At 46.2% G+C, this 57,671-nt stretch carries 35 protein-coding genes (1 of these 35 running past the window's edge); 19 read left to right on the top strand and 16 right to left on the bottom strand.

What is annotated here, in order from left to right; all coding sequences use genetic code 11:
* Together AC23NW_RS26355 and AC23NW_RS26350 are read right to left on the bottom strand one after the other, a co-directional pair.
* On the bottom strand, nucleotides 1-1,571 hold the beginning of the coding sequence (locus AC23NW_RS26355) for a relaxase/mobilization nuclease domain-containing protein (protein WP_487453239.1). 1,927 nt of this gene lie to the left of the window's left edge; the window shows 1,571 of its 3,498 coding nt (coding positions 1-1,571); it begins with the start codon at nucleotides 1,569-1,571; its stop codon lies off the left edge, out of view.
* A 20-nt stretch (nucleotides 1,572-1,591) separates the two neighbouring features.
* Complete coding sequence (locus AC23NW_RS26350; protein ID WP_487453238.1) at nucleotides 1,592-2,152, bottom strand: hypothetical protein; 561 nt, start codon at nucleotides 2,150-2,152, stop codon at nucleotides 1,592-1,594.
* 1,022 nt (nucleotides 2,153-3,174) lie between these two features.
* Here AC23NW_RS26350 and AC23NW_RS26345 point away from each other — a divergent pair.
* The 16 genes from AC23NW_RS26345 (at nucleotide 3,175) to AC23NW_RS26270 (ending at nucleotide 16,825) form a co-directional block, all read left to right on the top strand.
* Nucleotides 3,175-3,876 (top strand): ParA family protein, encoded by a 702-nt coding sequence (locus tag AC23NW_RS26345; RefSeq protein ID WP_487453236.1) that lies wholly within the window; start codon nucleotides 3,175-3,177, stop codon nucleotides 3,874-3,876.
* Nucleotides 3,863-4,399: a hypothetical protein gene (locus tag AC23NW_RS26340; protein ID WP_487453234.1), complete on the top strand. Its 537-nt coding sequence runs from the start codon at nucleotides 3,863-3,865 to the stop codon at nucleotides 4,397-4,399. Before AC23NW_RS26345 ends, AC23NW_RS26340 begins: the two co-directional genes overlap by 14 nt.
* On the top strand, nucleotides 4,396-5,418 hold the full coding sequence (locus tag AC23NW_RS26335) for a hypothetical protein (protein ID WP_487453233.1): 1,023 nt from the start codon (nucleotides 4,396-4,398) through the stop codon (nucleotides 5,416-5,418). The genes AC23NW_RS26340 and AC23NW_RS26335 overlap by 4 nt, the downstream gene beginning before the upstream one ends.
* A gap of 127 nt (nucleotides 5,419-5,545) precedes the next feature.
* Nucleotides 5,546-5,887, top strand: coding sequence for a DUF4134 family protein (locus tag AC23NW_RS26330; protein ID WP_487453231.1), 342 nt, complete (start codon nucleotides 5,546-5,548; stop codon nucleotides 5,885-5,887).
* A gap of 1 nt (nucleotide 5,888) precedes the next feature.
* The gene (locus AC23NW_RS26325; protein ID WP_487453229.1) at nucleotides 5,889-6,182 is read left to right on the top strand and encodes a hypothetical protein; all 294 of its coding nucleotides are present in this window, start codon (nucleotides 5,889-5,891) and stop codon (nucleotides 6,180-6,182) included.
* Complete coding sequence (locus AC23NW_RS26320; RefSeq protein WP_487453227.1) at nucleotides 6,166-6,594, top strand: DUF4133 domain-containing protein; 429 nt, start codon at nucleotides 6,166-6,168, stop codon at nucleotides 6,592-6,594. The genes AC23NW_RS26325 and AC23NW_RS26320 overlap by 17 nt, the downstream gene beginning before the upstream one ends.
* Nucleotides 6,587-9,097 carry a TraG family conjugative transposon ATPase gene (locus AC23NW_RS26315; protein ID WP_487453226.1) on the top strand — a complete coding sequence of 837 codons (2,511 nt, stop codon included), beginning with the start codon at nucleotides 6,587-6,589 and terminating at the stop codon, nucleotides 9,095-9,097. The genes AC23NW_RS26320 and AC23NW_RS26315 overlap by 8 nt, the downstream gene beginning before the upstream one ends.
* Before the next feature lie 26 nt (nucleotides 9,098-9,123).
* Complete coding sequence (locus AC23NW_RS26310; RefSeq protein ID WP_487453225.1) at nucleotides 9,124-10,167, top strand: hypothetical protein; 1,044 nt, start codon at nucleotides 9,124-9,126, stop codon at nucleotides 10,165-10,167.
* Nucleotides 10,168-10,170: 3 nt separating this feature from the next.
* Nucleotides 10,171-11,055, top strand: coding sequence for a hypothetical protein (locus AC23NW_RS26305; protein WP_487453223.1), 885 nt, complete (start codon nucleotides 10,171-10,173; stop codon nucleotides 11,053-11,055).
* A 4-nt stretch (nucleotides 11,056-11,059) separates the two neighbouring features.
* Complete coding sequence (locus AC23NW_RS26300) at nucleotides 11,060-12,154, top strand: TraJ family protein (protein WP_487453221.1); 1,095 nt, start codon at nucleotides 11,060-11,062, stop codon at nucleotides 12,152-12,154.
* A gap of 13 nt (nucleotides 12,155-12,167) precedes the next feature.
* Entirely contained in the window at nucleotides 12,168-12,833 is a 666-nt protein-coding gene (gene traK, locus AC23NW_RS26295) for a conjugative transposon protein TraK (protein ID WP_487453220.1), read from the top strand.
* Nucleotides 12,833-13,144, top strand: coding sequence for a hypothetical protein (locus AC23NW_RS26290; RefSeq protein WP_487453219.1), 312 nt, complete (start codon nucleotides 12,833-12,835; stop codon nucleotides 13,142-13,144). The genes traK and AC23NW_RS26290 overlap by 1 nt, the downstream gene beginning before the upstream one ends.
* A gap of 65 nt (nucleotides 13,145-13,209) precedes the next feature.
* Complete coding sequence (gene traM, locus AC23NW_RS26285) at nucleotides 13,210-14,592, top strand: conjugative transposon protein TraM (protein ID WP_487453217.1); 1,383 nt, start codon at nucleotides 13,210-13,212, stop codon at nucleotides 14,590-14,592.
* Between the two features lie 312 nt (nucleotides 14,593-14,904).
* Nucleotides 14,905-15,810 carry a conjugative transposon protein TraN gene (traN, locus tag AC23NW_RS26280; RefSeq protein WP_487453215.1) on the top strand — a complete coding sequence of 302 codons (906 nt, stop codon included), beginning with the start codon at nucleotides 14,905-14,907 and terminating at the stop codon, nucleotides 15,808-15,810.
* Nucleotides 15,811-15,821: 11 nt separating this feature from the next.
* The gene (locus AC23NW_RS26275; RefSeq protein WP_487453213.1) at nucleotides 15,822-16,412 is read left to right on the top strand and encodes a conjugal transfer protein TraO; all 591 of its coding nucleotides are present in this window, start codon (nucleotides 15,822-15,824) and stop codon (nucleotides 16,410-16,412) included.
* A gap of 14 nt (nucleotides 16,413-16,426) precedes the next feature.
* Entirely contained in the window at nucleotides 16,427-16,825 is a 399-nt protein-coding gene (locus AC23NW_RS26270; RefSeq protein WP_487453212.1) for a hypothetical protein, read from the top strand.
* Nucleotides 16,826-17,515: 690 nt separating this feature from the next.
* Here AC23NW_RS26270 and AC23NW_RS26265 read toward each other — a convergent pair.
* The 7 genes from AC23NW_RS26265 to AC23NW_RS26235 all read right to left on the bottom strand — a co-directional run bounded on the left by AC23NW_RS26265 (nucleotide 17,516) and on the right by AC23NW_RS26235 (nucleotide 23,720).
* Nucleotides 17,516-17,929, bottom strand: a complete 414-nt coding sequence (locus AC23NW_RS26265) for a hypothetical protein (protein WP_487453210.1) — start codon at nucleotides 17,927-17,929, stop codon at nucleotides 17,516-17,518.
* A gap of 492 nt (nucleotides 17,930-18,421) precedes the next feature.
* Entirely contained in the window at nucleotides 18,422-18,670 is a 249-nt protein-coding gene (locus AC23NW_RS26260; protein ID WP_487453209.1) for a hypothetical protein, read from the bottom strand.
* Nucleotides 18,671-18,954: 284 nt separating this feature from the next.
* A complete protein-coding gene (locus AC23NW_RS26255) occupies nucleotides 18,955-19,344 on the bottom strand; it encodes a hypothetical protein (RefSeq protein WP_487453208.1) in 390 nt (129 codons plus the stop codon).
* Nucleotides 19,345-19,515: 171 nt separating this feature from the next.
* A complete protein-coding gene (locus tag AC23NW_RS26250) occupies nucleotides 19,516-20,451 on the bottom strand; it encodes a hypothetical protein (RefSeq protein WP_487453207.1) in 936 nt (311 codons plus the stop codon).
* A gap of 323 nt (nucleotides 20,452-20,774) precedes the next feature.
* The gene (locus AC23NW_RS26245) at nucleotides 20,775-21,782 is read right to left on the bottom strand and encodes an ArdC family protein (protein WP_487453206.1); all 1,008 of its coding nucleotides are present in this window, start codon (nucleotides 21,780-21,782) and stop codon (nucleotides 20,775-20,777) included.
* A gap of 245 nt (nucleotides 21,783-22,027) precedes the next feature.
* The gene (locus AC23NW_RS26240; protein WP_487453204.1) at nucleotides 22,028-22,954 is read right to left on the bottom strand and encodes a hypothetical protein; all 927 of its coding nucleotides are present in this window, start codon (nucleotides 22,952-22,954) and stop codon (nucleotides 22,028-22,030) included.
* Nucleotides 22,947-23,720 carry a ParA family protein gene (locus AC23NW_RS26235; protein WP_487453203.1) on the bottom strand — a complete coding sequence of 258 codons (774 nt, stop codon included), beginning with the start codon at nucleotides 23,718-23,720 and terminating at the stop codon, nucleotides 22,947-22,949. Before AC23NW_RS26235 ends, AC23NW_RS26240 begins: the two co-directional genes overlap by 8 nt.
* A gap of 770 nt (nucleotides 23,721-24,490) precedes the next feature.
* Here AC23NW_RS26235 and AC23NW_RS26230 point away from each other — a divergent pair.
* The 3 genes from AC23NW_RS26230 to AC23NW_RS26220 all read left to right on the top strand — a co-directional run bounded on the left by AC23NW_RS26230 (nucleotide 24,491) and on the right by AC23NW_RS26220 (nucleotide 35,782).
* Nucleotides 24,491-26,455 carry a T9SS type A sorting domain-containing protein gene (locus tag AC23NW_RS26230; protein WP_487453311.1) on the top strand — a complete coding sequence of 655 codons (1,965 nt, stop codon included), beginning with the start codon at nucleotides 24,491-24,493 and terminating at the stop codon, nucleotides 26,453-26,455.
* 213 nt (nucleotides 26,456-26,668) lie between these two features.
* Nucleotides 26,669-34,888, top strand: coding sequence for an Ig-like domain-containing protein (locus AC23NW_RS26225; protein WP_487453201.1), 8,220 nt, complete (start codon nucleotides 26,669-26,671; stop codon nucleotides 34,886-34,888).
* A 615-nt stretch (nucleotides 34,889-35,503) separates the two neighbouring features.
* A complete protein-coding gene (locus AC23NW_RS26220) occupies nucleotides 35,504-35,782 on the top strand; it encodes an HU family DNA-binding protein (RefSeq protein WP_487453200.1) in 279 nt (92 codons plus the stop codon).
* Between the two features lie 116 nt (nucleotides 35,783-35,898).
* On the opposite strand, the gene AC23NW_RS26215 is transcribed toward AC23NW_RS26220, so the two are convergent.
* From AC23NW_RS26215 to AC23NW_RS26185, 7 genes are all read right to left on the bottom strand, one after another.
* A complete protein-coding gene (locus AC23NW_RS26215) occupies nucleotides 35,899-36,339 on the bottom strand; it encodes a hypothetical protein (RefSeq protein WP_487453198.1) in 441 nt (146 codons plus the stop codon).
* Between the two features lie 467 nt (nucleotides 36,340-36,806).
* On the bottom strand, nucleotides 36,807-36,938 hold the full coding sequence (locus AC23NW_RS26210; RefSeq protein WP_487453197.1) for a hypothetical protein: 132 nt from the start codon (nucleotides 36,936-36,938) through the stop codon (nucleotides 36,807-36,809).
* 201 nt (nucleotides 36,939-37,139) lie between these two features.
* Nucleotides 37,140-38,714 carry a UvrD-helicase domain-containing protein gene (locus AC23NW_RS26205; protein WP_487453195.1) on the bottom strand — a complete coding sequence of 525 codons (1,575 nt, stop codon included), beginning with the start codon at nucleotides 38,712-38,714 and terminating at the stop codon, nucleotides 37,140-37,142.
* 309 nt (nucleotides 38,715-39,023) lie between these two features.
* Entirely contained in the window at nucleotides 39,024-39,242 is a 219-nt protein-coding gene (locus tag AC23NW_RS26200; protein ID WP_487453193.1) for a Tn3 family transposase, read from the bottom strand.
* A gap of 43 nt (nucleotides 39,243-39,285) precedes the next feature.
* Nucleotides 39,286-39,666 carry a DUF4158 domain-containing protein gene (locus AC23NW_RS26195; RefSeq protein ID WP_487453192.1) on the bottom strand — a complete coding sequence of 127 codons (381 nt, stop codon included), beginning with the start codon at nucleotides 39,664-39,666 and terminating at the stop codon, nucleotides 39,286-39,288.
* A gap of 105 nt (nucleotides 39,667-39,771) precedes the next feature.
* Nucleotides 39,772-49,395: a Tc toxin subunit A-related protein gene (locus AC23NW_RS26190; protein ID WP_487453191.1), complete on the bottom strand. Its 9,624-nt coding sequence runs from the start codon at nucleotides 49,393-49,395 to the stop codon at nucleotides 39,772-39,774.
* A gap of 226 nt (nucleotides 49,396-49,621) precedes the next feature.
* Nucleotides 49,622-57,058 (bottom strand): SpvB/TcaC N-terminal domain-containing protein, encoded by a 7,437-nt coding sequence (locus AC23NW_RS26185; RefSeq protein WP_487453190.1) that lies wholly within the window; start codon nucleotides 57,056-57,058, stop codon nucleotides 49,622-49,624.
* Nucleotides 57,059-57,671: the final 613 nt, after the last annotated feature.

Genomic DNA, 57,671 nt, shown 5'->3' with positions numbered 1-57,671 from the left:
CGGGATAAGGGAAGACTGGAACCAGATGCCTGCGTCAAGGCTCCAAACTGCTCGTTTGTGAGTGGAAGCTCCAGGTGGGACCCGTGCTGATGACGGATTACAGCAGCGCCTTTTGGCAGGACATCCAGAACAAATCCGCTCGCCTTTAGAAATGATACCCGTCCGGGTCCATCAAGTTTCGACTGCAAAGCTAAACCTAATAAACTTTCCGCTGACTGTTGAAAGTATGCCTGCTCTTTGGCCTGTATCTGGGGTAGTTGTGCCAGTTTATAAGCTTCAAACTGCCGTAGTGCTTCAGCAGCTTCTTTCTGGCGATAACGCTGGGCTACCAGTGCATCGAGTAATTTATCAAAAGGAAAACGGGTAATGAGTGTACTTTCAAAATAAACCCCCTCCTGTTGCCGGTGGGCTTGATACACTCTGGAGATCACTTTATTCCAGGCAATTAATGAAGGCGTTGATTCAGATCGCCCCGCTTCGGCCTTTTCAGCAGTTACCTTTGTAGGAACTGGTTTCAATTCCGTTTCTCTGAAATGAGCTGATAGATTTTGCTTTTTAAACGCTTCGCCTAATTCGTCTTCCCGAAATACAGTACGGTAATGCAGATCAATATAAAGGTAAGTATTGGCTCGTTCGCCCTCCGGCTCAATGACCTGTATCCGTTCTGAACGAAGGGCATTCAGGAAGTCAGCTTCTGACAAACTACTGTAAGCAGCGATAGCTTTCTTCACCCGGTTTGTGAGAGATTGTCGGTGAACTTTCTTACGTTTGGCTCCCTCCCGAAACCGGTTAGTTAGTCGTTCGGATGTAGGTTTAAAGGAAAATGAACTTGCTTTGAAAGGTGGACTTTCAACAATGTCGCCAGTAATAATCTGATAGGTGATTCCTTTCCAGTCCGTTCCCTGTGCATTTTTCCGATTGTGCTGTTGGGCATGAATGCCGTAATGCCGGAGCAAATCACTGTACTCTGTAAATGATGAAAAATAAAAGTCAGAAAAAGCCGTGCGCACCAGGGTTGCAACGCCTTTTTTGAGATTACCCGATTCATAATTGATGCGCTCAAGGTTGGGAAGTATATCTGGTTGCTGATGAAGATGCCTCGACTGATCCTCGGCAATAACAAGTCCGTATCTCTTCTCCAGGCGCTGACGGGCAGTATTACAACGGCGTTTGAGATGGCTATCAGATAGCCGTCGCCCATCCTGGTCCACTTGTACACTGACAATGTGCAGATGTGGATGAGGGCGGTCATCGTGGCGATAGACAACATATGGCTGTTCACCATAACCCATCTGGTTCATAAAATCGGTAGCCAGAATTCGCATTGCTTCGTCTGTTGGCTTTTCCGAGGGATGATAGGAAAGACTAAAGTGAATACCGGGTTGCTGAACCCTTTTGTTTAATCCGGCCAGATATTTCAGTTCTTTGCTTCGGAACGAGGACTGACTTTCGGCCCGTGAATGGGAGAAGTTGACAACAGCCAGAACTTCTGCATCGTCAACTCCTACCTTTTGTTCGTTGTATCGGACTGCTCCCTGCACATCTTTGCCCGTCGTGACGCGTACTATCATATCATCTTTCTTAAGCCAGGCTAACCAAGCATTTCTTCGAGCTTCTGCAGAAGGTTATCGAGCTTGGTAATAACTCCTGCAACAGGTCCAACCAGCCGCTCGTGATTTTGTAATTCTGCAAGTAGTTTTCTGGCATCCTGGATAGCATTAACCTTCCTCGCAATCTGATTGTGATTGTTGAGGTATCCTTTAAGGGATCGCCGGGTAGCTGCCAGTAAGTACAGTAGATCATACAACGGATGGTTTTCCTCGATCCCTTCGCTCCTGGCAAATTCCACAAGGCCTACTTCAGGTGTTACCTCTGTGCGTTTCCGGCTCTCATTAGCGAAAGCTCCCCTGCAAAAATAGTGATCCCGGATAAGGTCACTGAGCGTCATTCGTGGATACCGTGACTTCATACGGTCAAGGTGGGTGAGCAGCGCCCGGTGGTCCGACTGAGTAAGGCGAAGGATGACTCGCTGGGTTAGAGGTTCCCCTCTGTTGGATAGCACCTGTTGTCGTTTCGGTTTCGAATACTTTTCTGAAATGGAAACGGATGTTTTGCGTAATGACTCGTTACCCTGTGTAGCTATTTTTTTCATGCCAGACTCCATGATTTTAGGGGGAACAGCAAAAATAGCCAAAAAACAGATAACACAAATTTTAGATTTTACATATAAATATCAACTATTCATTTCAGGTTTTCCATCCTGTCAGCTTGTTATTTGAGTCGATCCGGCATGTTAAACAGCGTAGCCACTTCAGAAAATCCCGAATGTGTTAACGAGGGGTATTGACAATTTTCTACTCAGAACAAACCGTATGTGTTAACGAGGTGCAGTTTTGGGTAGAAAATGACCCCGTAGGGCAAGACGAGTTTGTATGACAAACTCACATCTTGCTCCCGCCACCGCCAAGGTGAGCACCGTTGCGTATGGTCAGGCTGTTTTTCAGCATACTCTAAACAAGTATGCATATTTTGTGGGTCGTTTTGTCCTGATTTAAACACTTTGGGCCTCGATACTTTTGCATGTCGTTTAGCTAAAAGCAGAGCACTACCCACATTTTCATTCCTTTTTTGAATGCTCCTGCAAGTCTTTGGTCGGTAAGTTCCGGGGTTATTCTGACCGTATTTTTCTCCTTTCAGGTAATTGAGTGTTGCCTTATTCAAGAATCCGGAATATCTATAATGCTAAAATACAGCAACTTACAGAAATATGATACTGGCATTTTGCCGTAGTGAATTTTGCCACAGTGAATTTTGCCGCAGTGAATTTTGCCACAGTGAATTTTGCCACAGTGAATTTTGCCACAGTGAATTTTGCCGTAGTGAATTTTGCCGTAATGAATTCATTAGTTAATAATCAATACATTATTAAGTATAAAGGCATTAAATAAGCGTTACATTATACTTACAAGCATATCTATATCTGATGAATGTGTTTTTAATACACATTATAAATATAAATTACATACATATTCAAATTGTATTAATACAACTTTATTGTGTATTAAAAGCATTATTTATTGTAATATTTTAATAAAAAATGAATTTTATAAAATATAATATTTGTGTTTAAGAAATAATAATCATTTTTTTGAAGAAATTTTAATATTCTGTATTATGGCAAAATTGATCAGTGTAGCTTCACAAAAGGGAGGAGCGGGTAAATCAACAGTAACCATGTTACTCGCCACCTACCTACATCACGCAGGATTTCCCGTTGGGGTTGTTGATGCAGACTTCCCCCAGCACTCTTTCATAACAGAACGACAGGGCGATCTGGAAGAAATTCAATCCAATCCTAAACTAAAAGCAAAGTTTGAGGAGTTGTCGGTTCCTCAATTTCCTATCGTTCCTAGTCCTGTTGAACGGTTATCGCAAGGGCTAAAGACAATGAAAGCCCGCACGCAGGAAGCCTTTTGGTTCGTTGATTTTCCGGGTTCGTTAAACGTCAAAGGCATGGAGCAGGTATTGCCTTTTCTTGACCTGGTCATTTTTCCTACCAGGGATGATGAAATTTCCTTTACCTCTACGATGAAAACGATTGACCTATATGAACGGTCGTGTCCGGAAGCGAAGTTCTACATGCTTTGGAATCGAATCGCCCGTTCTGAAAGTGCTTCATTTCGAAATGTGACCCAGGTTTTTTTTAAAGAGAACCGGCCAAAAATTCATATTCTGGAGAAAGTTTTCTACGAACTGGTATCTATTCGCCGATCTGCTTCGACGCTTTTTCCAAGCGATTCTGAATACGTCTGTGATCTGGTCCGCGAACTGATCAGTAAAGAACCTCAACTGTTCTCCGCCCGTGAAAAAGCCTAAGCAAACGCCTAATCTAGCGTCCATACAGGACCGTTCAGACTTCATCAATATGGATGCCTTTATAGATCATCTCCATGAACAATCCAGTTCAAACACTGACCCTGGAACAAGTGAAAAGGTAATCAATGAAGAATCGTCTATTCTTCCTCCATCCTCTGCCCCGTCGGTAAGGCAGGTATCAGCAGGGAAGTCGGTGGCCCCGGAGCGTAATGGGACAAACCGATTCAAAGCAGGTAGAGATACAAAACCATTAGGGAATGACTGGGATACATTTATCCAACGATTTTTACAGGTTCCTTCCGGTTATATCTCCACTGATAAACGGATAGCCCTCACTAAACGAGCCGATCATATACTCAATCTGCTGGTTCGTGAAGCTAATTATCTTAATACGCACGCGACAAAACAACAGATACTGGATAACCTGCTACAGTATATTTTTGATCACAATCAGGAACTGCTTTCACATATATACCATGAACAAAAAAGAAGGACCGATCAGGAAACAGGTTTTGAGCTATGAAAGATATGAGCATCCTGATGGTGATTGGGGGAGTTATTACCCTCATCTACATCAACCGGAAAAACATTCGGCTTGACTTTATCCTTCAGTTCAAAACAGGGGATGAATCCAATGAAAAAACATCTTTTGGTAAGCAGAATGCTGATACTAAAGCAACGAAGTCACATGAGAGTGAGAATTCAACCGATGTGGATATCGACCGGAAGCACGACGGTTCACTTGCTATTCCGGTCAACTTACCAGCGGAAACATCCGTTTTCGGTCTATCCAAAACGGTTTTTGAACGAAGTACGGGGAAAACAACGCAAGCTACTATCCAGCCCAACCCGGTATTACAGTTGACCCCGGAACAAGAAAAAACAGAGTCCGGCGATAGCGATTATGAAACAGAAGAAAATGAGGAGGAAGATGAAGATGACGGGGATAGGGGGTTAGAGCTGGATGGTGTTCATGAAAACCCGCACTATTCCTTACAGAATCAACTCGGCGCTCTTGTAGAGGTTCCGCCTATGCCCGATGTGCCTTTGGAGTCGAATGAATCTGATTTTTTCCGTTCGCGACCTGGCGATGATGATGTTGGGTTTAATGAAGATGCTGATCCTACGTATGAGACAGGAATATCTGTCACTAGTTACTGGAAATGTATTGAGGAAGTTCATCGTTACGCACAGGAACTAAACCGGCTCTTCCGCAAGCGACAGCGGAAGAAAGAATTAGAACTGTTAACTACTCAGTTTTTGACTGTACTTACGAAACTGGAGATGCGGTCAGATGCAAACGTCGGGTGGTTACTTGAAGATTTTATGGAACAGTTGACGCCTATTCATTCTGCGCGAGCCGAACACGTGGGGATGGCTCCGAAAGCCGGCACAGACGACCCATACGCTGCTTTTGGGAATATAGAAGAACCAAAGGATGAATACAGGGATCTCTGGCGTAATTTAAATCGTTTGGCAGCTCAACAGGAATCGGCAGAAACCGTTTCATCAGTACCAGCTGAAGACGACCCTTACAGTTAAAAGCCTTCCGGCAAATAGGCATTTCTATCTCCAAATACAAAAATTTGGAAATTATAATTGTAAATCCGTTAATTTGTATTTCATATTTCAAATATAATTTTCAATTAATTTTTAATCGTTTTCAGCTATGAAAAAACATGTTGCTACATTCTCTAAGAGCTTGGTTACTCAAATTAGTATTCTGACAATCTTCGTCCTGTTAGCTAACCATTCGGTGCAGGCCGAACCAACTGCAGGCACGCTGACGACTGCATTAGACAATACAGCTACTGCCGTCAAAGGCTATTTTGAACCGGTGAGCAAACTCATGCTTTATATGATGGCCATCGTGGGCGCAATCACAGCAGTACCTGCCTATGCGAAATTTTCAGGGGGCGATCCTGAAACACGAAAGTCGATCCAGAACTGGTTTGCAGCACTCATTTTTGCAGGGCTAGTGCTGATAACACTCCGCGCTATCTTCCTGTAGCATGAAGAAGAATATAATTTGGATAGGAGGAGCAACAATTCTCTTATTCTTACTCTTTGCAGAACCCGTCCGTGCACAGGTTAGTGCCGATACAATGGGGGTGTCAAGTCTTTACCGAAGCTTCAAGGGCATGGCCTACGGGATCTCGGCTGTTTGTCTTTGTACAGGTGCAGTCAAAGCTTATAGACGGATGATGCGAGATGGTTCCGATGGGTTACAGGGCATTTTTGCCTGGTTCACCGGAGCCTTAGTGGCTTTGGTTATACCGCCGATTGCTGATGCTCTCTTTCGTTAACCTGTTTTATTGTACCATATTCTATTATGATTTCCAGCAAAAAGTAAGTCTAATGTACCGGATATCAAAAGGCGTGGATCGCCCACCTGAAGTAATGGGTATTCGCGGGATGAAAGCCCTTGTAACAATGGCAGGTAGTGCGGTTGGCCTACTACTGCTGACAATGATTGTCATTGCCACGAACGTTGTCGGTCCGATCTGGGCATTTATGTTTTTTCTGGTGGCACTAATTTTCGTGTTTTACTACCTGGTTCAATACTCGAGCAAGTATGGTGAACGAGGTTTTGCCAAGTTTCAGGCCACCCGGCAGCTTCCAAAGCTGATCACAGTACGCAGTAGTAGTGTCTATAAACGGATGCAGGAAACAAAAAGTGTAAAACCTCATCCCATAAATGGTAAGGCTAATGGCTAAGTCAAAAGACATTCTCGATGTCTTTCCTATCTGGAAAGTGGAACGGGACTTTCTTATTTCAACGCGGGGTGAGTACACTGCCTGTTATGAATTGACATTACCTGAAATCTTCTCGCTGTCAGCCAAAGTAGAGGTGAGCGACGGGGCTCGTCTGGAAACAGGAGATTTTCGGGAAATGAACGACGTCTGGGTAAAGGCATTAAATGTGCTGCCCGTGAACACCATCATTCACAAACAGGATTTGTTTCTGGTGGAACAATACACCCCCCGGTATGAACTGCGGGATGCATTCGATAAAGCTAGTGAGCTTCACTTTAACGAACGCCCATACCTGTCCCATCGCTGTTATGTTTACATTACCAAAACCTACGGGGGGCGGCATTCTGTTACGGCTGATTTGACGACGCTGGTATCGGCACGTATTGTACCTAGAGAGCTCAGCGATCCCCGCATACAGGAAGAATTCATCAATGCATTGGGGCAGTTTGAATCGGTATTGACCTCAACCAAGAAAATCGGTTTACGACGCTTGAAAGGGAAAGACCTTGTCATGGATGAACAGACTGGAGAATTGGGGCTCATCGGTAGGTATATGAGTCTGGCCTTCACGGAGGAGGTCGTCCCACTGGCAGATATTCAGATGGACGGTGATATTTACGTGGGCAACAAAATCTGCAAGTTCTTCTCAATTGCTGATGTGGATGACATGCCTGATTTGGTCTATACCCACAATCGGAAGGAATCGCTCTGTTCTGAAAACTCGACCATTAACGTGTCGTTCGCTGCTCCAGTCTCGCTTATGTTGAATGTCGATCATGCCTACAATCAGTATGTATTTAAAACTGATAAGCATATTTCGTTTCCTGAACTCGAAAAGCGGAGTCAGAAGATGAAAGCACTTGGGAGCTTCTCGAAGATTAATGCGGTCAACGCCCGGCAGATTGACCTGTTTCTGGAAGAGGCCGCCAGCTCGGGCTTTACTCCGGTGCAGTGTCATTACAATCTGATGGTCTGGACGGAAGACAAAACGAATCTCCCATTAATTAGAAATCAGGTCAATTCTGCTATCTCACTGATGGGTGCCCGGCCCAGAGAAAATGGCACTGACGCACCCTTACTATTCTGGGCAGGTATACCCGGTGCAGCCGCAGACCTACCTTCAGAGGATCGGTTCTGGACGTTTCTGCCCCAAGCCTGTTCTATGTTCAACATGGAGTCGACGACGAACGATGACCTGAGTACCTTTGGCGTCAAGGTAACCGAAAGGCTGAGCGGTCGCCCCCTATTGGCTGATTTTTCGGATGTTCCTGTAAAGAAAGGCTGGTGCAGTAACCGTAATAAATTTATCCTGGGACCATCTGGTTCAGGCAAGTCATTTCTGACAAATCATTTTTTGCGGCAATACCACCACAGCGGTGCTCATACAGTCATTGTCGATGTGGGTGATAGTTATGAAGGTTTGTGTAACATGCTGGGAGGTTTGTATCTAACCTATAAGGAAGATGACCCCATTCGATTCAATCCCTTTTTCATTGAAGATCGAAGTGCACCCAGTATCGAAAAAAAACAGGCGATACAGGCCTTATTATTTGCACTATGGAAGAAAGAAGATGAGACGTTTACGCGGTCCGACCAAACAGCAGTGGCCCAAGCTATTTCAGGCTACTTTCATAAACTCGACAGCGACTATTCGATTATACCTAATTTTAATAGCTTCTACGAATTTCTCCTAACTGACTTCCGGGAGCTGTTAAACAAAAAGGTTGTTGATGTTCGTCTTTTCGATTTTGATGGTTTTCTGTTCAATCTGGAACCCTTCTACCGAGGTGGTCAATACGACTTTCTGTTGAACGCTGAGCGTGATATGGACCTACTTCGTGAACCGTTCATCGTCTTTGAAATGGATAATATTAAGGAGCACCCAATTCTGTTTCCAGTTGTGACCATCATTATCATGGACACGTTTATCACCAAGATGCGGCAGTTACCTAAAAGCGTGAGAAAAATAATTCTCATTGAGGAAGCGTGGAAAGCGATTATGAAACCAGAGATGGCTGAATTTATGCAGTATCTATATAAAACCGTCCGAAAATTCTTTGGGGAAGCATGGATTGTCACACAGCAACTTCGGGATATTATCGACAGTCCAATTGTCAAGGACTCTATAATTGGGAATGCCGATTGTAAAATCCTGCTGGATCAGCGAGGCTATCAAAACCAGTTTACTCAGGCACGCGAGTTTTTGGGGCTTACCGAGAAAGAGGCAAGCATGGCATTATCCCTGAACCGGGATAATGATCCAGCCTACAGGTACAAAGAGTTTTTTGTCTCATTTGGTGGTCAGCACTCAGCCGTGTATCGACTTGAAGTAAGCCGAATGGAGTATTGGGCCTTTACGACAGAGGCCCCGGAAAAAGAGCAGATTAAAAAGAAAGCGGCAAAATACGGAGGAAATGTTGTTCTGGCCATTCGGCAGCAACTGGAAGAAGAGACAGACTCGTAAGTTCAATCAATTAACTGTTACGAATCATGAAACACGTCAAACGATGGTATCGGCTCTTTCTGATAGGGCTGCTGGTATTGGCCGGTTTTGGTGCGCACGCTCAGTCGGGGGGGGAGAATCGGTTTACCCCACCGACGGTGAAAGAAGTAATCAATGATGATGGGACAAAGAAGTGGGTAGTAACATTATCCGACGGCACCCAGCAGGAAGCAACGACAGAAGAAGAACTGTCGAAGATTATGCAGGACATCGCCCGGCAGTTATACCAGAACATGCAAAGTGCGGATCTGCAGCAATTGCTGAATGTGCTCAACCAAGGCGTAAATAGCTTTATCAACGGTGTTCTGGACGGTGCCGGACTAAGTAGTCTGCTCGGAGGCTCTTATAGTATGGACCAGATTGATCAGGAACTCTCCGGAATTATCGGTGAGCAGGTCAGCTCGATTATGCAAGGGTTGACAGACCAGATTAGTGATCTGGCCAATCAACTGGTAAACTCAGCAGTTAGTGAACTCATTAAGGCATCCCCTATTGGCGAAGTTAAGTCGCTGAAAGATCTTCTGAAAGAAGGGTTTAGCAAGCAGCAACGCATCGACTACCAGCAGTACCGGGTTAACTATGAGGAAAAAAAAGCACAGACTGAATTGTCAACTGTCTTTACGGCCTATTACAGCAAACTGGATCTCAACGATGCGGTTGGGCGGGTAAACAATCGCCGGCAACTTGTCTCAACGCTGATTGCAAAACCTGCCTTCATGAACGCTGAGCGCTCCATTGTCCAACAGGCTCTCAGTCGCTATGGAAGTGTAGATGATGTCGTTGAGGAGGTAAAGACTGCCTGTAACCTCAACGGAGGCACCGTCTGGATGAGTGAAGCTGAACGGATTAAGGTTCTTGAGTATGCACAAAAAGAACTGGCAAAGCGTGACAGAAACCTCATAAAACTCTACCGGCAACTAGCAAACGCATACGTTTACCGACAACGCGATCAGGCGCGTAAGCAAGCAATAGCAGGATATTTCAACACGGGGACTGCCCTTAACCGGACTGCCCCCATAACAACGCATTAATTCATGCAAAGGATAACGACAATAGGGAAAGGGTTATGGATGATCCTGTTGGCTACCAGCACCTATGCGCAGATGCCGGCCAACCTTCGGCCAGGTCAGACACCCATGACACAGGTCACGCAGGAGATTGATCAGATTTTAATGGTCTCGGAATCCGACATTATGGAAGGAATTCGGGGATATGGTCTGAATGTTGGTGCAGCTATCAAGGAAAAGGTGATGGATGAGGTTATTAAGTCAATTGCCGAATCGTCCGTTATTTCGCCTGCAGCGGTAGCTATTTTGGAAGAATATCAGAAGAAGAAGGATGAAAAGCTGGCCACTGCCATTGATGAGGTGAAGAAGGTTGCGAAAAAAGCGATCAGTACCCAACTTAAACTGGGCTACCAAAACTATAAGGTCGACTACGAACGACAGATAGCCAATACCCGGCTTGGCATCCCCCTTCAAAATTCGCAAACCGAAGCATTCGCCCAAAAACGGATGACAGGTCTTTATGGCAATTACGCGGATGTCGTGAATGTCTTCTACAACAATGGGAACGACCACGATCTAATCCGGAGTTACGACCCCAATGCAGGGTATTACCTGATTGGAACGGCGGCCACGCTGGCAGACACCAAAACTATGGAAGCGAAACTTGTGCTCGCAAACCGGGAATACAACCGCTCTACCCGAAACGGGGGAGAAATTGCATCAATGCGTGTATATGAGCGAATGTTGCTCAAACGAGAGGTTCAGGCCGAAGCCCGTGCGCGTCAGGCGTCACTTTACCAGATGGAACAGATGACCCGGCAGATGTTGTACCGCAAACAAAAGATTCAGGCGAGGCAGCAATACCGTGCAGCCATTGGTCTTCCCCGACAGGCGTATACTCCAAACCGTTAAGACAATGATATTATTACAATTTACGGGGAGTGGTACTGTTACAGGAACATTAGAGTCGGCACTGGAGCAACTGCTGGAAGGCGTTATGAGCGATGCCGGCACGTTCATTGGCCTAGGGCAGGCTCTGGGAGGGCTAGGGTCTCTTAGCTATGTATTTTTTCGTGTTTGGGGCCATATGGCCCGCAACGAGGAAATTGACTTGTATCCATTGATGCGCCCCCTCGCTATCTCGCTGTTGCTTATTTTTTACACCAATATCTGTTCAGGGGTTATTGCGATGAATGGTCTGTTGAATGAAGGGACCAAAAGCCTGGTAACGTCAAAAGAAGTTCAGATAACAAGTTTGATGAATCAGAAAACGACCCTTCAAAAGAACCTGGCAGCACAGCAACTTCAGGATAATCTACCTCAGGATAGTGATGGAGATGGGTCGATTGGCTGGTGGGAAAAGATGGATTCGTGGGTCAATACGATGACCTCGTCCGTACTCATTGGCGGAGCGATGAGCAATGTCATGTCGGATTTACTGGACTTTTTACTGTCTAAAATCGGTGAGCTGCTGTATTTTCTGGCCAGCATGGTCCTTAAGTTCCTACAGACTTTCTTTATTGCCGTCCTGTTAATCACCGGACCGATCACGATTGGTCTCAGTGCTTTTGACTGGTTTTATCCCAGCCTTGCTTCCTGGGTAGGACGTCTGATCCATTTCATGCTCTGGATACCCCTGGCCAACCTGCTGGGGGGCATGGTAGAGAGCATTCACATTGTTATGCTTCAGGCTGACATCGCTCAACTAAAGGGCTCAACGAGCGAAGGCTCGTTTGTGGGTGACCTTGGGATGATTATTTTCTATTTTCTGGCAACAGCTGCCTATGTGGCTATTCCGAAAGCAGCCACCTACATTCTGGAGTCGAGTGGAGCAGGCCAGGCTATCAATGCTATTGGCACGGGCCTGAAAACACAGGGTGCTGCTAGCGGTGGGCTAGCGGGTACGATTGCAGGTGGTGTAGGCATTATTACTAATGCTGCAGGTGGTGTTGCTGGTGCAGCTGCTGGTACAATGACCGGCGTCGGCCAGGCCTTGACTTCTAAAGTTTAAACCTTTTACAAATATGGATGCAGGTTATTTTCGACAGTTGTCCACCCTCGACAACTCTTTTCGATTTATTCGGCTAATTATTTTTGGCACTATCCTCGGAGTACTTGGACTGTGTGGCTGGGTTGTTTATTGGGCAAACCAGAACGTTGAAGCGGCCCGGCAGCGTGTGTATGTGATGGAGAACGGGCAATCCATTATGCTGGCTTTGGCTCAGGAGCATAATATCAACCGGCCCGCAGAAGCGCGCCACCATGTACGTACATTTCTCAAGCTGCTCTTTGACCTTGAACCCGACGAAACACAGATCGAAAAATCAGTCGGTCAGGCAACCTACCTCGGCGACCGGCAATCGGTTCTTCGTCAGTATCTCGACTCTAAGGAAAAAGGCTACTACCAGCAACTCGTACAGGGAGACGTTCGGCAAAAGCTGACGATGGAGTTAGGTACAATTCAGATTGACACCAAAAGTTCACCCTACAAGTTCCGGGCAAAAGGAGTTTTAAGCCTGATTCGGGCTACATCGATTTTAACCCGTAATCTGGACGTCGAAGGATATCTGGTCGAATCCCAGCGCACCGACAACAACCCACACGGATTCATTGTAGAGCGGTTCAAGGTGATTGATAATTCGGATATCCGAACCGTCGACCGTGATCCTAATCAAACGGCAAGCTTCTAATGAAATCCTGGATGAAAAAGTCCCGTCAGCGTTTCGGGGCGAGCGTGGCTCTACTCCCGGAGCGTTTGACTGGTAAAGCAATGAGTTGGTTTATCACCCATATCAGACAATGGGAAAAACGTCCTCTCGCTCAACGCAAACGAGAGGCCATCGGGATAATGGTTGGTCTGTTGGGAATGCTCGGTGTCAACGTTTATTTAACGTTACACCGTAATTCAGACGAAGCAAAGCCAAAGAAAGCGTCGGTGGAGCAACTCTATGAAGGTGCACGGCAACGCTGGCATTCAATGCCACAGAACCGGCCCCGGTAACTAAACCTTTTACATTCAATTTCATAAATTACATGGAACTAGCAGAGAAAAAAGGACTGAAAGAGATGTTTCAGGACAAAAAATTTGTCAGTGTGGTGGCAGTGGCACTTATTGTACTGGGAGCTACGATTTATTCAATGCTCTCGGATAGCTCCACAGAGAACACGGCTGACCAAACCGATTCGACCGGAGTGAACACGACAGTCCCTCTGGCGAATGTGGACACGACAAAGCATTTGGGGAAGTTAGACTTACAATCTCAGCTAAGTGCCGACCCAACTAAAGAGCCAGGCTTTGAGCGAAGTACAGGAAGGGGGATGCAGGGAGTACCCGGCAACCTGGAGCCCTATATCTATTCCAAACGGCCCCGGGCGACAGATGCGGATCTGGCCTATGTTGATACGTCAATTTACGAACGACAACAGAGGTACAACCCGAAGCGTCCAGGTAACCGACCTATCTCCTACCGGGGCAATCCCTACAATCCTGTCGCACCTTATACCGCTCCCCCGCGAGTGAATCGGTCTGAAGGGGGGCTTCCGGATCGCTTACAGCATTCAGGAAATACAGGCCGTTCCTTTGGAAATGAGGGTATGCTGTCAGAACGGGACGCTGTGCTTAGTGAAGGGAACAGCGAGACGGGTTCCCAACCCGACCTCCAGGAGTTATCGCGCAGACAAAAAGAACTTCAGGAAAAGCAGTCACAAGCCCAACGCCTGGAAAAGCTGCTGATGGAGTATCGGCAGGATAAAGTAGAGCGGATGGCCCGTGAGAATGACAACCGTATTGTCAGGAAAGCAGATTCACCCGAATTAGTATCCAGTCTGAACACAGAAACTTCAGGAAGTAACTCCTTTTACGGCTTATACACGGAGGATGCCCGTAAAGTACAGAAACGACAATTGGAGAGTGAAGTAGGGGCAATCCGGGCTATGGTCTATGGTGACCAGGCAGTGACCAACCAAGGCCGTATTAAGATCAGGTTGCTGGAAGCTGTAACTGTTCGGGGCGTAACCCTTCCCGTCAATACAATCATCTATGGACAAGGGGCGATTACCAATGAACGGGTCAATGTTATCATTAGCAGCATCCAATATGAAAACCATTTATTTCCGGTTAACATGACTGTGTATGATATGGATGGGATGGCAGGTATTTATGTCCCCAATGTGATGGGTCTTCAGGATGTGCGTCAGGCGGCCGGCCAGAGTACGAGCGGACTGAATGTGGTAACGGGGGGGGGGCGGAATGGTCTGGCTACAGCCGGTTCAGCAGTCGTCAGTGCGGCTACCAATGGGGTACGTCAACTCGCTCAGCGAGCTTCCCAGCAAAACCGGGCTCACCTTAAGAATAATTACTATGTGCTGCTGCGTTCAGCTCCCCTTTCCGGAGGGACGGCCGGTCCATCTGTACAACTTTCCGGGACTCAAGTGTCGGGAGTACGGTAATTTTTTGCCCCGACGTATCTGAATTTCAAATAGTAAATCTGATTTTCAATTATGGAAAATTACTCTTCATTTACAGCCGCTTTTCTGACGGCACTGATCGTAATAGGTTTAGTCCAGTCTACAGTTGCCTTTGAAGTGCACCATACCTACCCTATAAGGGCGGGCCGGTACATTGAGTATCCAAATAGAGTCTCACCAGACTCTACTCCACGGGCTGTTACGTCTACAGCGCCTGTTATGTCAGTACGTCCTGAGTCAAATACGATGACAATGGGCGCTGTGCAGGTTCGGATGCCCCGGGTAACTGTTACTATGCAGGCAGAACGAGAAGGCAGTACAGAGAACCCCGGACGGGATGACACGATCCGTACACCGATGGTTCCTGAAATTCCGATTTATGAGAGCAACGTGATCGGTTCGCGGTATGTGGAGTTGCCATTCAATAAAACGGTTTCAATAATTTTTGATTCGCCCGTTCGGTCGGTGGATCTGGGATCGCGGGATATCATGGCAGACAGAGCCGATGGTGTAGAGAACGTTCTGAAGGTGAAAGCGGCAAAGATGGGCTTCAACGAAACGAATTTTTCGGTGATTACGGCCGATGGTAAGTTTCATTCGTTTGTGGCTAACTACAACGAGCAAACACCGATGCTTGCTCTGAATCTGGCTAACGCTGTGACTAAAACAGGGGACCAATTATCGATGAACGCCCGGCGTAAATACATCGACAATCAGAATCAAGAAAGTGGGTTTATTCAGTTTGAAAACGTGCGGGCTTCGCAGTCAGATGTGGTCTTTAGCTGCGCAGAAATCCTTAGGAAACGTCGTTCGGTGCGACACCTGGGCGTTCAGAAAGACCAGATGGAAGCAACCGTCCGGGGCGTTTTCGTGCGGGACAATGTGATCTATTTTAAACTGGGTATCCGTAACAAATCGAACATCCATTATGACATTGACCAAATCCGGTTCTTTGTAGTCGATGAAAACGTAACAAAGCGCACGTCAAAGCAGGAACTGGAGATGCAGCCGTTTTATGTCTATAATGATGCCATTAAGACAGTGCGTGGTGGTGGAGAAGTAGAGCGGGTCCTGGCCTTCCAGAAATTTACAATCCCTGACAACAAACGCATTCAGGTTGTACTGGGCGAGATTGACGGAGGCCGTAATCTGAGTTTTCTTGTTTCCAATACCGATATTATTCAAGCCGATATCCTGTAAGCTATTAAGCCATGCGTTATCTCGTATATTTCATCCTGACGTTGCTGATCGCAGGTTTCAGCCGTCACGCCCTCGCACAGCGGCATATTAAGGGCCAATGGGGGCTTACACCGTTTGTGGGTATCATGGATCGCTTGCCAACAGGCTCGCTTCGTGCACCTGGTCAGGGCTTTGCTGCAGGACTTGACCTGTTACGATATGTTAAAAAGGAAAGATATTGGAAAATAGGCTACCGCTACGACCGTAAGTATTATGATGCGCTGGGACAAACATTGTCTTCTGACCGCCATACACTCGTTTTAGACTTCGCTCCCTTTCAACTAACCAACAAGCACCGGTCGTTTTATTTAGTTCCTGTAGCGGGCGTTTATGGCGGCTTTGAGCGCATTAATCGAAATGTCCGTGAATTACCCGAAGGGAGGCTTCTAAATACGCCTACGGGTCTGGCCGGTGTTCAGGCGGGACTTGAAGGAGAACTATATCTTGCTGACAAAACCGCTCTGTATGCAAGTTGGCAAACACGTTATCTACCCTTTTCAAGTCTCAGCCAGTTTCGAACGTTTGGTCTGGTGGGGGTTCGTTTCACATTTTTCAATCCCTAATAATCTCCGGAAACATGAAAAACATGATTTTATTTGCCTTATCTGTGTGGCTGTGTGGGTGTGTAGATGACAGTTTACAGGTTCAGACCAATTTCCCTTTCACGATATCGGCTGACCCGCTCCCCTCTCCTGCTCCGGTTAAAATGGATATAGGTACAGATCTGGAAATCAAACCCGAACGGACAACGACGCTCGATGCATTTACCATCCGTGTAATCTCTACCACTCTACCCGCCCCGACGGTTCGCGTGGATGGGCGACCACTTGTTCCGGGTATAGCGACACCCTTACTGCGGCTGAATCCCCGTATGACTGTTGAAGTCTCTACGGCAGGCAACTATGGTTTAAAGGTTGAGGTAAGTAACAGGGAAGGTACTCGTCAAAGTCTGACTCTGAATGTACAGGCTCAGTAGAAATTCTTGTTGAGACAAGGGGTGTTGGTTGTTTACCCACACCCTTTTTTATTGCCTGAGCCAAGTAAAGATATCCTGTTCAAGTTGGCCTTATGATTCCTTTCATTCCGCTCAGTGTAGGCGCTACCATCTTCAGCGCTGCCAGACGGTAGCGCTGAAGATGGTTTACTCGTTTATGACGCCTGGTATATTTTCGTTTCGGCCCATGTCGACCTCAACCATCCCCCTCAGATTTTGTCATTATATTGGGGAATATTTGGCCGTAAAGCTTCCCTCACTATCCAGACAACGAAGCCCAGTACCGTCTCCGTCACCCACTTCATTACGATAAAAGGAATAATAAACCACATTACAGTAGAAGTTTTCTCGTTCAATACCGTTTGTATACTTCCAGGCTCCAACGGTTTCCCCTTTAAAAGATACAATAACACTTCTCTGCCTTTTCTTTTGGCAAGAAATTGATACCGTATTTTTAAATATACTCTAAGTACAACAAAGAAGAAAGCCTTTGCTTTCTTCTTTATAATTGGATGAATTTCAAAATGCACCCGAGAGATCGCGAACCTTTATCTCCTAGCAAAACTGCACCAACTCCACAAAACGGAGGTGAGCTACTTGGGGGGAGTATAGCGAACAGGCTTCATCTCCGCCGTAAGTACATACATCCGTCCTTTATCATCAATAAAGTAATCACCGGGTTGTATCCCCGTAATTTTCTTTGATGAAGTCGAGGTATCGTTGATAGCGCTCGATATATTTTTTTTCGTTCGTGGCATAACAAGTAACAATAAAAGCAAATTTTGTATCCGAGTCCGGTCTCTTAGCAACGTGGAAACAGGTGAAATAGTAGCGACCTCGGTAAAAAGAAACGGCTTCAATTTGGCCTTCGTTCCCAGGAATCACTTTCATGCTAACATTCCCCTTCATAAGTCGGTCAAGGTCAGAGAAGATCACATCGTGTTGCCTTTTAGCTGAATCAGCTTGGCTAAGGTCTTTCTGATAGTTCTCAACCAGATGATCGGCGAAGACGGTTTGAAAATAGAGTTCAGCCCGGCCAAGTGGTGTTTTAATTGTTGTGTTCTTTTTGACCAAAAGTTTTTTCATGCGTAATGTACAGTTTTTTAAGCAGGTTTCGGAGTTGTTATACTAGTCGTGGGCGTCGTTTTACTTCGGCCTTTTTTCCTACCTCTCTTTTACTGTAATTTTAATGCTTGTCCGAAATTGAATTGCTTAGGGAGTCTGACAATATGTACCAGACTCCCTAACACGATTTTAAGGTAGCTGTCTTCTCGTTATAAATCACTCGAGTCTATACTTTCTCCGTTACACAATTTGTATTCTCTACACTTTCCACCCCCATAAAAATCAACAAACATCTCATAACTTAATCCATGAGTATCACCTTCAACATGGCACGAAATAGAAGCGTTATGTTTATCCAGTAATACCTTAAGTTCTGTTTTAAAAATCTCCAAATTTTGCATTTTTATTAGATAGTTTATTTACTTGTTTGCCTTGCTGCAATCGAATAAGCGTATACCGTTAGCTGGCATTTTCATCAATGCCTGTTTATGTTGAATTGCCTTCATGGGTATATTACAGTTTAATTCCCTTCATTCGGCTTAACCAAGCTACATACTCTTTGTGTTGTTTTCGACTTTGTTCCGTTACAGGCAGGTGTTCAATTAGCTCACACACCTTCAGGGGCAATTGTTCTGCTACGTCAACTACTTCTTCTGCTTTTGCCTTATCAACATGTTTGATCAGAAGGTTATACAGGCGTGTCTTTAGTTCAAAAAATCGCCTGTTGTGTGCGTATTTGTGGGGGGCCTTATATATTTTCATGAGACTGTTAGAGTATGCTGACGGCCCACAATCCCCCACCGTTTAAGGGTCTGTAATCTTATATGAAATGGCTTACTGATCTGGATTTTTCCTTTACTAAACTGACTTATACAGCACCCATCCCAATACTGGCGGGCAGTCAAACTGGACTGGTCGGTAAAGCGCAGGTGGAGCAATGAAATTTGGCACAGGTCATTTTGCAAATAAACCTGTAAAGCCTTTGCGGGCGTCGGAGTTGATTTCATCGGAATAAAGGTCCACTGGATTTCATGTGACCGTATCATTTAGCTGTCCAACACGTCTTCATCTTTCATGGCTGCCGTTGCAAATACGTCCAACTTTAAGTTGTGCCACTCACTGTTTACCTGAGCAAGTTTACGCTCATAGAAAGCTTTGGCCGTCTCCACCTGCCATTGAATCGCTCCATTACCGTTGTAGGCTTTAAAGTTTTGAGCAACATCATCGGCCAATACACGGGTAAATTGCTGAGGCTGGTCCACATTGATCGCCACCTTAGCAAGATAGTCATTACCAATTTTGACTGTATAGAACCCATCATGGGCGGACACAACAAACGGGCAGGCTTCCGGAACAGAGAAGTCTTTATTGAGTTGCCCCTCAACAATCTGACGGGTTTTGGCCAATGATTTTTGAAGATTTTCGTAGGTATTCATGTTTTCTGTTTGATTATCTCTTATAAAAATAAGACTTATAGTGTTCATAACAAGGCATTTAGGAGCTAACTTGTATCTACTCTGCCCCCCCTCCCCTCTTGTTATTTTTTGTTTTAGTGGCGTGTCGAAGGTAAGGCCGGGATTCCCGTAATGGGTTATCCTGCCCTTATGCTATAGAAAATAAGTCATGCCAAATCCTGAGGGATTATGAATGCTGGACCGTGGAGAATAATGAAGGTGTACAGCAACATGTCCACTAATTTGTATACTTCCAAGGAGTGCCAGAGCCAAAAATGGTTTAGTTTTGATACGGCTTTGTCCATTCCGATACTCTACCAGTTTTTCCAACACACAATACGTTTGTAAACCAGCCGATAGACGAGACCTTACGGGTATGCCCCCCCCCACATGCAGCGTCAGCGTGTTCTTCCCCCAAAATGGAGAGCGAACGAATCCAATTCCTACTAGTCCATAGGCTTGACACGAGCGAAAAAGAAGCTGACCCAATAGCCCCCCCGATTGAATAAAGCTAACCCCGACACCAACTGGACGTAAGGTTGGAGATTGACATGATACAGGTGTTAGCACGGATTTTAAGGAGTTAGTTTTTCCAGGCATAAAAGCTATCATTTCGTTTACAGCATGAACCTTCCCGAGAGGTTGGGAACATGTATCGGGATTTGAGGAGAAAGACTGATCTAAACCTTGCCTTTTCAGGGGTTCGTTAATCTGTTTTATTTGCAGGGGTATAGTAGATTCGGGGGTTGTTTTTCGTCCGGGCTTTTTCGTTTTAAGCAAGGTCTGAACTGCTATCCTTTTCGGCTTTATGTTTTTGTTCTGTGCGGTAGCTTCGCCCCCTGCCCATAGCAGGAGCAGAATTGTTGCCCCAATGGCGATCTTTGGTGCAATACGGTACAATAGCGTAAAAAAAGCAGCCCCCATCACTGCACCTAAAACAGATGAGGTGAGATGTCGGAAAAACGACTCATTATCCAGAGGGTGTGTCAGGTAGGTGAGCAGGAAAAAGTAAACACCATACCATTTGGCAATCTGCCATAGTGATGGGCGTGGCGTGCCGGATGTTGGGTACATAAAGGTTTTTTTCATGAGTTAACTGCTTGATTATCTGATATAAAGATAACCAAGCAGGCTCAAAAAAGCAGGTTAACTATTGCATTTTCACTTGTTTAGCCCTCCCCCTCCCTCTTGTTTTTCAGTGGCGTGTTTTTTAGCGTAGCGTGTTCAACGAACCACCCGAAGGATGTTTACTTCACGATATGACGTATTGCTTTATACGTCAGCGTATTGGGTAAAGCGTATATAATACCCGGTGTATTTTTCGATACTGTGGTTTATTCAGGGTTCTCCTTTTTGTTTAATTGTAGCGTGGTTCATCTGTCTGTTGCCCCTTGAAGGGGCAACAGACAAACTTAAACTAGTTCAGGCCCTTCCGTTTCAATCATGGATTGAATGTTGCCGCTTGGTCCGTTCAAAATCCATTCTGTTGCTTTATGAGCAGCTGAACTAGCTTTAAAAATTAGCCGTTTATCTCCTTTCAAAGCTTTAATGAAATAGTCGAGATAACTGGCTGAATCCGTTACCAGTGCAGACTTAAAAATACCTGCATTAGCAGCCAGAAATGAAGCTGTTATTTCGGCAATAAGTTCTTCGCGGTTGTATTCGTCATCGAACATTGCTTTACCCCAAACCCGATTCAAGCGATTAGGATGACCTGTGCTGTGAGCGAGCTCATGGAAAAGCGTTTTATAATATATTTCGGGAGATGGAAATGCTTCAATTCGGGGCATATTTACCCGATCTTTAGTAAGTGAGTAATACACACTTTCCGGATCGAGATTGACAATCTTTGGCCCATTTTGATAGCCTGATATAATCTCCTCACAAGCCTTGTAGATCAGTACAGAGTCATCTATATATGGTTTTAGTTCAGGTAAGTTAAATTCGATTCCTTCCGTCTGTTCGATATTAAAAACAGTATCATGTTTGAGATAAGGTATTTTCTTTCCTATCTTCTCACCTTCATCTATCTCAACCAGCTTGTAGAAAACAATCATCTGTCCGCGTTCGCCTTTGCGGATTGTCCCTCCTAACTGCTGGGCTTGCTTGAAAGTAAGATAATACGGTCGTTGGTAAGTTAAATCGGCTAACAACCAAATATTAATTCCCCGGTAGTTTTTTCCGCTCACGTAGTTTCGTGGTGTTTCGGGACCGGAATTATCAGCCAACACCCGCCAAGGCTTTCTCCAGGGGGCAACCCCTTTTTCCAATAGGGCCACCAGTTTATTCGTTACCTCCTGATGCAGGTCACGCTGTAAGTAAGGTTTAGCGTTTATAACCGTTTGTACTCGCTTCGTTTTTTGGGGACTGTAAGCGGATTGCGTGTCAGTATGAGATGAGCGGTTCGAGCTGGCTTTCATTATATTGTCTGCTTGATTATCTTAATATAAATGTACGGCCAAACCCTTAAAAAAAGAAGATAATACACTAAAAATCAGAACCTTACTAATCCTCACCCTTTTATTATTCTTATGTGGCGTGAATCATATCGTGCTAATTTTGGTCATTATGATTCACGAACAAGGTATTCTAAATTTTTGTGAACATTTGTGCACAAAAAAAGCCCCATATGGGGCCTTCTTCGATATATTCATAAGGGCATCATTTAAATAATACCCAATTCACGGGCTTCTCGGTAGGAGAGTGTATCCGTAAAATTCTCATCAATAGGTACCGACAGTTTCCTGAACTGTTGCCATCCTTCATCGAGTCCATACCCAATCAAAAAAGCTCCGGTGATAGTCACCTGTACATCCGCTGGTCCACTGGCCAGTAGCGCAATCTTAAGTGTCCCTACAAAGTCACCATTGTCTTCTTTCCATGCTGATTCCTCATTCGGATTAAACACTTGCTTAGACGGGGTTCTCATGACCTGACGGGTGATGTCAGCTTGCTCCTCTCCAAACTCGTCGTCTGTTTCGGCAGTTACTTTAGGCCTTGAGGCTGGTTTTGACTTTTTCTGTATTGATTTACCAGACAATCGTTCGTTTGTCTCTTTAATTTTTTTGGCAGTAATCGCACTACCTGTTTCCTTGGCTTCCTCTACAACTGTATTCCAGACCTCTTGGCGTCGTTCAGCTTCTACATTGGCTAAAGCGCGCGTATGGGCATTGTTAACAGGTAATTCGGTAGTATTAGCTTCACTAGTTTCCGCTCCGATACGTAACTCGTCAACTATTGTCACACCCTCCATCAGGTGATAGGCATTTCTTCTGCCTAGCCCAAATGTTTCATCGCAATAGGCCTCAAACGTCTTGTGGGTAGCCCGGTAAAGTTTACCCTGCCGAATTTCCCAGAGAGCTTTCCCAACAGACAAAAACGACTGTAGATTTTCTCTGATGATTGTTTCGCAGGCTTTCAGTCTTTCTTTTTCACTACTTGTCAGCTCACCGGCAGCTTCGTTTTCTTTTGGCAACCAGCGTTCCTGCAAAAAATTATCTTGTCCGTTGATTTGATTGTCCTTTGCGATTTCCTTTTCACTAGAGGGAATAATCTTCAACATTTTCTCAAAATCTTTCCTTTTTTTAGCCATGTTTCAGGGACGTTTGAAGTTCAGTTGCCAGAGCCAGAAAGTCCTCTGCACCAGTACTGGTCGGATCATATTCAAAAATGCTCTCTCCATCCGCTGTGCATTCCATGAGACTAAGGCATTGCCGGATACGTGTTTGGAATACTACGAGGCCCGACTCCTGTAGTTTTTGATAGATGGCCTGACCGAAGCGAGTGTTCGTTCTAAACTTATTCAGTAGGATACCCGCAAGTTTAACCTTAGAACCAAACGTTTTCCTGGCACTCACGACAGTCCCCTGAATGGCATCCAACCCAAGGAATGCAAAGTTTTCCCCCTGCATTGGAACAATGTAATAATCAGCAGCAATTAGGGCCAGGTACGTCATGATGCCCTTGTTAGGTGGACAATCGATTAGAATATAATCATAAGCAGGCCGAATCGGTTGAAGTAGTTCATCAAGATTTCGTTCACAGCCCCGGGTAGCATCCAACTGTCGTTCATCATTAATGATCGCGAGCCCCCCCGGAATTAAATCAATTCCAGATGTGCCCCTAATGACAACCTGCTCAAAACTGACTGGACGGGAATTAGATTGAAGGAGCCATGCAGCAACGTGTAACTCAGGTGGGCAGTCTTGCCCGCTTCCTGTTGTCAGATTCCCCTGCTGGTCAAGGTCAATCAATAAAATACGTTTGCCTTGTTGGGCTAACGCACTGCCCAGTCCCAGAGTGGTTGTTGTTTTACCAGTACCTCCCTTGTTGGAGGTCATTGCGATAACAATTGCCATTGTTGAAAAAATCAAACCGCAGTACATTAACAGTAGCGGTGGTTTAAAAGTAGTGTTTTTTTTTTGAGAGCTGGTGTGTCAGGCATCCGTTTTTGTGAACAGTTGTTCACAAAAACGTTCACAAAAACGGGTTCACAGATTGGTTTCTTCGATGAACATGGGCTCATTTATTTTACCGGCATACCCTTGCTGGGAGTCATTGTAATGACTTTTGCTATGGGTGAAAACTCAAACTATAGTACAGTAGCGGTGATTTAAAACTAGTGTTTTTTAGAGAATTGGCGTATTAAGCATCCGTTTTTGTGAACAGTTGTTCACAAAAACGTTCACAATCCGGTTCACTGATACACCTTATTTTATCAGCTTTTCGGACGTCCAATTCAAATCAAATATATATATAATAAATATGAAAATCAACTATTTTGTATTAATTAAAGCTTTATCCACTTCTTCACATTGCTTAATCAAGACTTAAACAAGCATACAATTTATATTTCATAACCAATTTCAATATAATTAGTAACCTTTTCTTTTATTATGTATATTTAAAATATATACAATTCATTATTTTACGCCCACACATATATATATTTCGGATTTATCTAAAAATACACAAAATCATTATACTCTGATTTTTAACACTTTATAAAATTATTCCATATTAAACTCTGACACTAGAAATACTGATTAATATATTTTTAATATCTAATAGTTGATTTTCATTTATTAAATATAAATTTGCAATACTTGAAACTTAAACAAGTTTGCTAATGAAAACTATCAATCAGGCTCTACTGCATATTGTACTCTTCAGCCTCGGACTGATTCGTATAACATTTGCTCAAATTAGTTTTCCTACCAACCGCATTGTTTTCCAGCGCGGAAATGATAACACAGCAAATGTTCTCATTGAAGGCCGTTCGGGAGCTACAGCTTGGGTACAGGCACGCGCTATAGTACTTAACGGCGGCCAGTCCACCGAATGGCAAACTATCGCGTCAAATACAGCCGGTACCTTTTCAGGGAGCCTCCGGCTCAGCGGGGGATGGTATCGACTTGAAGTCCGAACGGCTTCAGGCCAGCAATGGTCTGTCGATAGGGTAGGGGTAGGCGAAGTGTTCGTTACAGCTGGTCAGTCTAATAGTTATGGCAACAACTGGCAACAAGGAGCCGCCACGGATGACAGGGTGTCCGTAGCCCACTACTGGGGCGGCGGTGGGGGTAATATCGACGAACCATCTCTCCCTACATCGTTTGTACAGGCAGGTCTTAATCCAAATGCGGTCGGTGGAACTCAGTCGATGGCTCCGGCAGCACCTCTTTTCTTTTGGGGCGCCTTTGGTGACCGTATCGTTCAGAAGACAGGTGTTCCGGTAATGATTCTTGGTGCAGGAATGGGTGGCACATCATCTGCCGACTGGCGCCATTCGGCCGAGAGCGCACCTGACATTAATACCTTTTGGGGGATTGTGAAAGATAATGGTCCATACCGGAGTCTGGGACTGGCCATTCAACACTATCTGAAGCGGACAGGTGTTCGGGCAATCCTGTGGCATCAGGGCGAATCGGACTGTAACGTTACCAGCCGGGAAACCTACATTGATAACCTTCGTGTGGTGATCGAAAAGAGTCGCGCACAGCTTGGCGGGAATGTAAGTTGGGTTATCGCTCAAGCCAGTTATTTTCCCGTCTATTTTTCAGGGAACACTAACGAAACAGATGCAAACATCATCTCGGCCCAAACGGCACTTGGGCAAATGCCAGGCAACTGGATAGGGCCTTATACAGACCCTTATCGCAGACCTGATTTCCGACGTAACGACGGATTGCATTTCGACGGGGCCGATTGTCAATTTATGGGTGGCTTGTGGGCTGAACGACTCGACGAAAGTTTCTTTGTCTCGGTGCAGCCTGTTCAACCTTCGCGCTCAGCCCTATTGACAACGGGCTACGTACTGCCATTTCAGTTGTCAGCGGGTCAAACGGTAAATGTTCCATTTATGAGTACACTACCGATCGATGGCAACAACACCTATAAGGTCGATCTGATTTCAGAAAATGGCCAGGAACTAACGACGATAGGAACAGGAAACTCAAACCCATTGACGGTCACCCTGCCCTCGCGGGCAAACGGCCGCTACCGACTTCGGGTTTCCTCAACGTCTCCGGCCTATACAGGTGAAGCGAGTGAAGTGGTCACGATAGGAGGGGGGAGTGGTACGCCTTCAACTCCGACGTCAACGCCAACAAGCCTGACTCTTTTGCAACCTGACTACAACTGTTCAACCAAGCAGTTTGTCTTCAAGTCAAATGCCACAGCTGGTACAGTTCAATACTGGGCGTCCGGTATTACCGGGCAGACAACGAATGCCGGGCCTTATACAGTGAATCCCGCGCCTGATGCACAGCCATTCACGCTGAATGCTCAACTGCTTACAGGCGGTACACCTGTCACCTATACCTGGAACTGGAAAGCTATGTGTGGGCAGGCTCGTTTAGCAATTGAGACGATTACACTTCGAGCTTATCCTAATCCCACGACTAACGAAGTTACGGTTGAAGGGACAAACGAAGTGGCTCTGTCTCTGATTGGTGTCGATGGCCGGGTGCGGTTGCAAACTCAAACGGTTCAACTTCCCTTTACGCTCAATCTGTCTTCTCTACCAGCCGGCCTCTATCTGATACGCGCAACGACCAAAGAAGGAACCCAGACGCTTCGGGTGGTCCGTCAGTAAAAAACAGCCCCGTCACCAGTTAATGGTGGCGGGGCATATTCTTAAAATCAATTCCATAACCGATGAGACGCCCCCGAAACAACAGCCCCTGAGACCTCGACAGTTTGATGTTTGATGTCTACCCTTTACCTCTTATCGTTTCTGCCAAGTCCTGAAAAGAGGTGCAAAACACACAACACGATTTAATACAGGAATCAATTCATAAACAAGTGTATGAAACATTTTCTAATTTCTTTTCTGTTTATGCTGATCAGTTGCGGGGCATGGGCACAACCAGACCCGCCAACGTTGACCTATACAAGTTCGAGTTTTAATGGAGTAGTATGCCCCAATAATTTTGTTACGTTAAATGCTGCGGGTTGTAATGGGACAGTCAACTGGTCCATTATCTCCGGCAATGGTACGCTGGTTCAAAATACAGGGGCTTCTATTCAGGTAATTACGGGATTAAACGGTAATACAACAGAGACCTATGGCGCTACCTGTTCTGATGGTAACGGCACGTCGGCACAGGCAACTGTCAGTTACTCAATACCGAATGTGCTTCCCCCACCGACAGTTAGTGCCAGTAAAAGTAAAGTTTGCCCCGGGGAGACGGTTACCATTACTGCTTCCGGGTGTAATGTCGCATCAGGGGTACCCACCATTGTCTGGGCTGACGGCAATGCCTGTCCCTGGCAAACTAATTGCACACGAACCGTAACGGTCAATACGACGACTTACTTTTCGCCCAACTGCTCGGATGGGACAGTTCAGGAATGCGCGTCTGCTCCTGCCCCTTTAGTCATTGAAGTACTTGACAATACACCTGACTGGCAGAATACCACCAGTTACAGATGTGGTCCGACCGGATTAGAGCAACAGCAAACAGATGCAAATCCATGTTCAAATCTGGGAAACAGATGGGTAACTATCGATGCAAACGGGTGTAACCCACCCACTCTTTCAGCGTCAGCTAACGACATTTGCGCGGGTCAATCAGTAATGATTACTGCTGCGGGCTGTAATGGGACCTATTCCTGGTTACCGGGAGGTTCCGGTTCTTCATTTACAGATAGCCCGGGCAGTACAACCACGTATCAGGTAACCTGTACCAACAGCTATGGTGTCGTATCGGGCAATGCGACCGTAACGGTCAATGTCAAGGGGCTACCGGAAGCTCCCGCAACGTCGATTAGCCCTGCCAATGCCATTTGCGCGGGTCAGCCGGCGGTGATCACAGCATCAGGCTGCAATGGCACCTACAGCTGGTCGACAGGAGCAACAGGTCCGGGTATTACGGTTAATCCGGTTATATCTACCGTGTATACAGTGAATTGTACCGAAAACGGCTGTACCGGTCCAAACGGGTCTGCGGGTCTTACTGTTTTCCCCATACCTGCCAAACCAGTGCTGTCAGCATCGGCCAATAGTGTATGTCCGAATGCAAGTGTAGTCCTGACTGCGGCAGGTTGTAACGGAACCGTTACCTGGTCAACGGGTGCGAATGGTTCATCAATTACAGTTAACCCGAATACAACAACGAATTATACGGCATCCTGTACAGAAAATAATTGTTCATCGCCTATAAGTGATGTTATTGCCGTTACTGTTACTGCGGGTACACCTTCAGCCCCAACGATCTCGACTGACCATACCAACGTTTGCGCCGGTACGTCCGTGAATTTGACAGCCACCGGTTGTTCGGATGTGGTCACCTGGTCAGACGGTGGTACGGGTGCAACACGGACATTTACGGCTAACACAGCCGGGACAATCACCGCGACCTGTTCAAACGCCTGCGGCACATCCGCTTCATCAACGGGTATTTCCTTTACGATCATTCCTGCTCCGGTTGTTCCAACGATCTCGGCTGACCATACCAGCGTTTGCGCCGGTACGTCCGTGAATTTGACGGCCACCGGTTGTTCGGATGTGGTCACCTGGTCAGACGGTGGTACGGGTATAGCACGGACAATTACGCCTGTATCAAGCCTTGTCCTCACAGCGACCTGTACTGGTAGCTGTGAAACATCAGGTCCGTCAAACGGACTTTCCATTACGGTTAATACAATTCCGGACGCGCCAAATGCAAGTGTCACATCACAGCCAACCTGTTCGAATCCGCAGGGCACTGTCGTAATTAATTCACCTGTCCCGGGGGGTGTTTATTCCGTGAACGGGAATGCACAGGCCGGAACGAGCTTCCCGTTATCGGCGGGTACTTATTTGATAACGGTTTCTATTAATGGTTGTGAATCCCCTGCAACAACGGTGACTGTCAACGCCCCGGCTGGCGGTCCTGCTGATCCGGTCATTACGGTTTCGCAACAGCCGGACTGTAATGCCCCTGAAGGAATCATTGGTATCCAGTCTCCGGTAGGTGCAGACATTCAGTATAGCCTGGATGGCGGTGCATTCCAGAGTGCAACAACGTTTACGCAATTATTGCCAGGCACAACACATACTGTTGTTGCACGGTATGCCTCCACGGGTTGTACCAGCAATGGAGTAACCGTTAGCATCAATGCGTTACCGGCAAGTCCTGCGGCTCCGGTTGTTGCAGTCACTAACGCCACGTGCAGTACTCCTACAGGGACAATTACGGTTACCTCTCCGATTGGCGCTAATTATGAATACAGTGTTGGTAGCGCTTATCAGGCAAGTCCAACATTCAGCGGGCTTGCTACCGGTGCTTATAGCATAACAACCAGGGATATTCATACGGGTTGTGTATCGGCGAATAGTTCTGTGACTATCATGACCGCGCCACCAGTAGCCGCTCCTGATGCTTCCGTTGTCTCACAGCCCGGCTGTTTGATGTTAACCGGCTCAATAACAGTCAATGTAATTTCTGGTTTCGAGTATAGCATTGGTGGCGCCTACCAAACCTCCGGTAGCTTTGCCGGCTTATCATCCGGAACCTACCAGGTAACCGCACGTTCTGTTACGACGGGTTGTGTGTCGCCTGCCACTACGCTGATCATTAACGCGGCTCCGGCTACACCGGCAGCCCCTTCAGCTATCGTGTCGGCTCAACCCACCTGCGCGGTGGCAACAGGCACCATCACGGTCAATAGCGTTGCGGGTGAAACCTACAGTATTGACGGGGTGAACTACTCAGCTTCGACTACGTTTGCCGGTCTGTCGACAGGGTCATACAACGTGACGGCTAAGAATACGGCCGGTTGTGTGTCGGCTCCGGCTTCGCTGGTAGTGGATGCGCCGTCAGGTGCTCCTTCAGCGCCATCGGTTACCGTATCAGCTCAACCGACCTGCGCGGTCGCTACGGGTGCGGCCTCGGTTAATAACTACGGTCCGGGCTTTACCTATAGCCTTGATGGTGGAGCCTTCCAGTCATCGCCTTCGTTTAATGGTATCGCTGCAGGTACTCATGCAATTTCAGTACGTGAAAATGCGACAGGCTGTATTTCGCCGGCCGGATCATTCACCATTAATGGTCAACCGGCAACGCCTGCGGCACCAACGGCTAGTGTTACCCGGCAGCCAACCTGCCTTGTCACAACCGGCACTATCGTTGTAACACTGCCTGCGGGAGGTGAATATTCTATTGATGGTTCTGGTTATCAATCATCAACTACCTTCGCCGGGATTAATCCCGGCACCTACTCTGTTACGACCCGTAATGCAGCTGGTTGTGTGTCGGCTCCTGCCTCAGTCGTCGTTAATGCAATACCTTCTGCTCCCGGGGTTCCTGTCGTCAGTATAAATGCTCAGCCAACCTGTACGATGGCTACGGGATCGGCTTCAGCTAATACGTACGGGACAGGTTTCGAATACAGTCTGGATGGCGGACCTTATCAGGTCTCACCTGCATTTACAGGCATTACGGCTGGTAGCCACGCTATTACTGTACGTGAAACGGTAACTGGTTGCGAGTCAACTGCTGGTAATTTTGTAATTAATGGTCAACCGGCAACGCCTGCGGCTCCTTCGGTTTCAGCGACCCCAACGTCTGTTTTTGCCGGAGATCCATCGGTATTGACGGCTTCAGGTTGTGTTGGAACGTATACCTGGTCAACCGGTCAGAATGGTGCTTCGATTACCGTCAACCCATTCGCACAAACGACCTATACGGTTAACTGTACAGAGAACGGTTGTCAGTCTGCAGACGCTTCAGTTACTGTTGCTATTAAAGTTGCAGGTACCCCTGTTGCGGTAAATGATGCAACAACTACCATTCAGGGTACAAGTACAGTAATCACAGTACTTGCTAATGATCAATCAGATGCAGGTACATCCGCATCTATCGCAAATGTTACATTGCCTGTTGTGACGGTCAATCCGTCACACGGAACAGCCGTTGTAAATGCGGATGGAACGATTCGTTTCACCCCTGCAGCCGGTTTCATTGGAACTGATCAGTTCACCTATCAGATTTGTAACCCCGCTCAGCCAATTGTTTGTGCTCAGGCCGTGGCGACTATTACGGTTAATGCTTCGGCGGTAACAGCGGTTAATGATGCGGCCACGACAGGGCAGGGGACACCCAAAACAATTGCGGTTCTGGCCAATGACAGTCAGGGAACAACGCCACCGGCTATCGTTGCCAATCCGGCGCATGGCTCTGTGGTAGTGAACCCTGATGGCACGGTAACTTACAGTCCTGCCGCTGGCTTTGCCGGGGTGGATAGTTTCACTTACAGCATCGCCAATCCGCTCGATGCCACCAAGTCAGCAACTGCGGTGGTGAGCCTAACGGTTACGGCCAATCCGGTGAATGCCGTTGATGATAGCCAGTCTACTCCACAGGGTACGCCTGTGACGGTGGATGTTCGCGGCAATGACACGCCTGCCGGGGGCTTAACGACGCCAACCATTGTGGGTCAGCCTGCCAGTGGCACGGCTACCATCGTGGGCGGTCAGGTAGTTTATACCCCGGCACCTAACACCGTTGGCCCGGTAAGCCTGACCTATCAGGTTTGCTCGACGGCTGATAACAGCGTTTGCGATCAGGCCGTGGTGACCATCACTATCAATTGCCCTATTGTTAACGCTCCATCGGCTACCGTATCGGCTCAACCCACCTGCGCGGTCGCAACGGGCACCATCTCGGTCAATGGCGTTGCTGGTGAGACCTACAGCATCGACGGGGTGAACTACTCAGCTTCGACTACGTTTGCCGGTCTGTCGGCCGGATCGTACAACCTGACGGCTAAGAATGCGGCCGGTTGTGTGAGCGGGGCTACTCCTCTGGTCGTTAACGCAGCTCCGGCTACACCGGCAGCTCCTTCGGCTACCGTGTCGGCTCAACCGACCTGTGCGGTGGCCACCGGTACGATTTCGATCAACGGTGTGGCCGGGATGACCTACAGCCTCGACGGTAGTACTTACTCAGCCTCGACCACCTATAGCAATTTGGCTGCGGGTAGCTACAACGTGACGGCTAAGAATGCGGCTGGCTGTGTTTCCGGGGCTACCACTCTGGTCGTTAACGCGGCTCCGGCTACACCGGCAGCTCCATCGGCTACCGTATCGGCTCAACCCACCTGCGCGGTCGCAACGGGCACCATCTCGGTCAATGGCGTTGCGGGTGAAACCTACAGCTTCGACGGGGTGAACTACTCAACACAAACCGTTTTTGGAAACCTGTCTATTGGCACATATTCGGTAATTGCTAAGTCTCAGGCAGGTTGCATCTCTGCGGCTACTTCGCTGACTATCCGGAAACCGTCTTGCCCGATTGATGCCGTAGATGATGCGGTGGTTGCCAACTACAACAGCGTAGTTAGCATTCCTGTACTCGCCAATGACAAAGACCGGACAGGTCTGCCAGCTTCGCTGACGACTGTTACTGTTCCGGCGATTGTTTCACAATCAACGAATGGTACGGCAGTGGTCAACGCTGATGGCTCGATCAGCTTTACGCCACGTCCCGGCTTCCAGGGCGCTACTTCGTTCTCGTATCAGATTTGTGATGCGGTCGAGGCGGGCAACTGTGACATTGCTCAGGTAATCGTGGCTGTTGGCGGTAAGGCTCCGGACGCCGTTGATGATAGGGTTAATGCCCCATACAATACCGCCGTAATTACGGTGCCTGTTCTGGCAAACGACAAAGACCGCAACGGTGATCCGGCATGGCTGGCTTCGGTAACGCTACCTGTTATTACCCGTGTATCGACAGGTACTGCTGTTGTTAATCCGGATGGTTCGATCAGTGTAACACCTCCAGCCGGATTTGTAGGACCAATAACTGTAGTCTACGAAATCTGCGACCGTGCTGATTTTTTGAATAAGGCCGGCGCTTCCTACTGCGATCAGGCAACAGTAGTTATCACGGTTAACAGCAAACCTCCCGTTGCAGTCACCGATGTAGTTTCCGCTTCATTCGGCGAATCAGTTACGATTAATCTGCTCAATAACGATAAAGATCGCAATGGTGATCCGGCATCGCTGGTAATGGTAACGAAACCGGTAATTACCGGCACAACGAATGGTTCCGCATCGGTGAATGATGGTGTCCTCTCTTTCACTCCCGCAGCCGGATTCTCCGGAACCGCCCTCGTAACGTATCAGATTTGCGATGTCATTGATCAGGCCTTATGCAACTCGGCTTCCGTTGTCATTACGGTGACGGCTGACCCTTGTGCTCCCGGCCAGGGCAAACCATTACAGATTAAACAGGTCCGGTTGAATTGCTACTCAGATAACATTTGCATCGAAACCTGCGGCGGCGACGGTACTCCGGTAGAATACTTCGGTATCGGCGTTGGTAACTGGGGGTATAACAGTTGTGCCATGATCGGGGATGATTTGGTCCATCGTGATCCCAAAGTACTGGTACTGGTTGCCCGGCAAAGTGGTAATGAGGTCAACTTCACCTATGATCTGGTGGCCGCTTCCGCACAGTGTCCTGTAGAATCACGCCCGTGGAACCGTAATCCTGCCAGCGGTACGCCGCCTCCCGGTATTGTTGTTTCCGTTCCGGGTACACCGACCGCTAACACCGGTCAGCCGCTTGAGCTGGTTACACCGGGCTATGATTGTACTACCGGCGCGATCACGTTCAAACATAAAGGGGGAGATGGGACAGCTATCGAATTCATGGCGGTCGGGGTAACCGGATGGTCAACTGATCCGATACACCTTGTCGAGACGGGAATCCGGATCGATAAACCGGTCATTACCGTACATGCCCGTCAATCGGGGAAGGAGGTGGCTCTTGATTTTAATTTGAAGCAATACTGTGAGGGCTATGTACCGGTGACACCACCGTCGGATGGAACCGTAACCACTCCGGCTCCGGTAACGACCACACCGGCTCCCTCAACAGCGGTAACCGGCACCGGCGTCTTCCGTCTCATTGATCCGGCTTATAACTGTGCTACAGGTGAATTTACCTTCCGTTACGATGGGGCTCTGGCCGCCGATGAACGGGTTGAGTTCATGGCGGTTGGTATTACCGGCTGGACATCGGATCCGAATCAGCTGATAGCCCCTGATTTGCGCAATGATGGCTCAATAGCCCCCTTTATGCTGAAAGCCCGGCGTGCCGGTAATCCGGAAGTGGTGGTAGACTATGTATGGAATTTGCGTTATTTCTGTAATCAGTATACACCGGTGCCCCCGCCTTCAGTCACCACGGTGCCGGGCACAACCACGATCTCAGCGCCTGTGGCCGGCACAGCCGGTTCATTGCAACTGATTGCTCCGGCTTATAACTGTACGACCGGTGAATTTGCGTTCCGCTACACAGGGGGGGATACCCGTCAAGTTGTTGAATTTATGGCAATTGGTATTACCGGCTGGACTATGAATGCAGGATGGTATATCGTGAAACCGGAAGCTGACGCCGATAAGTTTACGCTGTTCGCGCGTCAGAATGGTCAGACCGTAACCTATCTGTGGGACTGGAAAGCTACCTGTCCCGGCAATGCAGGCAATAAAGATGCTTTACCTGCACCTGTTTCAGAATCAGCCAAAACACTGAAATTGCTGCCACCGGCCTACAATTGCTCGACCGGCGAATTTAAATTCCGCTACGAAGGGGGAGATGGTACTGCGGTTAAGTATATGGCAATGGGGATTACCAGCTGGACAACGAATCCTGATCATGTTCTGGATGCAGATATGCGGAACAGCACAGCGCCGCTGAAATTATTCGCTACCCAGTCAGGATTCACCGTTGACTACACCTGGGATCTGCGTTCAGCGTGTGCCGGCCGCCTGGCCGTCAATGCTGAACACGGGCTGGAGGTCACAGTATTTGGTAATCCGACGACGGGTGATGCGGTGGATGTCGAAGTCCGTAATGCTGATTCTCCTCCGGCATTTACACTGGTAAGTTCATCCGGCACGCTCACGAATACAGAAATTCTGTCCACTGGTATTGCCAATCGCTACAGAATTACACTCGGTAAATACGCAGGTATGTATTTGCTTACTGTTACAACTGCTACACAGCATAAAACTGTGAAAATTATCAGGCAGTAACATTCCGGTGTATATAGTAAAGGGTAATCTATTGATTTAGATTACCCTTTACTACTTCATTCAGGCGATATGATTAAGCAAATATTGGCGGCTAACGGAGACGGGTCCGCTTAAGGAAAAGAATTCCGTTCCGGTATTTATAAAGTGTAAAATAGTATACCATCATTCCGGATTATTTTTCAAATTTCTGTCAAAACTTAAATAACCATGAAAATACGACACATATCAGGCCTGTTTCTATACATAATTCTTTGGACTAGTTTATCTGGCATACTGAATAAAATACCCTGGGACTATTATGAGATAGGGAAGATACTCACCGCCGGTTTTATCTATATGCTTTCCGGTATTATTGGTTTTCTGGTAACTTTAATCATATACTTTTCAGCCAAGGAAGTACACTATCAAAATAACCATAAAGTTATTGATACTTGTAGATAAGCAAAGAATTATATACTTTTGTAAAGTTGGATTTAAGTTGAGTATCTCCTTGGTCTAACTATTTAAAATGGTGTGGATAATCGAAAAGTCTGATTGAGCTTCAATCAGACTTTTTCATTAGTAAATAACTAGTATTCCGATCTTTAATTAATTAAAGCAACAATCTCATTCAACATGACAAAGGCAGACGTATTCAATCAAATCAGAAACCAAACAGGTTTAGATCAGGAACATGTGAAAGAAGTTGTTGAAACTTTTTTTATTGTTATAAAAGATTCTCTCACACGAAATGAGCCAGTTACGATAAGAGGCTTTGGTACTTTTCACAACAAGCATCGAAAACGTAAATTAGCCCGGAATATAAGTACAAACACGGCTCTTATTGTAGATGAGCACCACACTCCGGCCTTTAAACCTTCAAATGAGTTCAGCAATGCCGTTCGATATGCTTAATCATAATAGTTTAACATACAAAAATTTATAGCTAAAAAACAATAATTCCAATGTAATAATAATATACAAAGAATTAATATAAATATACTGCATATCAATTTAATAAATAAAACATGTTAAGGTAAGTACGTTAATGCCGGATAAATTTCTGATTTACCAAGATCAGCTATAATTTCCACTGTATTAAAAGTGAATGACTTATCACCTCTTATTTTCAATAGGGTAATTCTATGTGAGCCTTCACCAATGAAATAATAAAATTGTTTATTAATCTGTATTTTATACAAATAAAATTGTTTGGAATTTTCAATGTTATCTTTTTTAATTAATTCGTCTAATTTAGAGAGATATCCACGAGCATATTCTAATGATTTAATAGAAAATATTTCATAGAAAAATCCTAGCCAATTTGAATAATGGTAAGGATATGAAATTGATTCATTACAATAATTTGACTTTGTAGTGCCTATAATTTTATCTAATTCAACTTCTTCTTCTTGTACAAATTCTTTCGTTTTAAAATCCCATAGATCAAGCTTGTGGCAAGTATCATACATCCAATAGGGGGGAGTTAATAATTCTGGAGAATCAGCGAAATACTCATAAAAATACTTTTGGGAAGTAATGTTATTATTATAATCCTGAAAAAGTGGTACTATTGGCGGTTTCGGCGGATAAAAGCTAAAACTTAGCTTTTTTTTTGATTACCCATAATAGTAGATCTATTTATTAAACAATGTTGAGGTTTGTTTCCCCGCATATTAAATCTAATATATAGAGTATGATCCAAACAAGAGCTGGAGAAAGGTTCACCAACTCTCGTTCGTATAAATCTAAGTAAAGACCTTAACAGAGAAACAGAGATTAGAGTTAACTCGGTAAATTTAACAATGAGCTGTATTAGTAACTTAATCATAATGTACCCATCGAAAACGCTTTTGATATTGAAAGCGTTGTACTTCCTCGCTTTTAAAATACACTAATAAGTGTATCAAAGCTGGAAATTCAGGTATGATAAAACCGATTAATCATTCACCGTAGTTAATAAAGATGTGGATGCAATAGCTTCGACATCAGCAACAATCTTTGAGAAAATACGTGTTCTGATTTTTACAACAATTGATTTTGGTTGAATAAGCATTTGTTTTGATTTCATATAAATAGCGATTAAGAGTTGATAAATAAATAAGGAAACATACAAGTTTACACTTTATTTTTTTACCAGCAAAAACATTTTTAGTCCGGCCGGATGCGTTCCACGTGGCCGGATGCATTCTTCCAACCTTTATTATGAACAGTTACCTTTGTCGACTGGTAAAATCACCTGAAATAAAAGAATTCAAAACCCTTTCCCCTCTTATTCATTTAGTGCCAGATGTTCGGGCTTTTCCCGATAAATGGTCGATTGACTTCGCAAGTCTTTTTGTAATTGTTCTGGAAGATGTAGCGCTCCCAGACTTCGCGTGATCCCTACGTAAAGCATATTTACTTCTTCAGCAAGCTTTTGCTGCATTAGGCTACGGCCAGAAACCGTCAAGCCGGGTGTGTTTTTGATTATCTCTAATCGGTCGAAAATGCCTGGCAGATTGATGAAATCGTCCTCAATCTGGACTTCATCGTATTCCAATCCCTTGCATCGATGTACTGTCGAGAAAATCCGGTCCGAGTTCATACGTTCGCTCTCACTCATATGGCCGTTCCGAATCCGGGTAATATAATGTGGCAGATCGGTCTCGTAGGTTTCCACCACATCAAGAGCTACCTTGAAATTCCGGTCACCAGTCAAGTCAATATATTGTCGCAGGGCCTCTGTATTGTACATTCGTTTAAGAATTGGGTTCTTCACTAACGTCGATTTACCCACGTGGAGGTTAAGAATATCATACAGGCTAGCTCCGTTTTCCATATAGGTGTAGGTATCGAAACGTCCTTCAAAATACAAACTGCCAATATCTTCCCGAACGCACAGGGCTTCAATTGCCTGTGCAAGTACTGACAGATTCGTTCTGCCAATTGTCGCGTGAGTTAGTACTGTACTGATAGGAGCTTTGCCGAGGCCGGTAATGGGTTTAAGTAGCGTTTGGCTCTGAGCTATCGTTTTCCATCCAAGTACCCGATTAGCTAATTCAGCAGTATCCGCACCAAACCGAAACGATTGGGAGAGGTGCCTGATTGGAAAGTCCAAACGCTGCATCGAGTTGATTGCATGTCTAAAGCCATAAATTTGCTGGTGTTGATCGCCTACAATAACTTTAATGGCCGCTTGTCGCTCAAATACGGCAAGCATCGTCTCCGAGGCATCCTGTCCTTCATCAAAGAGGATGATATCATACGGCAGGTCAATATTAGCCAGTTGAAATGCTTTCAGATAGAAATCATGCGTGACAGCCAGCTTACCAGTTGTCATTGCCGTAATAAGTCTGTCTGTATAATTCGTTATTGGAACTTCATATTCTTGAACAAACTTCTGCGCTTTATGGTCAGCGGGATCAATCGTATCCCGGTAATGGAGCGATGAGAGTGTCCGCGCTGCTGCATTACAATAGTAACTGAAGAAAGCCCGGATATGGGCAGCCATAACAGGTGCCATCTCCTGCCCATGGGTGCTGTCGAGCGATAAATAGTCTATCAGGTCTGAGAGTGAAATGGACCCGGATGAATTGAGTTGATAGAGACCTTTTCCAATTGTGTATCGATAAGCTAATGAGTGAGCTGTGTGGACATCAACATTTCGCACGCCCTTCCTGATAAAACGGGTCATGGCTTCCATGCGTACTGTTTTATTAAAAGCCAGGTAAAGGATTCGCTTGGTAGTGGGCTGGTGAGCTGCATACAGCGTTAACGTCGTGGTTTTACCTGACCCTGCACAAGCGTTAACACGCATGTTGCCAGTCTGGTGAATGATAGCCTCCTGTTCGTCTGTGGTTTTCATTGTTTAGAGAGTATCGGGATATAGTACCAAGTTTATTGCTGATAGATACACACGGATCTAATCTTTTATATAATTCTATTTTCCTTAAATAAATATATGAATTTTATATATTCAAAGCAAGTTGTTTTTCGCTAAAAACTTGTGGAAAACAGCTAGTTTTTAGACATTTATCCGAAAATCTATCGCCGGTTTGTCGTCAGGGGGATACAACTGCATTTCCCTTAACATATAGGGGAGCTACCTACATTCGTACGTTATGTCTCGCTAAAACGAGGCATTTGATTGATTTTTAGATATTTATCTTATTGTCTAGGCTTTATTTCTTAGAATGCCCCGTAAATCTAAATTTATCAGATTACGGAGTCCATCTTCTGAAAAATCATACTCTCCTTGAAAATTGATGTGCTTCCAACTGAGTGGAGCCGTATGGGGAATCGCGGCTAAAAGATCTTCGCGCTCCGGGCCAGTTACTTCGTTTAATTGTTGAGTAATACGAAGCATGTTCCAACAGGTAATGGCGTTAATCAAAAACTGTTTCAGAAAATCTGTTCAGGATGAATCTGGCGGCTTACTAATTGGACAACCTCCTGACGGCCATAGCTTTCCCTGCCCCCATAAATGACGTAAATCCTAAATTTTGACGGATGATTTGTCGATGCCGAAAAATCGTTTTGCGATTGTAATGTCGCCAATTAATTGAGAGAGGCTCAAGCGAAAGCAGACGAGCCACAAAAATGACATCGACCGAAAAAAAAGTGGTCGGCTTAAAGAAGCGACCGCTCGCTTGAAAATATCCCCACTGCAAGAGAAACCCTACTCGATTCACTGTCGTATCAAGGCCTCGTAGCTGATTGCGTAGCTGCGGGGTTAATTCAAAAAAGTGACGCCGTTGTTCGGAATTGAATGTCGGTGGCATTTCAAAACGCTCCGGCGTCCCGGTCTCGACGGGCATTCTCATCAAGTATGTCTAATTGAGCCATTCATCAGGATTGTACTTACTTCTTCCAGTAAGTAGAAAATAGCTCAGGTCAAATTCAGCAGGTTCTCAGGATAGAATCTATTCATTTTTAGTGCTCACAATTACAAATACCGTGTCGTTACCACTAATTGTCGAGGCCTCAATAGTAATTGATTTATCGACCTCCTTTATTGGATCTCCACTTATTGGATTTACTCCCTTGTAAACGGTTACCGAGATTGGTTGACCTTTTACCCAGAAAGGGAGAGACTCAGGTTGATAATGTAGAACCAATGGCTCCGTTGGTTGATTCTTATGTTTATACCACTCATTCGGGAAATCCTGCTTCACGTTGAATAACCGCAGTGGTTTCCCCTTTATCTGGTCCTTAATTGCAGCCTGAGCACTTGTCTTGAACGTACCGGCATCTTCCCTTGCTGTATATTTGATGTGTATCACTACATCGGCAATGGTTTGATAATTAAATTGCTGATGGGCGATATCCCCCAACTCCAACTGCCAGGAACTAATGGCTCCTGCTCCCTCGAAGGGCAGATAGCGCTCGTCGCGGAAATTGACTTCGAACATGCCACTGTCGTTCTGGGCCGAACTGGTCGCAATGGATTTGAACGGGACCAGGTTTTCTACAAAACGTGGATCTTCCGTACCTGTTCGAATGTAATTCTGCGCATTCATCGTATTGATACGGATACTGTTCTTCTTTAAGCGAAGTGTACAATTGACGGTTGTATAGGGGCCTGCCACGCAGGGGATACTTAGCGATATAGATTTGATGGTTCGGAAATAATGCCCGGCAAAATCCAGGTCAAAAATCCATTCTTCCAGATCAAAATCACACGCACCTTCGTAAATGAGTTTTAATAAAGCTTCGGGCGCAACCTGACGAAGGGAGATGTGTTTTGTGAGTTCAAACCGGCGGGTATTTTCTTCCATGTATGATTTCTCCAGTTGCTTCAGCGCGAAATGGAGTTTTTCGCCCGCCAGCAACCCTTTGAAGTTACTATCAAAATAGCCGTATTGGATAAAATTGGATTGCTGCTTACCCAACTCAAAGCGATACGCCTTCTCCGCTTTCTTAGCCAGATCATAGGCTAATTGGTAGGACTGTTTGTAAATACTGATTAACTGTTCTTTCATCCAGGTATAAAGCTCCTGGTTGCTAAACTTTCCGGATAAAAACTGCTCTACTTCTTCCGTATGTTTTATTTGCCGACGGTGGTTATCTAATTCCTTTTGGGCAATCTGAATTCTAATATCAGCCGCTACCAGTTGCTTATCAACCTGCACAACCTCCCGCGCCGATGAGTTAAGCTGGAACGTCCAGTCCTGCACCCGACGAATATAGCCTGCCATTTTAGCGGCTTCGTTTGCCTCGGCTGTTAGTATCCCGCCAATAAGTGAAGAAACTTTCCCCATTGCTGATGCGGCGCTAGCCCAAGCGAATCCCTTAAAGGAATCAACCTTTGTTCCAACACCGAGAGGTGCCCCCATAATTTCGATTGCCGGGAATAAATGAAACATTGCCGCAATTGTTTCAGAAGAATTACTCGCAATCTGCCACCATTTAGCAGCATTCATTTTATCCAACTCCTCCTTCTCCCTCGGTATTAATAATACTCCATTTTGATCAGAATTTTGTAAAGCAACATCCAAACTAGCTTGCTGCTCTCTTACAATCGTATCGGGAGGTAACGTGCTGTCGGCAGTGAGGTCGGCGGAAAGAGTTACTAAGTCTGGAATGGTGTAGTCACTCTCTTTCAGGCCCATCAGGCTCATATAATGACCAACTCGTTTAATCGTATTTCGGCGGCTTACTTCTAAGTTCTGTCGATTGGCTTTGGCTTCCAGCACCTGACGTTCTTTGATGGCCGTCACCAGGTTAATCATAGCGCTTTCATGAGTGGCCCGCATCAGGCTCAGGGTTTCAGCATCCCCTTTTTCAATAGCTGATAGCAAAGCGCCACCCAATGCCTTCACTTCGCCCGTAAACTCCACCGCTTTTTGTACTAAATAACTGAACCGATATAAGGGAGCCGGGGTGTTCAGATCGCTCAATACATCACTCAGACTAAGGCCTTTGCCAAGGGCTGCGGCAAGCAGGCCCGGATCGATGGGGGAACCAAATAAATCGAGGCTACGCTCCACGCCGTCGATGTTCATGGCATGGCGGATTTTGAAGAGCCGGTCTTCTACTGTATCCCAATAGGTAAGGATATTTTGATTGAATGGAATACCGAAATAAAACGTCTGGCCAATGTGTGTGCTACTGGTTTTGGGCGTACTGACCGATGTGGAATCCGTTGTGCCGGCAGGAACTATATTCTCAAGCAGAGCTAGCGGATTACTGGCTGAGTTTAGCTCCGGTTGTAAATCGGTATATGATTTTTTGACTACGGGTTTCAGGTCAGGAATAAATTCAGGCCGTTTGCCCAGAAGATGGCCCGCCAGCACATATAATTGGGTAGCCTCGTTGATACTCTCCATGCTGTCCTGCCGGAACAGGTCATCTCCCCAGGCAGTCAGGTTTTCAACGTATTTAAAAAATACGTTTTTCATATACGGAATAGCCTGCCGGTTGCGGGCCACCGAATGGGCATTGAAGGGATTCTGAAGCCATTGGGTAACCTGCTGATTGGCATGCTCGTTGCCCTCGTTAATGCGCTTGAAAAACGTATCAATAGATTCCATTGGGTTAGCTGTTTCTTTGAACCCCTTTACTTTCCAAAACCGTTTGACATCATCCGCATTGGAAGCCTCATTGGTGGTAGGATCGAAAATATAGTGGAACCACCGTAGGGCTTCTTTGTATTTACCGTTTTTACTCAGGCGTGTAGCAATAAACATGGGGGCATGGAAAAACAACTCCCAGTTGTAAATAGCGTAGCCGCCTGTTTCGCTAAAGTCAATATTTTTGAGTGGATAGGGGGTATTAACTAAACCTATAGGTTGGTATGAAATGTTAAAATCATCTACCTCTTCCAGTTCAGTATCTGCCTCCATAATTCCATCAATACCCCTTCGATTAATAGCGGAAATAAAGTCTGATGTGTATGGATGATAAAAATTAATGAATGATAATCGATTCTGGATGAATTGTATTACCCATGTCAAGGGCTTTCCTTTTAAGTCTGTACCGCTATAAGATTTACGGCTGATATATTCCTCAGAGCTGGCAAAAAAAGACACATTACCTTGTTTTAAAAAGAAAGATCTATATGGCAACAGTTGATAGGATGATGTATTATCTACGGATGCAACTTTGTATAGTAAATTTTCCGAATTCAAGTAAATTTGATCATCAATAACTATTTTCTTTACCAAGCTTAATTGATAATAATTCCCTTCTGGAACTGGCGGTAGCAATTCTAAAGGTTTGAGTGTTCTTATTTCTTGATTTGCCCCGGCTTTTTTTTGTACTGATTTTTTACCTATAAATCTTATAGGATACAAATTTGAATCAAAATGAAAATCTGTTGCACTATAAATAGCAACACTTGTGTCATTGTATTTTAATTCTATGTTAAAAATATTTTGTATATCATTCTTATACAGGTTTAATCTAAAATATTGAAGATTATCAACAGTGAAGGCCGAGTATTCTTTGGTTTTCTTAAGTGAACCACTAGTGCCCGTAACTAAATTATCGGATACTGCAACAGTCGATGCATCATCACCAATCCATTCAATATCGGTTGTGATTGCATAAGAGACAGAAACTTTTCCAAATTCCTTCGATAGCTGCTTCGGTGACCACTTCTTATCCTTATACTCACTCCAGGCCAAACGAACTTCCCAGTATTTTTTAGGCGTAGTCAATGTGATTGGGTTATGTGTTGATATCTCTACTGAGCCACTTTTCATGTGTTCTTCTTCCTCACTCTTCTCCATAAACTCCGGCCAGAATAGATAGAGTCTGCCTTTAAAGACAACGGGTAATAGGTGTACGCCACTATCGGCCCCGTCTTCTACGCCTTTTATATCAATAGGTACTTTTTCCCAGGCAGTCCAGTCCAGGGTTGGGTACGAAGTGGAACGATAGAAATACTGGTAGGGGGCCGCATGAGTTCGGGCCACTACGTGGATTTTACCAATGTAATCTTTATCATCAGGTATACCTTTGATGTCTTCCTGATGCACCCCGCAAATGTCCAGATTGCCTACTTCGTTGAGTTTATAGACGTAGTTGCGGAGGGCCGTTTCAGCGTTATCGTCGGTGATGTCGTTTTGGAGCAGTTCGCTTTCCAACTCCTTGAAGAACGGGCTTTTATTGTCGCGGTATTCGGGTTCGAGCCAGTTCTCGGGGTACGTAAAAATTTTGCGGTTGGCCTCCCAGAGCCGGTAGTGCTTCTGCCATTCCCAGCGTTTGTTGGCGGTGTCAATCGAAGTAGGCGAAACGCCGGTCTCCAGGTTTAGCAAACATCGCTGAACAAATAACTGCACCGACGAAATGGCCTGCTTGATGCGGGAGGTATCCATTTTGGCTCCCATCTGTACGTCAATCAGAAAATACTCAAACAAGCCATCAGCATCCTTCACATGCGCATCCTGTAGCTGTTTGATCTGGAGTAAATAGGCAATGAGCGCATCCCGTTGATGTTCGCGGATGGGATTATTGAGCGTGGGAGCAAACTCCAGCCAGAGGTCGGGGTCTTCAAAGGTAGCCTTAACAGCATTGATAACTTCATGGGCCGTTTGGGTTAAATTGGCATAATCCGTTGAAATTCGGGTTGCCCAATTGGTTAGCGTTTCCACCGAAACGCCAGTTTTCTGGCAGAGAAGCCATTTTTGATGTAAGCTCGTGAGCAACGCCAGGTCTTTATAAGCTTTGCCTGCCATCTGCCCCTCCGTCCATTTTACATCCCAGCCCATTATCTGGGAAAGCACTTCGTTTTTGTTTTGAATCTGATCAGCAATCATCAAAAAGACAGCCAGCGAAATCGGTTTCTGGGGAAGCTGGCTACGAAGCGTAGTAAATGCACTGAGGGTATTGAGGGTAGCTATACTGGTCGGTATTGTTATGGCCTTGTCTTTCAAGTAACTAACCTCGTCAGCCGTCAACTGGAAGCCTTTAATCAGGGCCGCTTTTTGCCGGGCGGCCTGAACTATCGTTTTTATGGAATCAACGCTGGATTGTGGCAACAAAACCGCCGTTGGTACAATCTGCTTAGGCGTGGTGGCCGACTGCCAGAATAGCCTGATCCCTGATGCACCGGTAGTGTTTGTGTAGTCAACAATAATGGAATAGACCTTGCCTGCTTCGCAAGTATAGGCCCCGGATAGTTTGAGACTATCTTTATCCGTGATATCACCTTTCTTCTTTAGAACTTCTTTACCGTTAATGGTCAGGCTAAATAGCTCATCGATTTCGGCCACTTCGACCGTAAATGTGAACTCTTCCGACTTGGTTGCGCTGATGTATCCTCTCCAGGTAACTTCGCCCGGTAAGCCAGCAGAATTTGTTTTTACGTCGATTTCTGGCCGTATACCATGCGTTGCATCGTCACTTAGTCCCGTTTCTGGTAGGTTGCTAAGAAGTGGGTCCATTTTATCGGTTAAAAGCAGAGCTGTAGTAGCGGCATCTTCGCCTATCAATAGACCTATTTGCTGAGTGACTACTAGTTTTTTAAGCATTAACTGGAGGGAAGGCACCAGTTTTTTATACAAATCAATGTGTAAACTGTCAGGAAGTGTATCGCCGTCCTGATTCAGGAAAGTACCGACAGCATCATAACTTTCCCAAATGCCAGGAAGTGTATTGTCTATAATAAACTCATTCGGCTTTCGGGCTAATGGCTCAATTGCCTTTGAGTCAAATTCAGAAAGTGCAACATTATCATGACTAAGCGTTGCTTTCTCAGAATTAGTCAGAATGCCCTTACAGGAGAGTGTGCCTATTGCGGAATCATAAAAAACCTTAGTCTTCAGAGAATCAGCAATTTTTATTGATAAACTTTTCTCGACGGGTACAGAAAAAACGTTCTTGCCTGTCACTATATCCACCAGCGTTTGAGCAATTTCAGAGCCGTATAGCAGCGCTAATTTGTTAGCCACAAACTCCGGAGTAACGTCGCTGATTGAAACGGCTCCTGACCTGACGATGGCAGGATCGTACACCTCAGGCAGTTCCGCATCAATTTGCTGCAACCCTGCCTGGCACTGCCTGACCGAAGCCAGAAGCTTTTGGTTGAAGGCGGTAGTTGTTTCCGACGTTTCGATAGCCTGACCAAAAATGAACCGTAGTTGTTGGGTTGTGAATCCGGCTTCTTTAGCTTGTTGGAACGTACTGACAAACGCTTTAAGATGGACTGGATCGGCTGGTGAAAGGTCCCCTAATCCAAATAACTTTTTTAAGCTGATGAAGTCTTCTACGCTAAGAGTAAGGGCTTTAGCTAGTACGACATAGCGGTAAATCAGGCTGAGGTTGGCTAAGTTCAGCGCAGGGTCAGTTGACGACTCAACTTTACTGAATTTACCAGTAGCATCGGTCAGGATACTTTCTAACGAGACAGCGTCTATCTGGAAGGCCAGACTAATGAGGGGTTTGTAATCGCTCAGGCGACGGTGATTGGCTGTATCCGTAAGCTGAGCAAGCGCAAACGTGTTATCGGTATCGAGCCGCTTTACAAACCGATTCTGGAATAATTGTGTGTAGAGCGACGGTGTTTTGTGGTTGTCGTAGGTATCTATGTCGGCCCATAAAGCAGCCAGTTTAGTAATCGGTAGTTTAAGGGTTTCGTTCAGTTTGAGGCACTGGTAAAGCCAGGCAATTATTACCTCGAAACCAGGTGTTGGAACTGCCGATATCAATACATCCAGTTCATGAATCGACAGCCCTGATTTGCGCCATAGCCGAATAAAAAAATTCAGTCTTAAAAAGAACGTAGTATCGTCTGGATAAGAAACTAAATTGATTTGATCAAGAGCACACTCAGTCGGTGGCGGAATGAGAACCTGCTGAGTTGGGTTGATAAATTTCGTGTTCGTAATTTCTACTAAATCGGTAAAATGAATCTGCGTTTTCTCAATAAATACGTTTGCTTTTTTCAGCGTGGTTAGATCGCTAATGTTAAACAGGTCTTTGATGTCAGTAGCCGGATTATGAATGATTATACCGTATTCTGTATCCGATAGTCCGAAATATTCCTGAACCAGGTCTTTATCGGCTGGGACACTAAACACATTCAGTACTTCGTAGCGCGTGGTTTTGAGTTGCGGCAGGTAGGTACGAATCTGGTCTAAAGCACGGTTGTAGGGCAGGCTGAATGATGTAGATGCCTCTGCTAACGTTTTATACGCACTTTCTGCCGTTTGCTGGGGTTCGGCCCGTAACTCGGTAGCCGTTGCATCGCCCGTATCAATGGGTGTGATCTTCTTCTCGGGATCAGCCGGATCGATTTTCGAGATATACTTTACAGCCCTACTTGCATCGATTCCATTTACAATGTAATACTCCATCACTTCATTAACCAGATCAATGTAGGGAATGATGGTATTGGTGTTCTCGCAGGTGAGCGGAATATGAAAAATGTCGGGTCGGCGGGTTTGTAATTTAACAATCGGGTGAATCTGGCCGGGAAGAAGCTTTTTCGGAGCCCCTGTTTCGATATAATGCAGGGTATCAACTAAGTAAGCCGCCGGGCTGAAGATGGAACGACAGTCTTTACAGTCACACATCGAGAGGGTGCCAAAAAACTGCTGATAATCGGACATGGCTGTGATCGCATCGAGAAACGGGGCTGTGATTTCCGTCCGTAGCCATTCCGCAATCTCCGACGCTTTGGGTCGGTTGACGTACATACCACCGACGGCGTTGGTGGCGTATCCACTGATGCTATCATTCAGGGCTAACAGCATGGTTTCGTTGCGGGCCACCACCGTTCTGGCCTTGTTATACACATCGGCGGCAATGGTTGCTCCGTCTAAACCTGTTTCGGCTATCTCTTCAAAGGCTTCGGAATGACGAGCAATGAAATTCTTCTCTGAGATGCCGGCAATCTGAAGCGCTGAGGTGTAGTCTGTTTGCTGCAATTTCTCAAACACACTGAATGAGGGACTTAGCTGAAATAGCCGCTGATAGGTGCTGATTTGCTCGATTACCTCCTTTTTATTGTCGTCTGGAATTGACGGGCTATCCGTAACCATCTTCCTCAAACTGATGAGATTGGTGGTGCGAAGGTCATAGTCGGTATGCGTCAGTAGAGTAGCTATGTGCGCTGCGATTGGATTGCCGAAGGTGTCATTCTGTAGTTTGAGTCGCAGCCGCTCGGTCGGGAATAGCTGGGTTAATTTATCCTGAATGCCTTTCAGATAGGCTTTCTGTTCGACGGACGGGGGGGCATCAGGTAGAGCAAATTCGCTATCGTCCAGATCCAGACTCATTACGTCTTTCAGATGCGTAATGGTCGGCTGTAACTTCGTGGTCAGGGCTACATTACCACCCGTAATGTCGAAGAGTTGGTTGGTGAGTTGGAGGGCTGGGATTTTAGTTGCAAAACCGGGTTGTTCTCTCAATTTATCCCAAAAACCGGTTGGGTTATATTGGTTCTCGGCATAGATTTTCAGGAACTCGCTTTTCTGGTCAATATTGCCCTGTCCCAGAGTTAGGCTCAATAAGCTGTTGATGTTATTGGTTTCCGGGGCAGATTGTAAAATTCCGGTAAACGCCTTTGATTTGATGGCGTCAATGAAACTATCCATTTCTGCACCCAACTCGTCGATGATGTTTTCCTGAATGGCATCCTTTATTGCTTTTCGTTTGGTATCATCTGGTATGAACGCCAGCCCCTGCCAGGTCAGGGCTATGCCTTTACGCCCCATCCCATAAAACAAGGCTGGATAATGAGCAAATGCCGGATTTACAAGCATGAGTGATAAAAACGCCTGCGTAAGCTGAAACGCCTGTACCAGCAACCCTACCTGCGTGGCATCCTGCTCGGTTTCGGTGGCGACAAAGGTGATTTGTTCAGGAGCAACCAGTTCGATTAGCTGCATTCCGCATTCCGTCACAAAGGGGGAAATGAGATTCATCAGGCGGGTAAACTCACTTTCGGGCCTGAGCGGGGGCTGGTCTGCCGATGTGAGTACGTCTAATTGTTGAATCTCATTGCCATCAATGTAGGATTTGCGGGTGGCAATGACCGAACGCCCCACAATCTCGTTGTTCTCGTTAAGGGCAAAGACGATCACATCGGCCAAACCCAACTCGTGTCGGGCATACTCGTCTTTGGTGAAGGTAATTTTATAGGTTCCGGTGGCGTCCGTTTTGAAAACATGCTCATTCCCAATTGGGTATTTGCCCAGCGGCTCAAACCCACCTTCTACGGCTCGAATATCATCCCATTTCTGGAGGCCATTCAGTTTACCAATACCCCGTAAATCAATATCAAAGGCAACCACCCGTTGGCCTACTATAGGTTGCCCCTGCTTCGACAGCACCCGCCCCGACACCACGAAGAGGCTGTTAAGGAAAGCGGCTGCCTGTTCCGCTACCAGATACTCCTGACCCTCTGGCAGGTGTTCTTCCGTGAAGATTTCCCTCAGTTGGGCAATACCTTTTTTTGTACTTTCTCCAGCTCGTTGCTCCTTGATTTCGTCAGACTGAATGGCATAATCACTGGATAGAAGTGTATTAAGTGCGTTATGTAACGCAGCTACATTTTCAGACGTTTCTACTAATTTGATGGGGGCAAGGATGGGTTTCATCAGGTTATGGTTGAAAATGGATGAACTAATAATGGATAAAGTAAGCAATCAGAAGAATGAACCAAACCTTATTTTCTTCAGCAAATTGGTAAACTTGGCTGTGAAACAACTAGGTGAGTAGCATTATTGAGCAAACCCCAAATAAAATCCCAAAAAGTTCTAAGGGAATCCTTATATGCAATAGTTAAACTACTATCGGCTTCGAGTCGATAGTAGTTTAATACATTTATGTGTGTGGTATAGGTTGCAACGGAAGTGCGGGTTTAGCTCTATTTTTATGAGGAATTGCTGGTTTAGGTTTCTGAACCTTCGTTGGCTTAGGCATAGTAATTGGAGAACCACTACCTGTTTTCGTCTGTATATGAAGATGATCTGGGGCATCTGGAAACATTGCCAGAATGAAAGTATCCATTGCCTCTAAGGTGAAATTTTTTATTTTTTCATTTTCGGGAGTTTTATCAGGCCTTGCCGCTCTTGAAAAAAAATACCCTTCTATATCGTACTGTGGCTTTAGGGCAGGATTGAAAAGTAGTGCCCATCCAGATTCATAGTACTTAGAATATTTCTTAAAGTCTTTTAAAAAGCCGGGTAATCCGAAAGGCCTCGGACTTCTTGGAAAACCAAAATACATAGCAATTCCTAAACCTCTCATGTCATTCTTAAACCCTTCAATACCTTTTCTGGCTTCTGAATAATCACTAAAGTTAATATCATGACCTGCGTAACGTTCTATGTCTATTGCAGATCCATCGTCATGAGGCCCTTGATTCGTTCGATGTAGACTCATAATCTTAAAATCTACTCCTTTGATAGTCCCTTTTCTATGTTCAGCAGCTTCAAGCATTCGGTTTAATATTCGAGCAATTTGTATATCAAAAGTATTAGGCAAAATATCTGATGAGGTAGATATAGATATTGCAGTTAACATTCTTTTAGTTGCATTATCAATACCAATTACATGAGCCCTTTCAGCTTCAACTAATCTTTTAGCTACGTCTATTTTGAATTTTCTATCTGCTTCTTCCCGCAGAAAAGCTTCTTTATAATCTGATCGGGCAGGCGGTTGGATTTTTTCTCCTTCTTTTCCTGAAATGTCTACAAAACTTATAATCATTCCCTTCACATAACAATACACATTCACCCCATCCCCAATGCCAGTTGGGTCGGCGGCAGTCCAGCGGCACAGCCAGGGGGCGTAGTAACGGGCGGTGTGGTAGTTGAGGCCGCTTTCTTCGTCGCGCTCCATGCCGGTGTAGCGGTAGCGTTTGGCTGCGGCTTTCAGGGTGCTGTTCTGAGCTTGGTAGGCGGTAGTGCCGTAGGGATGGTATTCTTCGTAGCTGATGACATTGGGGGCGGTGTTGGTTGCATCACTCAGTTCTACCATAGCCGAGCCGAGGTGGTTGCTGTATTGGTAACGGAGCAGCGTTTCCATGCCTGGTGCGGGCAAATTGCTCCTTTGCTCCGTGTTAATGGTCACGGTTTCGGCAATGGCTATACGTTGCTTATCATCCATCAGGTGCTGGGTTTCCAGTTCCTGGGTAAGGACTCTGTTCGTGGTTTTTCTGAAGAGTTCAAAATCACCAAGGTAATAGCGTTCTTCCACGATACCGCCCGCTTTCTGCACCCGTTTCCGCACTCGCTGGCCGGAGGCATCGTACTGGTAGCTGGCTCCGTTGGTGTTATCGTTATCCGAGTTGGCGGTACTGGTCAACTGCCAGAGCTGGTCTTTGAAATTCCAGCCCATACTGGTCAGGTGATCTAACCGAGTCATGTTACCGTGCGCATCATAAGTGTATTCCTGCGTTGGCGACGGGTGTGTGGAGCCGATGAAGGCGTGCCTAAGCTGGTTATTGGTTGTTCTATTGTCAAACGTACGGGTATAACTGCCTAATCCGGCTATATGTCGTAACGAGGTCATATTCCCTACTTCGTCGTAATCGTAGCGTTGAGTATAGAGTCGCATGGCGCAGTCGCCGGCCGGAATGGGGCTCATGGCTGTTGGTCCAATCTGCTCACGTCCTTGGGCTTCAATCAGTCGATACGTAGCATCATAGCGATAGCTATTGATAGGGTCTATCTGGCAGTTATTAAAATATAGCGTCTGCTGGGCTTTATCTTCTATGCTGCTGATGTTACCTGCGGGATCGTAGGTATAGGTTAAATCCTGATAAAGCCCCAGAGGGCCACCTGCCGCCGTAACAGGTGATATAGTTGCCGTAGTCCGAAGTCGTCTTAACCGAAACGTATCGGGGTCGTATTCGTAGGTAGTGAACGTATTGTTGCCGTAGTCGATGCGAGTGCGTTGCCCTTTAGCATCATAGTTGATATTGGTTACCACGGCATTCTCGTTGCCCTCCCGTACGAGCGCCCGCACCTGTTCGAGCAGATTGGCTTCGTTGTACTGGTGAAACTGAGTTGTTGGTTTCATGCCTGTACTATGCGGACTTAGGCTTTGGACAAGGCGGTTGAGGGCGTCAAAGTGGGTTGTGCTGACAAACTCCTCCGGTTGCAGGTTTGCCCAATCCGGAAACTCGGTCAGGTCGCGGCAAAACTGTCTGGTTGTTTCCAGTACGTTGCCTTTAAAATCGGCCTTTATGTTGCGTACTACACCCGCCGTATCGAAATGGGCAACGGGGGCGCCATTCAGGTTCTGCGCAGTATCGGCAGTGGCGCCGTACAGGATGCGTTCGAACACAACGGCGGGGTTCGGTCCCTGGCTTACAGTGCTTTCCGATGGTCGGTGGAGGGCATCATAGCGGGTTTCAAATCGCTGGTCTTTGCTATCCCAGGCCAGGCAGGGCTTGCCCAGGCAGTTGTTCAGGAGCCAACGCTCACCCGCGTCCATGCTCTGGGTATGGGCTGTATGCCCCAGCATATCGTAGGCGAAGGTCATGACGGTATTCTGCCGCGCATCGATCACGGCACGCGGATTACCCTCTATATCCAGAACCACACGGGTATCGTAATACTGCTCATATGGCACGGGAGCCAGTCCGGTCTCTACGACTTCCCATTTGTTATGCGCTATCGAGAGAAACGGCCTGCCCAGCGAATCAAGATACAGCGTATCAGGCGTATCGGCATGAATTAGTGTTTTGGCCAGCGCGACCTGTTCCTTTCTTATATCCCCCCCGACGGCCGTCAGCTTAGCCAGAAACTCAGGCGTTGGACTTTCTCGAAGGGCTTTCCAATCACTTTCCAGAACGGTGTCGTTCTGGTCATACACCTTTTGGCTCCAACTGTCGTATTCCACCTTGCTGAACGTACCATCAGGGTAATTGGTACGAATGAGCCGCCCGGCAGCGTCGTAGTGCATTTCGGGTGTTACACCACATTGCCGGAGAGCCGGTTCAGCTTCATACTGATGCGTGGTCGAGAAATAGGGTTCATATTGTTTTACCGGTTTTCCTTTATTGTTCAGGATGGTTCGTCCGTTCCCTACCCAGCGCGGGTTTGCCGGTATGTCCACACAGTAGGTTCCGTCCAAGCTTTTGGCCATACCGGGTTCAGCCTGTACTTTTTTCAGCACCGGTTTGCCCAATCCGTCGGTATATTCCAGGCTGTATTGCAGTTTGCTCGGTGTGCCATTTTCATCGGCTACGTGCGTTTCGCGTACAATGGTGGCGACTCGGGCAGGAACCGTGTGGAAGTCGTAGATCAGCCGCGACGTGGCCTTCTGGAGTAGACCTGGGCCATTGGCCAATGGATCGGTAAAAAAACCAGCAACTTGCGTTGGAGTCAGATTGGCAGAGAAACCCGTCAAATTATCACCTTCATCCCCTTTGCCTTTCAGAGCCGTACCCACCAGCATCCCAAGCGCATCATAAGCCGCTTCACTCAGGTTCTGGTTGGCATCTGTGATCAGTTCGGGTACCAAGTATCGGTAATTGAACCGTTCGATAGATGTTTCCAGAAACAGTGAATCAGTGCCCTGTCTGGTTCTTTTTACATACAATGAATAGCGGTCATACTCAACCGACGTAACGGTGCCGAAAGGATCTGTGTAGCGAACGGGATGATAAAACCGGGAGGCTGCTTGCTCAACCGGTTCGCCTGCCGTTGTCCGATATCCGGTTTTCCCCGACCGAATCCACCAGTTCGTATCTCCGTCGAGATGGCAAAACTTCCCTTCCAGTAACTGGCTTTCCGCAACTTTATCCTGGAATAAGGCGATCAGTAAAGTCGGCGTATAGGCCAGTTGGTAGGCTTCAAAAGTTAACCCTAACTTCCCATGCGTACCACGGGGGAGTTCATTGATGAGATCATCGGCCAGATAGCGGGTTTCAATGTGCTCGATCAGTCGTTTTTGTGCAGTTGGTGTTCTATCGAAATCAGCTTCATAATTGCAGCCCTTAACGGTCGGAATAAGTGTCGGATCAACCAGGTAGTCGAAGTCTTTCAACGTATAGAGTTTAGAGAAACCTTCCTGTTTGCTTTCGTCATATAACTCATACGTCTTTGTGCTCACAGGCATCCGCAAGCGATAGGTCGTCTCACCTTTCTTGTCAATGTCAGCGGTAAACTCATTTTCTGTATACGTAATATGTATCTTCTTCTGAACCTCGTCGAGAAAGGACTTAGCTTGTGCTGTTTCCGGCGTTGGTAACTGTGCATTTTTCCGGCCATACACCACCGACACGACTTTCAAAACGTTGCCCATCTCGTCAAAGTCAAGATTGAGCGTATGGGCTACCCTAGGATCGTTTGGATTGCGTTCATAGCTAAACGTGACAGCTTCAGACTCATGTACCAGAAAAACGGCATGTGCCCGATCAGCTTTGGGCTGAAGCATCTGAATATGGCAATTGTGTGCGGCTACGGTGTACGGAACCTGCTGGGTTTTACGGGCTAACTGCTGAAAGTCTAAAAACTTAGGATCATCATCTCTGTACTGTTTGGATGCTTTCTCTTCGGCGATACGTTTTAGGGCGTCAAGTCCGTATACCTCCTGCCGGAGCGTCATACCCTTGCAGGCACGCAAAGCCTCGCGGTATTCAATGGGTGTTAAATCCCCGATGATTACGCCATCCGGCAAGGCTTCCGGCGTTGACGAGTGCCAATACTCTTGGTTGAACTGATCCAGGATTCTGTTTTTTGAGATAAACGCACCCGTATGAAACCACGTTTTGGTCAGAATGGGTGGTTCATAAAACTGGATTTCGGAAGTTTGCGACGGGCTGCTATCTCGAAGGAAAGCAAATTCTTCGGTGTCTGTTTGCTCCACGCGCCCGAATCCCCGAAACTCCCGTTCGGCATGGTCGTAATAGCCATGATGGTAGGTATACTGGTTCGTAAAGCGCAGATCCGAAACCGTGTCAATGATTTCTACCTGACTCACGCATTGTACCGGAAAAGGCAGTTTTGTTACCCACGGTTTCCCTGCTTTTTTATCAGCGAGATAAAATTCCGCCGAGGTTTTGTAGGTAACCCTGGTTTCTTTACCCATGCCATTCTGGTGGCTCACCATGAGGTGAGGCTTGTGGCCACCCATCAGATCAATGTATTGCATGGGCGCCAGCGCATTGGCTGGCAACGGCGACGACCAAACGATACAACTGGTGCCACGCCCCAATAGATCCACCACCGAAAGCTGATTGGGAGAGGCTGTGTCCCAGAAAGGCTCTATCGCATAAGGTTGACTGAGGGCATTGCCACTCAGATTCAGATAAGCGTTGAACTTGTTCTGGCCGAGGTACAGAATATCCGTAGCGCCCGTGCCACTCACATCGGCCAGATGCAGACAGGCCGGATTGAATAAATCGGGGTAATCGAAGTGCGAAAATCCGCTCAACGTTACTTTCGCCCCAAATTTCCCATAGCCCATATTGGGCCAGTAACAGATGTCGGAATTCCTGATCCGGACAATATCGGTCAGTCCATCACCCGACATATCAGCCAGGAAAATACTCTGGAGACTGTCGGCAAACACAATTGCTGGTCCTTTTTCCTCATCAAACGGTTTTCTTGCTACTTCGGGTGAGTCGTAGCCCAACGTCCCCTTCGACGGAAACCAGCGAAACACATGCTCTTCGGTCATCACGACTTCGGGAATCCCGTCGCCATTTAAGTCCAGAAGCCGAACATTCGGGTCTTTGGTATCGACGTTGGCAACGGTTTCAAACGTCCTGAAAGGCTGCCAGGTATTGTCCTCATCTAACTCGAAATAGCCCTGTAAACCCTTTTCATAACTGACAATGTATTTTTTGCCATTGGCATCGATGTCCTGCAACGAAAGGCTACCTGAAGCCAGGCCCAACAAAGACGGTTTGGGTGCAATTGGTTGCGCGTTCGAAAACGCTCCGTTTCCGAGGTTGCTTTTATAATACCAGCCATCGGCCTGTTCGGTCAGAATGCCTGAAATTCCTTCACCCCAGAAGTCGACCCACTGATAATTGGTACCAATGCCAATCGGAGCATGCATGATATTCTCTTTCGAGACTGTTTGAATTTGCTTACTCCATTGGAGCGGCTGGTAGGCAAAGCTCATCGTTGGCAGTGGCGTTGGCGCTCCATCTGGATTATAGCCTTTTTGGGTAATTGATGTAAGATACGTCAGTTCCGCATTTTGATCAGTTCCGCTCACTGGCGACGTGTACGTCATGTCCAGGGAGCGAACCAATTGAGCGTCAGCACGCAATTCAGGAAATTGATGGAATACCAGCACACGCTCACAAAGGCGGTACGTACGGATCTCGAAACCGGCTTTATAGTCAGAAAAAGCATCGTTTCGCGCTTTCCAGCTAACTGATTCAGTCAGTTTATTATCAGTATGTTCACCAAAATCAAAGACCAGGGTAAACAAAAAGTTGCCTATGACTGGCGGGGGCGTGTACGCATTTGAATCGACTGGATGTGGAAAGTAAGGCGTTACGTTGCCGTACTGGATGCGTTTCAGGTACCGATTGAGGGACATCGATGGCTGACTACGCCTGTTCTTTTCGTGGAGCAGGTCAGCGACATTCGCCATATCTTCGGCTTTATAACCGAAAATCATGCAGTTGCCCTTATCATCATAGCTTAACTCTGGCAGCCATTTGAATACCTTTGTTGAATCGGATGGGTCGGCAATCCGACTTTCGGGCTTGCTGCCAAAAATGGTTACGATATTTTCTTTCGTGGTTACCTTCCAGAAAACAGGTGCCTGTGGGCTCAGCCTTACTTGTTCGATACGCGCAAACAGGCCTTCCACCCGAGGGCGATACCGTTTAAGCTGAATGCCATTCGGGTTCGGCTGTTCTGAATCGTCAGGTACAGGTACTAAATCTTCGGCCCCTGAAAACAAAAACACATCGCTTTCGGCATCGTCTTTATACTGCGGCAGGCGTTTATCCGTACGTCGTTGAATAGCCGGAAAGTCAACACCCCAACCCGCGCCAAAAATGCTGTTACCAACCCCCGAATTGTAGGCAAGGGTTAGCGAAGGCTGAAAGTTACCTCTGGAGGGAGTAATAGGGATAGGGATTGAGAACGAAGCCGTCCCATTTGCCGCGTTGACCTGAAACTTTTCATCAATGCCTTTTAAAGCCCCACCACCCTTGGGAAGCGAAATTTGGGGTATCTCAATCGCATTGGATTTCGTTGGATTCCCCTTGAATGATAACCCATTACCCGTTTTTTGTGAACCCTCTGAAGAAGTCGAAGTCCGTTCTTTATTAGCGCTCACGTAAATGATTGGTTAGGGTGTGGTACAAGTAGGAATGACTATTAGTGGCTGGCAAGCAATTCAAAAGTAAATCAATCCTTTAGCCTTTTCCATCGAAAAACAATGCGATACGAGTTAAGAAAAGCATCTTATAAATACATGTAAGTTGATAAATAAATGGTCGACTTTTTATTTAACGGGTAACCTAACGAGAGAAGCTCCAAAACTAATTAGTTGGGCGACATGCGCGTAACATTCATCAGGCAGGAAAATGGGACGATGCACATGGATTTACTGCGAATGCTATTTGTTAATTACAAAAGCGTAGCTGATTACCACTACCGGCCCCGTGTGAGCATGAAAGCAGATAAAACTGAGGGCTTGACCCGATTAATTACACCCTTTTAAAGCAACCCTGCCAGTTTATTGAATGATCTAGCGTCAGAATAAATCAGCGACAAAATCTAGTTAATTCATTAAAAATCAAATATTTATATCTTTTTAATGAGACATAACATACGAATGTAGGTAGACCCCCAGAATGGGCTCCCCGTTGGCAACCAAGCGGAGCACGTCAGCTTTGAATTCGGGGGTGTACTTCCGGTTTGGAATTGATTTTTTGGCCATTTGACAC

The sequence above is a fragment of the Arsenicibacter sp. R0_47 genome, from assembly GCF_057652235.1.
This window is presented reverse-complemented; position numbering and strand designations above follow the sequence as displayed.

Bases quoted from the DNA above. Each gene is read 5' to 3' on its own strand.
- AC23NW_RS26330 (WP_487453231.1), top strand. From the start codon at position 5,546: ATGAAAAAACATGTTGCTACATTCTCTAAGAGCTTGGTTACTCAAATT.
- AC23NW_RS26310 (WP_487453225.1), top strand. From the start codon at position 9,124: ATGAAACACGTCAAACGATGGTATCGGCTCTTTCTGATAGGGCTGCTG.
- AC23NW_RS26195 (WP_487453192.1), bottom strand. From the start codon at position 39,666: ATGCCCGTCGAGACCGGGACGCCGGAGCGTTTTGAAATGCCACCGACA.
- AC23NW_RS26265 (WP_487453210.1), bottom strand. From the start codon at position 17,929: ATGAAAAAACTTTTGGTCAAAAAGAACACAACAATTAAAACACCACTT.
- AC23NW_RS26350 (WP_487453238.1), bottom strand. From the start codon at position 2,152: ATGAAAAAAATAGCTACACAGGGTAACGAGTCATTACGCAAAACATCC.
- traK (WP_487453220.1), top strand. From the start codon at position 12,168: ATGGATGCAGGTTATTTTCGACAGTTGTCCACCCTCGACAACTCTTTT.
- AC23NW_RS26325 (WP_487453229.1), top strand. From the start codon at position 5,889: ATGAAGAAGAATATAATTTGGATAGGAGGAGCAACAATTCTCTTATTC.
- AC23NW_RS26315 (WP_487453226.1), top strand. From the start codon at position 6,587: ATGGCTAAGTCAAAAGACATTCTCGATGTCTTTCCTATCTGGAAAGTG.
- AC23NW_RS26215 (WP_487453198.1), bottom strand. From the start codon at position 36,339: ATGTATGATACTTGCCACAAGCTTGATCTATGGGATTTTAAAACGAAA.
- AC23NW_RS26245 (WP_487453206.1), bottom strand. From the start codon at position 21,782: ATGAAAGCCAGCTCGAACCGCTCATCTCATACTGACACGCAATCCGCT.
- AC23NW_RS26260 (WP_487453209.1), bottom strand. From the start codon at position 18,670: ATGAAAATATATAAGGCCCCCCACAAATACGCACACAACAGGCGATTT.
- AC23NW_RS26275 (WP_487453213.1), top strand. From the start codon at position 15,822: ATGCGTTATCTCGTATATTTCATCCTGACGTTGCTGATCGCAGGTTTC.
- AC23NW_RS26320 (WP_487453227.1), top strand. From the start codon at position 6,166: ATGCTCTCTTTCGTTAACCTGTTTTATTGTACCATATTCTATTATGAT.
- AC23NW_RS26255 (WP_487453208.1), bottom strand. From the start codon at position 19,344: ATGAATACCTACGAAAATCTTCAAAAATCATTGGCCAAAACCCGTCAG.
- AC23NW_RS26335 (WP_487453233.1), top strand. From the start codon at position 4,396: ATGAAAGATATGAGCATCCTGATGGTGATTGGGGGAGTTATTACCCTC.
- traN (WP_487453215.1), top strand. From the start codon at position 14,905: ATGCAGGCAGAACGAGAAGGCAGTACAGAGAACCCCGGACGGGATGAC.
- AC23NW_RS26250 (WP_487453207.1), bottom strand. From the start codon at position 20,451: ATGAAAAAAACCTTTATGTACCCAACATCCGGCACGCCACGCCCATCA.
- AC23NW_RS26300 (WP_487453221.1), top strand. From the start codon at position 11,060: ATGATATTATTACAATTTACGGGGAGTGGTACTGTTACAGGAACATTA.
- AC23NW_RS26290 (WP_487453219.1), top strand. From the start codon at position 12,833: ATGAAATCCTGGATGAAAAAGTCCCGTCAGCGTTTCGGGGCGAGCGTG.
- AC23NW_RS26345 (WP_487453236.1), top strand. From the start codon at position 3,175: ATGGCAAAATTGATCAGTGTAGCTTCACAAAAGGGAGGAGCGGGTAAA.
- AC23NW_RS26220 (WP_487453200.1), top strand. From the start codon at position 35,504: ATGACAAAGGCAGACGTATTCAATCAAATCAGAAACCAAACAGGTTTA.
- AC23NW_RS26235 (WP_487453203.1), bottom strand. From the start codon at position 23,720: ATGGCAATTGTTATCGCAATGACCTCCAACAAGGGAGGTACTGGTAAA.
- AC23NW_RS26210 (WP_487453197.1), bottom strand. From the start codon at position 36,938: ATGAAATCAAAACAAATGCTTATTCAACCAAAATCAATTGTTGTAAAA.
- AC23NW_RS26230 (WP_487453311.1), top strand. From the start codon at position 24,491: ATGAAAACTATCAATCAGGCTCTACTGCATATTGTACTCTTCAGCCTC.
- AC23NW_RS26190 (WP_487453191.1), bottom strand. From the start codon at position 49,395: ATGAAACCCATCCTTGCCCCCATCAAATTAGTAGAAACGTCTGAAAAT.
- AC23NW_RS26270 (WP_487453212.1), top strand. From the start codon at position 16,427: ATGAAAAACATGATTTTATTTGCCTTATCTGTGTGGCTGTGTGGGTGT.
- AC23NW_RS26205 (WP_487453195.1), bottom strand. From the start codon at position 38,714: ATGAAAACCACAGACGAACAGGAGGCTATCATTCACCAGACTGGCAAC.
- AC23NW_RS26240 (WP_487453204.1), bottom strand. From the start codon at position 22,954: ATGGCTAAAAAAAGGAAAGATTTTGAGAAAATGTTGAAGATTATTCCC.
- traM (WP_487453217.1), top strand. From the start codon at position 13,210: ATGTTTCAGGACAAAAAATTTGTCAGTGTGGTGGCAGTGGCACTTATT.
- AC23NW_RS26225 (WP_487453201.1), top strand. From the start codon at position 26,669: ATGAAACATTTTCTAATTTCTTTTCTGTTTATGCTGATCAGTTGCGGG.
- AC23NW_RS26305 (WP_487453223.1), top strand. From the start codon at position 10,171: ATGCAAAGGATAACGACAATAGGGAAAGGGTTATGGATGATCCTGTTG.